The sequence below is a fragment of the Streptomyces sp. NPDC092296 genome, assembly GCF_044755465.1.
Taxonomy (GTDB): domain Bacteria; phylum Actinomycetota; class Actinomycetes; order Streptomycetales; family Streptomycetaceae; genus Peterkaempfera.
Genome location: NZ_JBIVRB010000013.1, coordinates 1 through 57,671, shown reverse-complemented (window position 1 = coordinate 57,671; position 57,671 = coordinate 1). Strand labels below are relative to the sequence as shown.

The 57,671-nt window shown below is 74.4% G+C and carries 41 protein-coding genes and 1 rRNA gene; 9 read left to right on the top strand and 33 right to left on the bottom strand.

Annotated features, from left to right (window positions below):
- The first annotated feature begins 360 nt into the window (after window positions 1-360).
- Both ACIQGZ_RS23470 and ACIQGZ_RS23465 read left to right on the top strand, forming a co-directional pair.
- Window positions 361-969 carry a cysteine dioxygenase gene (locus ACIQGZ_RS23470; protein WP_402604892.1) on the top strand — a complete coding sequence of 203 codons (609 nt, stop codon included), beginning with the start codon at window positions 361-363 and terminating at the stop codon, window positions 967-969.
- A complete protein-coding gene (locus ACIQGZ_RS23465) occupies window positions 966-1,373 on the top strand; it encodes a rhodanese-like domain-containing protein (protein ID WP_402604890.1) in 408 nt (135 codons plus the stop codon). Before ACIQGZ_RS23470 ends, ACIQGZ_RS23465 begins: the two co-directional genes overlap by 4 nt.
- A gap of 33 nt (window positions 1,374-1,406) precedes the next feature.
- Here ACIQGZ_RS23465 and rny read toward each other — a convergent pair whose 3' ends face one another.
- The 6 genes from rny to ACIQGZ_RS23435 all read right to left on the bottom strand — a co-directional run bounded on the left by rny (window position 1,407) and on the right by ACIQGZ_RS23435 (window position 8,831).
- Window positions 1,407-2,831, bottom strand: a complete 1,425-nt coding sequence (gene rny, locus ACIQGZ_RS23460) for a ribonuclease Y (RefSeq protein ID WP_402604887.1) — start codon at window positions 2,829-2,831, stop codon at window positions 1,407-1,409.
- 190 nt (window positions 2,832-3,021) lie between these two features.
- Window positions 3,022-3,873, bottom strand: a complete 852-nt coding sequence (gene recX / locus ACIQGZ_RS23455; protein ID WP_402605109.1) for a recombination regulator RecX — start codon at window positions 3,871-3,873, stop codon at window positions 3,022-3,024.
- A gap of 94 nt (window positions 3,874-3,967) precedes the next feature.
- Entirely contained in the window at window positions 3,968-5,107 is a 1,140-nt protein-coding gene (gene recA, locus ACIQGZ_RS23450) for a recombinase RecA (RefSeq protein WP_402604884.1), read from the bottom strand.
- A gap of 173 nt (window positions 5,108-5,280) precedes the next feature.
- On the bottom strand, window positions 5,281-6,717 hold the full coding sequence (locus ACIQGZ_RS23445) for an AI-2E family transporter (RefSeq protein ID WP_402604881.1): 1,437 nt from the start codon (window positions 6,715-6,717) through the stop codon (window positions 5,281-5,283).
- 68 nt (window positions 6,718-6,785) lie between these two features.
- Entirely contained in the window at window positions 6,786-6,980 is a 195-nt protein-coding gene (locus ACIQGZ_RS23440) for a DUF3046 domain-containing protein (protein WP_402604879.1), read from the bottom strand.
- A 261-nt stretch (window positions 6,981-7,241) separates the two neighbouring features.
- Window positions 7,242-8,831: a S8 family peptidase gene (locus tag ACIQGZ_RS23435; RefSeq protein ID WP_402604876.1), complete on the bottom strand. Its 1,590-nt coding sequence runs from the start codon at window positions 8,829-8,831 to the stop codon at window positions 7,242-7,244.
- 152 nt (window positions 8,832-8,983) lie between these two features.
- Between ACIQGZ_RS23435 and ACIQGZ_RS23430 the strand changes: the two genes are divergently transcribed.
- Both ACIQGZ_RS23430 and ACIQGZ_RS23425 read left to right on the top strand, forming a co-directional pair.
- Entirely contained in the window at window positions 8,984-13,747 is a 4,764-nt protein-coding gene (locus tag ACIQGZ_RS23430) for a DEAD/DEAH box helicase (protein WP_402604874.1), read from the top strand.
- Between the two features lie 212 nt (window positions 13,748-13,959).
- Window positions 13,960-14,784, top strand: coding sequence for a DNA-formamidopyrimidine glycosylase family protein (locus ACIQGZ_RS23425; protein WP_402604871.1), 825 nt, complete (start codon window positions 13,960-13,962; stop codon window positions 14,782-14,784).
- On the opposite strand, the gene ACIQGZ_RS23420 is transcribed toward ACIQGZ_RS23425, so the two are convergent.
- The 10 genes from ACIQGZ_RS23420 to ACIQGZ_RS23375 form a co-directional block, all read right to left on the bottom strand.
- Window positions 14,711-15,013, bottom strand: a complete 303-nt coding sequence (locus ACIQGZ_RS23420; RefSeq protein ID WP_402604869.1) for a hypothetical protein — start codon at window positions 15,011-15,013, stop codon at window positions 14,711-14,713. The two genes, ACIQGZ_RS23425 and ACIQGZ_RS23420, sit on opposite strands and share 74 nt — an antisense overlap.
- A 224-nt stretch (window positions 15,014-15,237) precedes the next feature.
- Window positions 15,238-15,711 (bottom strand): Dps family protein, encoded by a 474-nt coding sequence (locus ACIQGZ_RS23415; protein ID WP_402604866.1) that lies wholly within the window; start codon window positions 15,709-15,711, stop codon window positions 15,238-15,240.
- A gap of 217 nt (window positions 15,712-15,928) precedes the next feature.
- Entirely contained in the window at window positions 15,929-16,291 is a 363-nt protein-coding gene (locus ACIQGZ_RS23410; protein ID WP_402604863.1) for a helix-turn-helix domain-containing protein, read from the bottom strand.
- A 166-nt stretch (window positions 16,292-16,457) separates the two neighbouring features.
- Complete coding sequence (locus ACIQGZ_RS23405; RefSeq protein ID WP_402604861.1) at window positions 16,458-17,024, bottom strand: CinA family protein; 567 nt, start codon at window positions 17,022-17,024, stop codon at window positions 16,458-16,460.
- A 2-nt stretch (window positions 17,025-17,026) separates the two neighbouring features.
- Window positions 17,027-17,779 (bottom strand): CDP-diacylglycerol--glycerol-3-phosphate 3-phosphatidyltransferase, encoded by a 753-nt coding sequence (pgsA, locus tag ACIQGZ_RS23400; protein ID WP_402604859.1) that lies wholly within the window; start codon window positions 17,777-17,779, stop codon window positions 17,027-17,029.
- Window positions 17,776-19,260, bottom strand: coding sequence for a 30S ribosomal protein S12 methylthiotransferase RimO (rimO, locus tag ACIQGZ_RS23395; protein ID WP_402604857.1), 1,485 nt, complete (start codon window positions 19,258-19,260; stop codon window positions 17,776-17,778). Before rimO ends, pgsA begins: the two co-directional genes overlap by 4 nt.
- A 94-nt stretch (window positions 19,261-19,354) precedes the next feature.
- On the bottom strand, window positions 19,355-20,281 hold the full coding sequence (locus ACIQGZ_RS23390) for a helix-turn-helix domain-containing protein (RefSeq protein WP_402604855.1): 927 nt from the start codon (window positions 20,279-20,281) through the stop codon (window positions 19,355-19,357).
- A gap of 201 nt (window positions 20,282-20,482) precedes the next feature.
- Window positions 20,483-23,188: a DNA translocase FtsK gene (locus ACIQGZ_RS23385; protein WP_402604852.1), complete on the bottom strand. Its 2,706-nt coding sequence runs from the start codon at window positions 23,186-23,188 to the stop codon at window positions 20,483-20,485.
- 186 nt (window positions 23,189-23,374) lie between these two features.
- Complete coding sequence (locus ACIQGZ_RS23380) at window positions 23,375-24,070, bottom strand: two-component system response regulator (protein WP_402604849.1); 696 nt, start codon at window positions 24,068-24,070, stop codon at window positions 23,375-23,377.
- Between the two features lie 354 nt (window positions 24,071-24,424).
- Entirely contained in the window at window positions 24,425-29,839 is a 5,415-nt protein-coding gene (locus ACIQGZ_RS23375; RefSeq protein WP_402605106.1) for a HAMP domain-containing protein, read from the bottom strand.
- Window positions 29,840-30,440: 601 nt separating this feature from the next.
- On the opposite strand from ACIQGZ_RS23375, the gene ACIQGZ_RS23370 reads away from it, so the two are divergent.
- Window positions 30,441-33,098 carry a SpoIIE family protein phosphatase gene (locus ACIQGZ_RS23370; protein ID WP_402604846.1) on the top strand — a complete coding sequence of 886 codons (2,658 nt, stop codon included), beginning with the start codon at window positions 30,441-30,443 and terminating at the stop codon, window positions 33,096-33,098.
- Between the two features lie 308 nt (window positions 33,099-33,406).
- A complete protein-coding gene (locus tag ACIQGZ_RS23365; RefSeq protein WP_402604843.1) occupies window positions 33,407-33,976 on the top strand; it encodes an acetate uptake transporter in 570 nt (189 codons plus the stop codon).
- Between the two features lie 90 nt (window positions 33,977-34,066).
- Here the strand turns inward: ACIQGZ_RS23365 and ACIQGZ_RS23360 are convergent, their stop codons facing one another.
- Together ACIQGZ_RS23360 and ACIQGZ_RS23355 are read right to left on the bottom strand one after the other, a co-directional pair.
- Entirely contained in the window at window positions 34,067-35,725 is a 1,659-nt protein-coding gene (locus tag ACIQGZ_RS23360) for an amidohydrolase (protein WP_402604840.1), read from the bottom strand.
- Between the two features lie 49 nt (window positions 35,726-35,774).
- Window positions 35,775-37,187, bottom strand: a complete 1,413-nt coding sequence (locus ACIQGZ_RS23355; protein WP_402604839.1) for a purine-cytosine permease family protein — start codon at window positions 37,185-37,187, stop codon at window positions 35,775-35,777.
- Between the two features lie 133 nt (window positions 37,188-37,320).
- Here ACIQGZ_RS23355 and ACIQGZ_RS23350 point away from each other — a divergent pair, with 133 nt between their 5' ends.
- Window positions 37,321-37,950 (top strand): TetR/AcrR family transcriptional regulator, encoded by a 630-nt coding sequence (locus tag ACIQGZ_RS23350; RefSeq protein WP_402604837.1) that lies wholly within the window; start codon window positions 37,321-37,323, stop codon window positions 37,948-37,950.
- A gap of 50 nt (window positions 37,951-38,000) precedes the next feature.
- Here ACIQGZ_RS23350 and ACIQGZ_RS23345 read toward each other — a convergent pair whose 3' ends face one another.
- Window positions 38,001-38,858 carry a phosphatase PAP2 family protein gene (locus ACIQGZ_RS23345; protein WP_402604836.1) on the bottom strand — a complete coding sequence of 286 codons (858 nt, stop codon included), beginning with the start codon at window positions 38,856-38,858 and terminating at the stop codon, window positions 38,001-38,003.
- 126 nt (window positions 38,859-38,984) lie between these two features.
- Window positions 38,985-40,268: a nucleotide sugar dehydrogenase gene (locus ACIQGZ_RS23340; RefSeq protein WP_402604833.1), complete on the bottom strand. Its 1,284-nt coding sequence runs from the start codon at window positions 40,266-40,268 to the stop codon at window positions 38,985-38,987.
- 196 nt (window positions 40,269-40,464) lie between these two features.
- On the opposite strand from ACIQGZ_RS23340, the gene wecB reads away from it, so the two are divergent.
- Window positions 40,465-41,547 carry a non-hydrolyzing UDP-N-acetylglucosamine 2-epimerase gene (gene wecB, locus ACIQGZ_RS23335; RefSeq protein WP_402604831.1) on the top strand — a complete coding sequence of 361 codons (1,083 nt, stop codon included), beginning with the start codon at window positions 40,465-40,467 and terminating at the stop codon, window positions 41,545-41,547.
- A gap of 28 nt (window positions 41,548-41,575) precedes the next feature.
- On the opposite strand, the gene ACIQGZ_RS23330 is transcribed toward wecB, so the two are convergent.
- The 12 genes from ACIQGZ_RS23330 to ACIQGZ_RS23275 form a co-directional block, all read right to left on the bottom strand.
- Window positions 41,576-42,700, bottom strand: a complete 1,125-nt coding sequence (locus ACIQGZ_RS23330; RefSeq protein WP_402604829.1) for a chemotaxis protein — start codon at window positions 42,698-42,700, stop codon at window positions 41,576-41,578.
- A 72-nt stretch (window positions 42,701-42,772) separates the two neighbouring features.
- Window positions 42,773-43,849 carry a Gfo/Idh/MocA family oxidoreductase gene (locus ACIQGZ_RS23325; protein ID WP_402604826.1) on the bottom strand — a complete coding sequence of 359 codons (1,077 nt, stop codon included), beginning with the start codon at window positions 43,847-43,849 and terminating at the stop codon, window positions 42,773-42,775.
- Window positions 43,850-44,004: 155 nt separating this feature from the next.
- Window positions 44,005-45,210 carry a glycosyltransferase gene (locus ACIQGZ_RS23320; protein WP_402604824.1) on the bottom strand — a complete coding sequence of 402 codons (1,206 nt, stop codon included), beginning with the start codon at window positions 45,208-45,210 and terminating at the stop codon, window positions 44,005-44,007.
- Window positions 45,207-46,052 (bottom strand): ABC transporter ATP-binding protein, encoded by an 846-nt coding sequence (locus ACIQGZ_RS23315; RefSeq protein ID WP_402604821.1) that lies wholly within the window; start codon window positions 46,050-46,052, stop codon window positions 45,207-45,209. The genes ACIQGZ_RS23320 and ACIQGZ_RS23315 overlap by 4 nt, the downstream gene beginning before the upstream one ends.
- Window positions 46,030-46,923 carry an ABC transporter permease gene (locus ACIQGZ_RS23310; RefSeq protein WP_402604818.1) on the bottom strand — a complete coding sequence of 298 codons (894 nt, stop codon included), beginning with the start codon at window positions 46,921-46,923 and terminating at the stop codon, window positions 46,030-46,032. The genes ACIQGZ_RS23315 and ACIQGZ_RS23310 overlap by 23 nt, the downstream gene beginning before the upstream one ends.
- Entirely contained in the window at window positions 46,920-47,591 is a 672-nt protein-coding gene (locus ACIQGZ_RS23305) for a hypothetical protein (RefSeq protein WP_402604816.1), read from the bottom strand. The genes ACIQGZ_RS23310 and ACIQGZ_RS23305 overlap by 4 nt, the downstream gene beginning before the upstream one ends.
- Window positions 47,588-49,339 carry a glycosyltransferase gene (locus ACIQGZ_RS23300; protein WP_402604813.1) on the bottom strand — a complete coding sequence of 584 codons (1,752 nt, stop codon included), beginning with the start codon at window positions 49,337-49,339 and terminating at the stop codon, window positions 47,588-47,590. The genes ACIQGZ_RS23305 and ACIQGZ_RS23300 overlap by 4 nt, the downstream gene beginning before the upstream one ends.
- Entirely contained in the window at window positions 49,329-50,717 is a 1,389-nt protein-coding gene (locus ACIQGZ_RS23295) for a glycosyltransferase (RefSeq protein WP_402604811.1), read from the bottom strand. The genes ACIQGZ_RS23300 and ACIQGZ_RS23295 overlap by 11 nt, the downstream gene beginning before the upstream one ends.
- 170 nt (window positions 50,718-50,887) lie before the next feature.
- The gene (locus ACIQGZ_RS23290) at window positions 50,888-52,012 is read right to left on the bottom strand and encodes a DegT/DnrJ/EryC1/StrS family aminotransferase (protein ID WP_402604808.1); all 1,125 of its coding nucleotides are present in this window, start codon (window positions 52,010-52,012) and stop codon (window positions 50,888-50,890) included.
- A gap of 160 nt (window positions 52,013-52,172) precedes the next feature.
- Window positions 52,173-53,825: a glycosyltransferase gene (locus ACIQGZ_RS23285; protein ID WP_402604806.1), complete on the bottom strand. Its 1,653-nt coding sequence runs from the start codon at window positions 53,823-53,825 to the stop codon at window positions 52,173-52,175.
- Between the two features lie 193 nt (window positions 53,826-54,018).
- Entirely contained in the window at window positions 54,019-55,227 is a 1,209-nt protein-coding gene (locus ACIQGZ_RS23280; RefSeq protein ID WP_402605104.1) for a glycosyltransferase, read from the bottom strand.
- 78 nt (window positions 55,228-55,305) lie between these two features.
- Complete coding sequence (locus ACIQGZ_RS23275; RefSeq protein WP_402604804.1) at window positions 55,306-56,430, bottom strand: ATP-dependent DNA ligase; 1,125 nt, start codon at window positions 56,428-56,430, stop codon at window positions 55,306-55,308.
- A gap of 77 nt (window positions 56,431-56,507) precedes the next feature.
- On the opposite strand from ACIQGZ_RS23275, the gene ligD reads away from it, so the two are divergent.
- Entirely contained in the window at window positions 56,508-57,521 is a 1,014-nt protein-coding gene (ligD, locus tag ACIQGZ_RS23270) for a non-homologous end-joining DNA ligase (protein WP_402604801.1), read from the top strand.
- Window positions 57,522-57,583: 62 nt separating this feature from the next.
- On the opposite strand, the gene rrf is transcribed toward ligD, so the two are convergent.
- Window positions 57,584-57,671, bottom strand: a 5S ribosomal RNA gene (gene rrf / locus ACIQGZ_RS23265); the annotation flags it as partial.

Here is a 57,671-nt window from a genome sequence, read left to right as displayed (position 1 = left end):
CGCACGGCCGAGGGCGCGCCTTGACCGCGGATCGGCGGCATGATTCACTCCGACCGTGGGACACCTCGGCCTCAGGCTCTTCCGCCGCACGCACCTGGACACGGTCCGGTACGTCGGCTGCCTGTGTTGTCGCCGCGCCGCCTGACCACGCCTCCGGACCCCGCGCCGGGCACTGACGCCCCCGCGCCGCTCCGGTAAATCCGCCGCCCAGGCCGATCCGGCCCGGTCCGCGCCCGCGCCCGCGCAGCAGCCCCTGCCGACGTACCCGGTCCCGCTCGACCGGACCCGCCGCCCATGGGCTCCCCATCCGCAGCCCGCCCGGCCCCCGGGCGGCCGCCGCCGTACCCAGGACGGTCCACCTTGCCCCGCACCGCCGACACCACCGCGTCCACCGCCACACCCACCCCGGTCACACCCACTCCCACCACACCCACTCCCACCGCACCCTCCCCTGTCACCCCCGCCGACAGCGGCGGCCCCACCCTTGCCGAGCTGCTGGACTTCGCCCACCGCACCGCCGCCGACCCCGCCGCCATCGCCCTGCTGCCGATCGACCCGCAGCAGCGCACCTGGGTCGCCCTGGAGGGTCCCGGCGGCAGCGAGGCATGGCTCATCGGCTGGCCGCCCGGCGCCGAGACCGGCTGGCACGACCACGGCGGCTCCCGGGGCGCCTTCGTCACCGCGTCCGGCCGGCTCACCGAGCAGTCGATCGCCGTGGAGCTGCCCACCGAGGGGTGGCGCACCCTGGAGCTGGTCGAGGGGGTCGACCGTGAGCGCGGCCTGCCGGTCGGGCGGGGCCGGGCCTTCGGGCCCCGCCATGTCCACCAGGTGGTCAACTCCTCCGAGGAGCAGCATGCGATCTCCGTACACGTCTACTACCCCCCGCTGCCGCTGATGCGCCGCTACAGCCGCCGGGACCGGGTGCTGACCCTGGAGACCGTCGAGGTGCCGGAGGAGTGGGAGCAGTGACGGATCGACCGCTCAGCATCGACCAGGCGCTGGACCGGGCCCGAGCCCGACTGGATCGCCTGACGCCGCATCAGGCCGCTGCCGCCGTAAGGGAGGGCGCGCTGCTGGTGGACACCCGCTATGCCGCGCTGCGCGACCGGGACGGCACCGTGCCCGGTGCCCTGGTGGTGGAGCGCAATGAGCTGGAGTGGCGGCTGGACCCGCAGTGCGACCACCGGCTGCCGGAGGCCGTCCACCACGGTCTGCGGGTGATCGTGTTCTGCAACGAGGGGTACGCCTCGTCGCTGGCGGCGGTCTCGCTGCGGGATCTCGGCCTGCACCGGGCCACCGATCTGATCGGCGGCTTCCAGGCCTGGGCCGCCGCCGGGCTGCCCGTCACCCCACCTGCCGACGCCCCGGTCTAGCGCCCCGGTCAGCGCCCCGGTTCAGTGCGCCGGTCAGCGGGCGAACTCCGTCGCCCGGCTCTCCCGGACCACGGTGATGCGGATCTGGCCGGGGTAGGTCAGCTCCTGCTCCACCTGCTTGGCCACCTCGCGCGCTATGACCTGCGCCTGGATGTCGTCCACGGCGTGCGGCCGGACCATCACCCGCACCTCCCGCCCGGCCTGCATGGCGAAGACCTTCTCCACGCCCTCATGGGCACCGGCGATGGCCTCCAGCCGCTCCAGCCGCCGGACGTGCAGCTCCAGTGACTCGCGGCGGGCGCCGGGGCGGCCGCCGGAGCAGGCGTCGGCGGCCTGGGTGAGCACTGCCTCCACGGTGCTGGGCTGCACCTCGCCGTGGTGGGCCGCGATGGCGTGCACCACCTCGTCCGGCTCGCCGTAGCGGCGGGCCAGCTCGGCGCCGATCGCGGCGTGGCTGCCCTCGACCCGGTGGGTGACCGCCTTGCCGATGTCGTGCAGCAGGGCGCAGCGCTTGACCAGCGCGGGGGCCATCCCCAGTTCGGCCGCCATGGTCCCGGCGATCTGGGCGGACTCCACCAGGTGCCGCAGGACGTTCTGCCCGTACGAGGTGCGGTGGCGCAGCCGGCCGAGCAGCCGGACCAGTTCGGGGTGCATGTCGGAGACGCCGACCTCCAGCAGGGCGTCCTCGCCGGCCCGGAGGCAGAGCCGCTCGACCTCCGCCGCAGAGCGCAGGTGGACCTCCTCGATCCGCTGCGGGTGGATGCGGCCGTCGGTGACCAGCGTCTCCAGGGTCAGCCGGGCCACTTCGCGCCGGACCGGGTCGAAGCAGGAGAGCTGCACGGTGCCGGGTGTCTCGTCGACGATCAGATTGACTCCGGTCACCGACTCGAAGGCGCGGATGTTGCGGCCCTCGCGACCGATGATCCGGCCCTTGATGTCGTCGCTCGGCAGCCGCACCGCAGAGACCGCCGACTCGGCGGTCTGCTCACCGGCCAGCCGCTGGACGGCCAGCGCGATGATCTCGCGGGCCCGCTGCTCGCCCTGCTCCCGGGCGCTGTTCTCCAGATCCCGGATCAGGACGGCGGCCTCCCGCTTGGCCTGCACCTCCACCGCGCGGACCAGCTCGGCGTGTGCGGCCTCGGCGGTGAGCCCGGCGGCGCGCTCCAGCAGCAATCGCCGCTCGTCCTCCAGCAGGGCCGCCCGGTCGTCGAGTTCATGATGCAGGGTCAGCAGTCGGCGTTGTTCGCCGTCCAACCGGTCTTCACGTTCGGTGAGCCGCTGTTCGCGGCGCTCCAGCTCGTTGCGCGCCCGGCGCAGCTCGCTGCGGGCCGCCTCGGTCTCCCGCTTCGCCTCGGTGTGCAGCCGGTGCTGGAGCAGCGCTCCGACGGCGAGCACGGCGGCCACCAGCACCGCAGCTGCCACCGGGACCAGAGATCCGGCGGTCGGCGCGATCCCCATGTGGCCCACTCCCGTCCCGGCGCCTGCTCCGCTGCTGGCGCAGCGGCACGGTGAGGGGCCTTCCGGCAGGGGGCGGACAGTCGATACGGCCGACCGGTGGCATGTTCGAGTCATGCCGCTTCCCTCACTAGTTGTGAGGCTAGATCCAGGTCACGAAACGGTCAAGATGTGATCGCTGATTGACTTCTGCTCAACCGTCTGGCAACCACCGGTCCAGTTCTTCGGCGGCCTCGCCCTCGGCGGTCAGCGCCTCGCGGACCACCCGGAGCGCCAGGCCCTCGGGATAGCCGCGCCGGGCGAGCATTCCGGCGAGGCGGCGGATGCGCACCTGGCGGTCCAGACCTCTGGTGGCGCGCAGCTTGCGGTCGACCAGGGCCCGCGCGGTGTCGGCCTCCTGCTCCGGGTCGAGCCGACCGACGGCTTCCTCGACCACCGCCCCGGAGACCCCCCGGGTGCGCAGCTCGCGGGCGAGGGCGCGGCGGGAGAGCCCGCGCCCGGTGTGACGGGACTCCACCCAGGCGTCGGCGAAGGCCGCGTCGTCGATCAGCCCCACGTCCTCGAAGCGGGAGAGCACTTCCGCTGCTGCCTCCTCGGGGATGCCCCGCTTGCGCAGGGCGTCCGCCAGCTGCTTGCGGGTGCGGGGCGAGCCGGTGAGCAGCCGCAGGCAGATGGCGCGGGCCTGCGCCGCCGGGTCGCGCACCTCCTCGGCCGCACCCGGCCCGGCCGGGTCGGCGCCGGCCGATCCGGAACCGTCCGGCGCCCCGGAAAAGTCCGGCCCAGAAAAGTCCGGTCCGGAAGAGTCCGGCCCGGAACCGTCTGCCCCGAAACGGCCCGGCCCGGTACGGGACCGACCGCCGCGCCGCAGCCGCTGCGGCCGGTCCGCGCGAGCCGGCCGCTCCCGGTCGTCGGCCGGGAACGGCGGCGCCGGGTCGTACCGGCCGCCCCCGAACCGCCGCCCGGTCTCGGGCCGCCGCTCGGTGCCCGGCCGCTCGGCGCCCTGCTGCTCGGACCCCGGGGCGGGCTGCCGCCAGGCGGCACCCACCGCGCCGCTGGCGCACCAGTCCAGCGGGCCCCAGTCGCCCGTCTCCGGTGGCTCACCGGGGACGGGCGACTCAGTGTCGTTCCGCATCGGCTGCTCAGGCCTTGGCCGCGGTCTTCTTGGCGGCCGTGGTCTTGGCGGCGGTGGCCGTGATCGGCTTGGCCGACGCCCCCTCGGCAGCGGCCGCAGCGGCCGGAGCCGCACCGGCGGCCTGGTCCGCCGAATCGGCCGGAGCGTCGACGCGCGGGCCGACGCCCAGCTTCTCCTTGATCTTCTTCTCGATCTCGTCCGCGAGGTCGGGGTTGTCGCGCAGGAAGTTGCGCGCGTTCTCCTTGCCCTGGCCGAGCTGGTCGCCCTCGTAGGTGTACCAGGCCCCCGACTTGCGGACGAAGCCGTGCTCGACGCCCATGTCGATCAGACCGCCCTCGCGGCTGATGCCGACGCCGTAGAGGATGTCGAACTCGGCCTGCTTGAACGGCGAGGCCACCTTGTTCTTGACGACCTTGACCCGGGTGCGGTTGCCGACCGCCTCGGTGCCGTCCTTGAGGGTCTCGATCCGGCGGATGTCGAGGCGGACCGAGGCGTAGAACTTCAGCGCCCGGCCACCGGTGGTGGTCTCCGGGGAGCCGAACATCACGCCGACCTTCTCCCGGAGCTGGTTGATGAAGATCGCGGTGGTCTTGGACTGGTTGAGAGCACCGGTGATCTTCCGCAGCGCCTGGCTCATCAGCCGGGCCTGGAGACCGACGTGGGAGTCGCCCATCTCACCCTCGATCTCGGCGCGCGGCACCAGGGCCGCCACCGAGTCGATCACGATCAGGTCGATGGCGCCGGACCGGATGAGCATGTCCGTGATCTCCAGGGCCTGCTCGCCCGTGTCCGGCTGGGAGACCAGGAGGGCGTCGGTGTCGACGCCCAGCCGCTTGGCGTAGTCGGGGTCGAGCGCGTGCTCGGCGTCCACGAACGCCACGATGCCGCCCGCCCGCTGGGCGTTGGCCACCGCGTGGAGGGTGAGGGTCGTCTTGCCGGAGGACTCCGGCCCGTAGACCTCCACCACGCGGCCGCGCGGAAGGCCCCCGACGCCGAGGGCGACGTCCAGGGCGATGGAGCCGGTCGGAATGACCTCGATCGGGGCGCGGGCCTCGTCGCCGAGCCGCATCACCGATCCCTTGCCGAACTGTCGCTCGATCTGTGCGAGCGCGGTCTCTAGAGCCCGCTCGCGATCGGTACCTGCCATGGATTCCACCCTGCTGGTCTGTGCTGTGCGCTTCATCGTCATCGACGCTAGCGCGTACCACTGACAATCGGCCCCGAGAGGCCCCGCCTGTGGATAACTCGCCGCGATCCAGCATACAGAACACAAGTTCGATTCACGGGGAACGCGGCACCGCCGGGCGCCCCGCGACCCGCTCAGCCGCGGCCGTCCTCCCCGCCGCCACCTGGACCTTCGCCGCCGCCACCCGACGTGCCACCGCCCGGCGTCCCGCCCCCATCACTGCTCCCGGGCCCGCCACCGCTCCCGGGCCCGCCACCGCTCCCGCCGTCCCGGTCGGAGAGCCGCCCCGGTCCCCGGGAGACCAGCCGCCGCAGCCGGCGCGCCGCCGCCTGCCGCCGCTGCCTGCGCGCCTCACCGAGGTCGATCCGGGGGTCCTGCGCCACCTCGTAGCGCTTCACATAGGTGCTGACGAACCCCTGGAGGGTCGCCGCCGCCGGAATGGCGATCACCGCGCCCACCGCCCCCAGCAGCGCGGCCCCGGCGATCACCGCCCCGAACGCCATCGCCGGATGCACATCGACCGTCCGCGCCGTCACCCTGGGTTGCAGCAGATAGTTCTCCACCTGCTGGTAGACGACCACGAACGCCAGCACCCAGAGCGCGTCCACCGGCCGCACGGTCAGCGCCACCAGCATCGGCAGCGCCCCGGCCAGATAGGTGCCGATGGTCGGCACGAACTGGGAGACCGCCCCGACCCAGATCGCGAGCGCCAGCGCGTACGGGATGTGCAGCAGGTAGAGCACCACGCCGTGCGCGACCGCGGAGAAGAGCGCGAGCAGGGCGCGCGAGTAGATGTATCCGCCGGTCTTGGCAAGCGCGATCTCCCAGGCCCGCAGCACCTCCGCCTGCTTGGCCGGCGGCAGCAGCGAGCAGACGGTCCGGCGCACCCGGGGCCCGTCCGCGGTGAGGTAGAAGGTGAACAGGGCGATGGTGAACAGTTGGAAGAGGCCGCCGATCAGCGTGGTGGAGACGCCCAGGATGTTGTCGGCGGCCCGCTGGGCGTACTTCTCGACGTCGCCGGAGTCCTGGAGCACCCGCTGCTGCAGCTGGTCCAGGGTGACATCGGTGTGGAAGGTGCTGTTGACCCAGCCGATCAGGTCGTTGAGCAGTTGCGGCAGCTTCTTGGCCACCTGCCCGACCTGGTCGACCAGCAGGGTGCCCAGCGCGGCCAGGAAGCCGCCGCCGGCGACCAGCACCGCCAGGAAGACGATGAAGGTGCCCACACCGCGCCGCACCCCCCGGGCGGCCATCCGGTCCACCGCGGGCTCCATCGCCAGCGAGAGGAAGAAGGACACCAGCAGCAGGGTGAAGAGGCCGATCAGCTGGTGGAACGCCCAGTCCGCGAACTCGAACAGCCCCGCGAAGACGAACAGCAGCAGCAGCGCCCGGGGCAGCCAGCGCGGCATGCCCTCCCCCCGCAACAGCGAGGAGCGGCCCGCCCCGGGCACGGCGGCCGCCTCCCGGGCTGTCTCCTTCTGGGCTGTCTCCTCCCGGGCTGTCTCCTCCCGGGCCGCCGGCTCGGGGCGGCCGATGGCGGCCGGGGTCTCCTGGGGTTCGTCACTGCCTGTCACGGGCCCCAGTCTCGCCCATCGCGGTCGGCGGCCCCGCCCCGGCCCCGGCAGCCCCCGCCCCGATCCCGTCAGCGCTGCGCGGCGGGCACGTCCATCGCGGCGCACACCGCGCGCCAGACGTCCTTGGCCTCCCAGCCGGCGTCCAGCGCCTGGTGCACGGTGCGCCCGCCGAGCTCGGTCATCACATGGTCGCGGGCGAAGCTGTCCGCGTACGCCTCCCCGAAGTGGTCATTCATCCTCCGCCAGAAATCTGTCAGCCGCATGCGCCCAGTATCCCGCCCCGGCGCGGTCGTCCCGTCAGCCCGCCCAGATCCGCACCAGGGCCGTGACCAGCACCGCCGCGCCGACCACCCGCAGGAAGGGCGCCCGACTGTCCAGGGTGCGGCCATGGCCGTGCTGCGGGCCGAAGGGCCGGAGCAGGTGAGCGCCGCCCCACGGGGGTGCCGTCCGATGGCGTGCCGTACGCAGCGGGCGTCCTCCGCTGCCGTACCGCCGCCCCGCCCGACCGGTCGGCGGGCCGGGCCTCACCCGCTGCCGGGCCGTCCGCCGCCGCTGCCCGGCTCCGGCGGCACCGTCAGCACCCCGGCCCCGAAGTAGCGCGGATCGGCGCAGAGCCCGGCCCCCACCGGGCAGCGCCCGTGCAGCGCGGCCCCGGTCAGCACCGCCCGCAGCGCGTCGGAGCCGTCGCCCGGGTGGGCGGCGGCGGCCAGCGCCACCGCGCCGGTGACATGGGCGGCGGCCATCGAGGTGCCCGCCAGCGCCGCGTAGCGGCCGCCCGGCCAGTCGGAGACCACGGCGCCACCGGCCCCGCCGTCCGGGTCGCCGCCCGGCGCGGCCAGCACGATCCGGCCGCCGCCGTAGTTGGAGTAGCCCGCGATCGTCCCCGTCCGCTCCACCGCGCTCACCGCCACCACCCCCGGCAGCTCGGCGGGGAGCCGGACGCACTCGGGGCCCAGGGTGCGGACCGGCGGCGCGGCGGTGGTCAGCCGGTCGTTGGGGCTGCGCCCGTCGGTGCGGCGCGCGCCCAGGTCCTGCGCGTCATTGCCCGCCGAGGCCACCACCACCGCGCCGCGCCCCCGGGCGTAGCGCACCGCGCGGCCGACGGCGGCGATGATGGCGGCCTGGTCCGGGTCTTCGGGGCAGTTGTACTTCCACGGGTCCGCGAAGTAGCTGTCGTTGATCGCCCGAGCGCCGTGGTCGGCGGCCCAGAGCAGTCCGCAGACGATGTTCTCGGCGTAGTACTGCCCCTGCGCCCCCAGCAGCCGTACCGCCGCGATCCGTACGCCCGGCGCCACCCCCACCACCCCGTCGCCGTTCCGGGCCGCGCCGATGATCCCGGCCACATGGGTGCCGTGGCCGCTCTCCCCGATGCTCTGCTCGGGGCGCCAGGCGCCGAAGCGGTGGTCGGGGCGGCCGTCGGCGCAGGAGGCGGAGCTGTCCGGGTCGACCGCGTCCCGTAGGTCCGGGTGGGTGTCGTCCACGCCGGAGTCCAGCACCGCCACCAGGACCCGGCGCAGCTCCTCCCGGGTGCGGTCGGCGCCGGTGCCGATGCCGCCCAGCAGGGCGGCGGTGTCCACGCCGGGCGCGGTGGCGCCGATCATCCGCAGGTTCCAGGCGGGCCGCTCATGGGGGTCGGGCACGGTCGGGGTGTCGTCGGTGGGCAGCAGGGCGGCGTGGCCGGGGGCGTCGTCGTGCGGCTGCCAGGAGCGGCCGCCGGCCTGGAAGTCACCCTCGCCGGCCAGTCGGCCGGGCGGGGCGGAGGTGGCGACGGTACGGGTGGCGCCCGCTGCGGCGATGCCGGGGCGGTGGCGCAGCCGGTCGGTGAAGGAGCGGCCGGCTGCGGAGTACGCGAGCACCGCGCCGATCTGCGGGTACTCCTGCGCCACCGTGCCGCCGGCGGCGCGTGCCTCCCGCCCGGCAAGGGCCGCGCCGGCCGGGTCGGCAGCGGCGGCCAGGACCAGGTAGCTGAGGTAGGAGCGGCCGGGCCCCGCCATGTACGGCACGCCGCCGCCGAGCAGCAGGGCGGCCAGTGACAGCACCAGCAGGGAGCGGAACAGCAGGCGCCGGTGCCCGCCGGCGCGCGGCCCGTGGCCAGGGGTCGGGAACTGCCGCACCGCGCCTCCACCCATCGCCGGGCACCTGCGGGAGACCACAGGGGGTCTTCATACGATATGAGCGGATAGGTCGGTATGCCCTGATCTACTGCACCGGATGCGGGACCCCTGCCGCCACGCCCGCTGTCAGTGCGGCGCGGCACCATGGGGTCATGGCACCACGCACCCCCGACCGGCAGCCCGGCGATCCGCTCGCCGGCTTCTCCCCCGCGACCCGGTCCTGGTTCAGCGGTGCCTTCCACGCGCCCACCGCCGCCCAGGCGGGCGCCTGGCAGGCCATCGGCGAGGGCTCCGACGTCCTGGTGGTCGCGCCCACCGGCTCCGGCAAGACCCTGGCCGCCTTCCTCGCCTCGCTGGACCGGCTCGCCACCGTGCCGCCGCCCGCCGAGCCCCGGCGGCGCTGCCGGGTGCTCTACGTCTCACCGCTCAAGGCCCTGGCCGTCGACGTGGAGCGCAATCTGCGCGCCCCGCTGACCGGCCTGCGGCAGACCTCGGTACGGCTCGGGCTGCCCGAGCCGGAGGTCCAGGTGGGCATCCGCTCCGGCGACACCCCCGCCGCCGAGCGCCGCCGCTTCGCCACCCACCCGCCGGACATCCTGATCACCACCCCCGAGTCGCTCTTCCTGCTGGTCACCTCCGCCGCCCGCGAGGCGCTGCGCGGCGTGGAGACGGTGATCCTGGACGAGGTGCACGCGGTCGCCGGCACCAAGCGCGGCGCCCACCTCACCCTCACCCTGGAGCGGCTCGACCAGCTGCTGGACCGGCCCGCCCGGCGGATCGGGCTCTCCGCGACCGTACGGCCGGTGGACGAGGTCGCCCGCTTCCTCAGCCCGCAGCGCAAGGTCACCGTGGTCCAGCCGCCGTCCGCCAAGGAGTTCGACCTGTCGGTGGTCGTCCCGGTGGCCGACCTGGGCGAGCTGTCCGGCGGCCGGCCCGGCCGGCCGGGCACCCCGGACGGCGAGGCCGGCAGCCCGGCCGGGGAGGCGTCCATCTGGCCGCACGTCGAGGAGCGGATCACCGACCTGGTCCAGGCGCACCGCTCCACCATCGTCTTCGCCAACTCCCGGCGCCTCGCGGAGCGGCTGTGCAACCGGCTCAACGAGATCGCCCATGAGCGCGCCACCGGCGAGCCGCTGCCGGAATCGCACTCCCCGGCCGCCCTCATGGCGCAGGCGGGCAGCGACCGGGGGGCGCCGCCGGTGCTCGCCCGCGCCCACCACGGCTCGGTCTCCAAGGAGCAGCGGGCCGTGGTCGAGGAGCAGCTCAAGGCCGGTCTGCTGCCCGCCGTGGTCGCCACCTCCAGCCTGGAGCTGGGCATCGACATGGGCGCCGTCGACCTGGTCGTCCAGGTCGAGTCGCCCCCCTCGGTGGCCTCCGGCCTCCAGCGGGTCGGCCGCGCCGGGCACCAGGTGGGGGCGGTCTCCACCGGGGTGGTCTTCCCCAAGTACCGGGGCGACCTGGTGCAGGCCGCCGTGGTGACCGAGCGGATGCGCGACGGCCGGATCGAGTCGCTGCGCATCCCGAAGAACCCGCTGGACGTCCTCGCCCAGCAGATCGTCGCCATCACCGCCATGGACACCTGGGACGTCGACGAGCTGCTGACCCTGGTCCGCCGCGCCGCCCCGTTCGCCGCGCTGCCGCAGTCGGCGTACGAGGCGGTGCTGGACATGCTCGCCGGGCGCTATCCCTCCGACGCCTTCGCCGAGCTGCGGCCCCGGCTGGTCTGGGACCGGGTGGCCGGCACCGTCACCGGCCGCCCCGGCGCGCAGCGGCTCGCGGTCACCTCCGGCGGCACCATCCCCGACCGGGGGCTGTTCGGGGTCTTCCTGGTCGGCGCCGACCCCAAGAAGGGCGGCGGCCGGGTCGGGGAGCTGGACGAGGAGATGGTCTACGAGTCCCGGGTCGGTGACGTCTTCACCCTGGGCACCACCTCCTGGCGGATCGAGGACATCACCCATGACCGGGTGCTGGTCTCCCCCGCCCCCGGGGTGCCGGGCAAGCTGCCGTTCTGGCACGGCGACGCGCTCGGCCGCCCGCTGGAGCTGGGCCGCGCGGTCGGCGCCTTCGTCCGCGAGATCGGCGGCCTGGCGCCGGAGGCCGCCCGCGCCCGGCTGGCCGCCGCCGGGCTGGACGACTGGGCGGCGGCCAATGTGCTGGCGTACCTCACCGAGCAGCGCCAGGCGTGCGGCCATGTCCCCGACGACCGCACGGTGGTTGTGGAGCGGTTCCGCGACGAGCTGGGCGACTGGCGGGTCGCCGTGCACTCGCCGTTCGGCGCCCAGGTGCACGCCCCCTGGGCGCTGGCGCTCGGTGCCCGGCTGCGGGAGCGGTACGGGCTCGACGCGCAGGTGATGCACGCCGACGACGGCATCGTGCTGCGGCTGCCCGACGCGGACCTGCTGGACTTCCCGGCCGACGGCCCGGACGGCTTCCCCGACCCGTTCCCCGACCCGTTCGCCGCACAGCAGCCCGCCGCCCCGGCATCCGCCGCCGACGAGGCACCGCTCGGCGCGGACGCCGCCGTCTTCGACCCGGCCGAGGTGGAGCAGCTGGTCACCGACCAGGTCGGCGGCTCGGCGCTGTTCGCCTCCCGGTTCCGCGAGTGCGCCGCCCGCGCCCTGCTGCTGCCGCGCCGCAGCCCCGGCCGCCGCACCCCCCTGTGGCAGCAGCGGCAGCGTGCCTCCCAGCTGCTCCAGGTGGCCTCGGAGTTCGGCTCCTTCCCGATCGTGCTGGAGGCGGTCCGCGAGTGCCTCCAGGATGTCTTCGACGTGCCCGGTCTGGTCGAGCTGATGCGCGACATCGAGACCCGCAAGGTCCGGCTGGTCGAGGTCACCACCCCCGAGCCCTCCCCGTTCGCCCGCTCGCTGCTGTTCGGCTATGTCGCCCAGTTCCTGTACGAGGGGGACTCCCCGCTGGCCGAGCGGCGGGCCTCCGCCCTCTCGCTGGACTCCCGGCTGCTCGCGGAACTGCTCGGCCAGGCCGAGCTGCGCGAACTGCTGGACCCGGGCGTCCTCGCGGAGCTGGAGGCGGAGCTGCAACGGCTCACCCCGGACCGCCGGATCAGGGACGCCGAGGGCGTGGCGGACGCACTGCGGCTGCTGGGCCCGCTCAGCACCGCCGAGCTGGCCGCGCGCGGCGCCGAGGCCGACTGGGCACCCGGGCTGGAGACGGCCCGGCGCGCCATCCGGGTGCGGATCGCCGGCGAGGAGCGCTGGGCCGCGATCGAGGACGCCGGGCGGCTGCGCGACGCACTGGGCACCCCGCTGCCGGTGGGCATCCCCGAGGCGTTCACCGAACCGGTCAAGGACCCGCTCGGTGACCTGCTGGCCCGGCACGCCCGCACCCACGGCCCGTTCACGGCGGCCGACGCCGCCGCCCGCCACGGCCTGGGCACCGCCGTGGTCACCGGCACGCTGCACCGCCTCGCCGCCACCGGGCGGATCGCGCAGGGCGAGTTCCGGCCCGGCGGCAGCGGCAGCGAGTGGTGCGACAGCGAGGTGCTGCGGCGGCTGCGGCGGCGCTCGCTGGCCGCGCTGCGCCACGAGGTCGAACCGGTGCCGCCGCGCGCCCTCGCCGCCTTCCTGCCGCAGTGGCAGCACATCGGTGCCGGGCGGCTGCGCGGCCTCGACGGGCTGGTCCGCGCCGTGGAGCAGTTGCAGGGCGCCCCGGTGCCCGCCTCCGCCCTGGAGAAGCTGGTGCTCCCGGCCAGGATGATCGACTACTCCCCCGCCATGCTGGACGAGCTCACCGCCGCCGGCGAGGTCGTCTGGTCCGGCGCCGGCGCGCTGCCCGGCAAGGACGGCTGGCTCTCGCTGCACCTCGCGGACACCGCCCAGCTGCTGCTCCCCGCCCCGCAGCCGCTGGAGGGCACCCCCGTCCACCGCGCCCTGCTGGAGGCGCTGGCGGGCGGCTACGGCCTGTTCTTCCGCCAGCTCGCGGACCGGGCCACCGCCGCCGCGACCGCCGGGGGCGCTCCGCCGCCGTCCGATCCGGACCTGGCGGACGCACTGTGGGACCTCGCCTGGGCCGGGTACGTCACCAATGACACCCTGGGCCCGATGCGGGCCCTGCTCGGCTCCGGCCGTACGGCGGGCGCCACCGCGCACCGGGCGCCCCGGGCCACCCCGCGCGGCCGGATCGGCGGCGCGGGCCGGGGCCTCGGCGGCCACGCCGGGCGCACCTCGCGCACCGGGCCACCCACCACCGCCGGGCGCTGGGCGCTGCTCCCCGAGCGGGCGGCCGACGCCACGCTGCGGGCCACCGCCGTCGCCCAGGCGCTGCTCGACCGGCACGGCGTGGTCACCCGGGGCGCGGTGGCCGCCGAGCGGGTGCCGGGCGGCTTCGCGGCGGCCTACCGGGTGCTCTCCGCCTTCGAGGAGAACGGCCGCGCCCGCCGGGGGTACGTGGTGGACGGCCTGGGCGCCGCCCAGTTCGCCACCGACGGCGCGGTGGACCGGCTACGGGCCGTCAACAGCTCGCTGGAGCGGTCGGCGTCGGCCGGGTCGGACGGCTGGAGCGGTGCGGCTGACGGGCGGTCACGGGCGCTGGTACTGGCCGCCGCCGACCCGGCCAACGCCTATGGGGCGGCACTGCCGTGGCCCGATCCGCCGGGCCCGGAGGCCGGCCGGCCGGCCCACAAGCCCGGCCGGAAGGCGGGCGCGCTGGTCGTCCTGGTGGACGGTGCGCTGGCGCTGTACGTGGAGCGGGGCGGCAAGTCGCTGCTGGCCTGGGCGGACGAGCCGGAGCAGCTGCAACGGGCCACCGACGCCCTGGCGCTGGCGGTCCGTGAGGGCGCCCTGGGCAAGGTCACCGTCGAGCGGGCCAACGGCGAGGCCGCCCTCACCTCCCCCCTCGGCCGCGCCCTCGAAGCGGCCGGCTTCCACCCCACCCCCCGCGGCCTACGCCTCCGCGCCTGACCCCCGCCGGGGCTCCAGGGGCGCGAGGAACCGCGCGAACAACCCACCATCGACGTGCACACTCACCCGGACAGCTCCCCCCACCCCAGGCGGGGATGTTCCACACGTGCTGCGCTCCACGAAGCTGCATGGTGGGCGGCTCCCCACCCCCCTGACGGGCGGCCCGTGCACAGTCACCACCCCTGATGCCCCGGCCGAGGCATCATGGAGCCGTGCCCGAAGGTGACACCGTGTACCTGGCCGCCGCCCGGCTCCGCGAGGCGCTCGCGGGCCGGGTACTGACCGTGACGGATCTGCGAGTGCCCCGGTTGGCGACCGTGGACCTGGTCGGCCGCCGGGTGACCGAGGTCGTCCCCCGGGGCAAGCACCTGCTGATCCGGATCGAGGGCGGCTGGACCCTGCACACCCATCTGCGGATGGACGGCCGCTGGCAGATCCACCGGGCCGGGGCCCGCTGGACCACCGCCCCCGACTGGCAGGTACGGGCCGTCCTCGGCAACGCGGAGAGCACCGCCGTCGGCTACCGCCTCCCGGTGCTGGAGCTGCTGCCCACCGCCGAGGAGCAGCGCGCCGTCGGCCATCTCGGCCCCGACCTGCTCGGCCCGGACTGGGACCCGGAGGAAGCCCTGCGCCGCCTGCTGGCCCAGCCCGACCGCCCGGTGGGCGACGCCCTGCTGGACCAGCGCAACCTGGCCGGTCTGGGCAATGTCTACCGCTGTGAACTGTGCTTCCTGCGCGGCGTGACCCCCTGGACGCCGACGGCCGAGGTCCCGCACCCCGAGCGGCTGGTGGACCTCGCCCACCGCGCGCTGGACGCCAACAAGCTGCGCCACGGCCACGTCACCACCGGTGACACCCGCCCCGGCCGCCGGCACTGGGTCTACGGCCGGGCCGACCGGCCCTGCCTGCGCTGCGGCACCCCGATCGCCGTCGCCGAGCGGTCCGACCCGTCGCTGGAGCGGATCAGCTACTGGTGTCCGCACTGCCAGCGGGGTCCGGCTCCGACGGCGTCCAGGGCGGCGCGTCCGAGCCGTTGAGCGGTGCGCCGCCCGCCCGCCGGGCCGGTGCGGTGCGCTTCGGGTCGCAGTGGACGGGCAGCAGGCTCAGCGTCCAGCCGCCGACCGCGACCACCGCGGCCGTCAGGGCCACCCCGGCGGGGCGGACGACCCCCGCCAGCAGCGCGCACCAGCCGAGCGCGGACAGCAGGGCCGCGACCGCCCACGCCGCCGGGGAGCGCCGGGGTGGAGCCGCGAGCAGTCCCCGCACGGCCCTGCGGCCCCAGGTACGCAGCAACGGGACCGGACGGGATGACGAGACCAGGCGGGATATCGGGACCGGACACATCGAACCACCTCCTTCGGCCTCCACGGGGACACCGGAGCGAGGAAACACCGGAGCGGAGGGCACGGGAGCGGGACAGAGCACGGATCACCAGCAGCGCACACACGACGGCGGCCGCACCCGGCCCGGTGCGGCCGCCGTCGGCGGGGTCAGCGCGCGTTCTCCGCCTGGAACATCCAGGCTTCCTTCTCCAGCTCGGCGGTGATGCCGATGAAGAGGTCCTGGGTGACCGGGTCGGGCCGCTCGGTGGCCGCGACCCGCTCCCGCATCCGGTCGATCACCGCCGCGAACGAGGCGACCAGGGCCTCGATCACCTCGGTGTCCCGCACCCACCCGGAGGGGAAGTCCGGCAGGCCGCTGGTCTTGGCGACGGTGGCGGCCCGGCCGTCCGGGTTGATGCCGAGGGCCGAGGCGCGCTCGGCCACCGTGTCGGCATAGGCCCGCGCGTTGCTGACGACCTCGTCGAGCTGGAGGTGGACGGAGCGGAAGCGCGGACCGATCAGGTTCCAGTGCGCCTGCTTGGCGACCAGCGAGAGGTCGAGCAGGTCCACCAGGGCGCTCTGCAGCGCATTGCCGGTGACTCGCTGGTCGCTGTCGGAGAGCGGGCTCTTGACGACGGTCATCTCTGGAAAGCTCCTCCCGCCCGAGCGGCGCCCGCCGCCCCGGGCACAACCGGGGATTCGATCGCGCCGGTCGGAGCAGCTGGCTCCGGCGCGGCAGGAGGGCTTCTGCCCACGAACCCGGGGAGCATTCGGGCCCGAGGCCCGCGTTTCGGCGCCCCTCCGGGGGCGCCGCGCCATCGCCCACGGGGGATGCCCCCGGGGCGTCAGCGGACCGCTGTCAGGCGGCGACCACGTCGACGGCGGCGGTCTGGGCGGTCTTCTGCGTGATGGAGCTCATCCGGTCGGCGGCGGGGCCTGGGACCGGTACGGGCTCCAGCACCGGCCGCACCGGCTCGCCGGCGGCCAGCTCCGCGAGCGACAATTCGTCGCTCACCTCGCGCATGACCTCCGACATGCGGACGTCCAGCGCGTCGCAGATGGCGGAGAGCAGCTCGGAGGATGCCTCCTTCTGTCCCCGCTCGACCTCGGAGAGATACCCGAGCGACACCCGTGCCGCAGCGGAAACCTCACGGAGGGTACGGCCCTGACGCTGGCGCTGCCGACGCAGCACGTCACCCAGTAGGCGACGGAGCAGGATCATCGGTGGCTCCCTCCTCGGACCGCGGATCGAGACGTCACGCCCCCACCGTACCGCCTTGCCCGCTTCACGTGCGGGGACCATGGTCGTGTTCACTCTCGGCTGTACGCATGGCCCCTCCCGAGTAATTCCGGTACGGACGGGCCGCTGCCCGTACCGACCGGTGGTCTCAACTACCTGGCTTCTGCCCGGCGGCGGGGCCGCCGGAACCCGCTCGGGCTCCGCCCTGGGCGGACGGCCGCAGCTGGTCGCGGAGCAGCTCAAGCGCGGCCGTCACCGCCTTGCGTCGGATTGTGGCACGCTCCCCCGACAGCCGGGGCGAAGAGACCGCAGTTCCCTCCGGACCGGCGACGGCGACATGCACCGTGCCGACCGGCTTCCCGTCCTGCGGCTCGGGTCCGGCTACGCCGGTGGTGGCGACTCCGTAGACGGCGCCCATCAGACGCCGTACGCCCTCCGCCATCTGCCGCGCCACCTCCGGGTGTACGGCGCCCTCGGCGGCCAGCAGCTCGGCGTCCACTCCCAGCACCGACGCCTTGAGGTCGGTGGCGTAGGCGGTCACCGAGCCCCGGAAGGTGGCGGAGGCACCGGGGGCGTCCACCAGCTCGGCGGCCAGCAGGCCGCCGGTGAGGGACTCGGCGGCGGCGACCGTGCTGCCCGCCGCCCGCAGCGCGGCGTGCAGCTGCCGGGCGAGGCCGGGGGCCGCGCCGCTCTCGGGTGCTCCGGAGGTGGTCATGCTCACGCCTCCGCGCGGGGCCGGGCCAGCCCGGCCCGGCGCAGCTGCACCGCCTGGCGGATGTAGTCCAGGCCGGTACCCAGCGTGAGCAGCACCGCCGCGCCCATCAGGACCGCTCGGGCGGTCGCCAGCCATCCGGTGAGCGCCAGCACGTACATGCCGACCGCGATGCCCTGGGTGAGGGTCTTCAGCTTGCCGCCCCGGCTGGCCGGGATCACCCCGTGCCTGATCACCCAGAACCGCATCAGGGTGATGCCCAGCTCGCGGGCGAGGATCACCACCGTGACGAACCACGGCAGGTCGCCCAGCACCGAGAGGCCGATCAGCGCGGAACCCATGATCGCCTTGTCCGCGATCGGGTCCACCAGCTTGCCGAAATCGGTCACCAGGCCCTTGCGGCGGGCCAGCTCCCCGTCGAAGAGGTCGGTGATCATGGCGATGGCGAAGGACGCCCAGGCCACCGACCGCCACTTGGGGTCATGGCCGCCCGCCGCGAAGAGCAGGCTGACGAAGACCGGCACCAGCAGCAGCCGCAGCATGGTGAGCATGTTGGCGATGTTCCAGATGCCCGGTGGCGGCTCGGCGCGCTGCACCGCCGGGCCGCCCTCCGGGGCGGCTGCCGGCTCCGGGGCGGGCCCGGGGGTGCCGTGCTGCTCGGCCAGGGCCTCCCCGGCCGCCCGCGCGGCGGCCGGCTCGGCGGGCTCCTCCACCCGGGCGCCTCTGCCGCCGCCCCCGGCCTCCGCTGCTTCGGTCACGCGTCCGCCCCCTGACCCGCTTCGAGCACCTCGAGCACCTCGGCCATCAGGTCGACACCCTCGGTACCGACCACCCTGGCCCGGACGAACTGTCCGGGCTTCACATCCACCGCGTCGACCAGCACGGTCAGCCCGTCGGTCTCCGGCGCCTGGTGCGCCGCGCGGCCCTCGACCACGCCGTCGTCCCCGTCCTCGTCGGTGGGGATGGTCTCCACCAGCACCACGACCTCGCTGCCGATCCGCTCCTCGGCCCGCTGCGCGGTCAGCTCCTCGGCCAGCCGGGAGATCCGCGCCAGCCGCTCGGCCACCACGTCCTCGGGCAGCTTGCCGTCGTACGAGGCCGCCTCGGTGCCGTCCTCGTCCGAGTAGCCGAACACCCCGATGGCGTCCAGCCGGGCGTGGGTGAGGAAGCGCTCCAGCTCCGCGACGTCCGCCTCGGTCTCGCCGGGGAAGCCGACGATGAAGTTGGACCGGGCGCCGGCCTCGGGGGCCTTGGCCCGGATGCCCTCCAGCAGCTCCAGGAAGCGGTCGGTGTCCCCGAAGCGGCGCATCCGGCGCAGCACGGCGGGGGCGGAGTGCTGGAAGGAGAGGTCGAAGTAGGGCACCACGCCCGGGGTGCCGGTCATCGCGTCGATCAGTCCGGGCCGCATCTCGGCGGGCTGGAGGTAGCTGATCCGCACCCGCTCGATCCCGTCCACGGCGGCCAGCTCGGGCAGCAGCGTCTCCAGCAGCCGGATGTCACCGAGGTCCTTGCCGTACGAGGTGTTGTTCTCGCTGACCAGCATGACCTCGCGGACGCCCTGCTGGGCCAGCCAGCGGGTCTCGGAGAGCACATCGGCCGGGCGGCGGGAGAGGAAGGAGCCGCGGAAGGCGGGGATGGCGCAGAAGGAGCAGCGGCGGTCGCAGCCGGAGGCGAGCTTCACCGAGGCCACCGGGCTGTCGTCCAGCCGCCGCCGCAGGGTGCGCGGCCCGGAGGCGGGTGCCAGGCCCTCCGGCAGGTCCTCGGGGGCGCCGTGGCCCGGGGTGGCGACCTCGGCGGCGGCGCTCTGCCGCTCCACCGGGGTCAGCGGCAGCAGCTTGCGGCGGTCGCGGGGGGCGTGCGAGGTGTGGTGGCCGCCGGAGAGGATGGTCTGGAGGCGGTCGGCGATGTCGGCGTAGTCGTCGAAGCCGAGGACGGCGTCGGCCTCCGGCAGCGCCTCGGCCAGCTCCTTGCCGTAGCGCTCGGCCATGCAGCCGACCGCCACCACGGCCTGGGTGCGGCCGTGACCCTTGAGGTCGTTGGCCTCCAGCAGGGCGTCCACGGAGTCCTTCTTGGCGGCTTCGACGAAGCCGCAGGTGTTGACGACGGCGACGTCGGCATCGGCGGCGTCGTGGACGAGCTGCCAGCCGTCGGCCTCCAGTCGCCCGGCGAGTTCCTCGGAGTCGACCTCGTTGCGGGCGCAACCGAGCGTGACAAGGGCGACAGTACGGCGTTCTGGCATGCCGCAAGGTTAACGCGCGGCCCCCGGCCGTGTGTCCGGAGGCCGCGCTGCTGGTACTGCGGCGGGGCCACGGGTACGCCCCGGGCCGGGTGGGCTAGGCGGCCTCGGGGTCGCCCGGGGTGTACGTGAGCCGCACGACCTGGCCGTCCTCGCCGGCCGGGCCGAGGTCCTTGCCGTTGACGTACAGGTGGACGGCGCCCGCGTTGCCCAGCACCAGCTTGATCTGCTTGGGGTCGGTGAAGGTCTGGTCCTCACCCGACCGGAGGTTCTTCTGGAAGAGCGTGTTGCCCTGGCTGTCGATCGCGGAGACCCAGCTGTCGCCGTCCTGGGCCACCAGCTTCACGGTCACCTTGTCGGCCGGCGCGGCCGCGATCGGGGACTCGGTCCGCTGGGTCGGGGAGGGGCGCACGGTGACCGGCGGGGACGCCTTGCGGCTCGGCAGCGGGCTGGAGGCGACCTTGGTCTCGGCGGCCTGGCCGCCGCCACCGCTCAGCAGGTTGAAGCCGATCAGCGCGACCACCGCGACGATCGCGGCGACCATGGCGGCCGTCCAGTTGGGGCGGCGGCGCTCGGTGCGGATGCGCCCGGCCTCGAAGATCTGGGTCGGCCGGGCCGGGTCCGGCGCGTCGCCGTGCTCGGCGTCGTACCGGGCCACCAGGGCGTCGCCGTCGACGCCGACCGCCTTGGCGATGGCCCGGATGTGGCCGCGGGCGTAGAACTCCCCGCCGCAGCGGCTGAAGTCGTCTCCCTCGATGGCGTGCACTATCGGCACCCGCACCCGGGTGGCGGTGCTGACCTGGTCCACGGTCAGGGCGGCGTCGATACGGGCCGTCGCCAGGATGCGGCCGATGGTCGGCAGCGGGGCGGCGGTCGGCACGATGTCGGCAGGCGGCTGGAAGGCGGCGGGCACCGGCGGTCTGCGCCGCCCGAGCGCGGAGGCCCCGGACATGGTCGGGGCGGTACCGGGCGAGGCGGGGTCGGACCGGCGGTTGTCGCCGTGCGGGGACTTGCCGATGGTCACTGGGCGCGCCTTTCGAGCGTTGGCCACCTGCTGGAAGAACAGTCTAGGGGCGGTGCGAAAGCCTTTATCAAGCCGGGCGGGACCGAATGCGCACGCGCGGTCCGCGGCTGTCCACCGCACCCCGAGGGTCACCTCAACCGGTGGACGCAAGCGTCCGCCGGTCGGTTCCCCCCGCTCACCCGAACGAGTCCGGGTTCCGGGTCATCCCCGGATTTCGAGCAGGACCGCGTCCAGTTCATCCGGTTTGACGAGGACGTCACGGGCCTTCGATCCCTCGCTGGGGCCGACGATCCCGCGTGTCTCCATCAGGTCCATCAACCTGCCCGCCTTGGCGAATCCCACACGCAGTTTGCGTTGCAGCATCGAGGTCGACCCGAACTGGCTGGCGACCACCAGCTCCGCCGCCTGGCAGAGCAGGTCCAGGTCGTCGCCGATCTCCTCGTCGATCTCCTTCTTCTGACCCGCCGCCACCGTGACGTCGTCGCGGTAGGCGGGCGTCAGCTGCTCCTTGCAGTGCTGGACGACCAGGGCGACCTCCGCCTCGGTGACGAAGGCGCCCTGCATCCGGATCGGCTTGCTCGAACCCATCGGCAGGAACAGCGCATCGCCCTTGCCGACCAGCTTCTCCGCGCCGGGCTGGTCCAGGATGACCCGGGAATCGGCCAGCGAGGAGGTGGCGAAGGCCAGCCGGGAGGGCACATTCGCCTTGATCAGACCGGTCACCACGTCCACCGAGGGCCGCTGGGTGGCCAGCACCAGGTGGATGCCGGCCGCGCGGGCCAGCTGGGTGATCCGCACCACGGAGTCCTCGACGTCACGCGGAGCGACCATCATCAGGTCCGCCAGCTCGTCCACGATCACCAGCAGATACGGGTACGGGCGCAGCTCCCGCTCGCTGCCGGGCGGCGCCTGCACCTTCCCGGCCCGCACGGCGGCGTTGAAGTCGTCCACATGGCGGAAGCCGTAGGCGGCCAGGTCGTCATAGCGCAGGTCCATCTCGCGGACCACCCACTGGAGTGCCTCGGCGGCCTTCTTGGGGTTGGTGATGATCGGCGTGATCAGGTGCGGGATGCCCTCGTACGCGGTCAGCTCCACCCGCTTGGGGTCGACCAGCACCATCCTCACCTGGTCCGGGGTGGCGCGGGCCAGTACCGAGGTGATCAGGCAGTTGACGCAGGACGACTTGCCCGCGCCGGTGGCGCCGGCCACCAGGATGTGCGGCATCTTGGCGAGGTTGGCCATCACGGTGTGGCCCTCGACGTCCTTGCCCATGCCGACCAGCATCGGGTGGCCGTCCTCGGCGGCGGCGCGGGAGCGCAGCAGGTCACCGAGGTTGACCATCTCGCGGTCCCGGTTGGGGATCTCGATGCCGACCGCCGACTTGCCGGGGATCGGGCTGATGATCCGTACGTCCGGGCTGGCCACCGCGTAGGCGATGTTCTTGCCCAGCGCGGTGATCCGCTCCACCTTCACCGCCGGGCCGAGCGCCACCTCGTACCGGGTGACCGTCGGGCCCCGGGTGAAGCCGGTGACGGCCGCGTCCACCTTGAACTCGCCGAATACGCCGGTGAGTTGGGCGACCACGTCGTCATTGGCCTGGCTGCGGGCCTTGGCCGGGCCGCCGCGCTCCAGCAGGTCCAGCGGGGGCAGCGCATAGCCGTCCTGGTCGGAGAACCGGAGCTGTTCGGTCCGCTCCGGGGCGGGGGTGTGCCCGGCGGGGGCGGTGGCGGCGGCGCTGCGGGCGGCCGGTACGGCCGGCTCCTCGGGCTCGGCGGTGCGGTCCACCACGGCGGGCACGATGCCGGCCAGGGTGGAGGAGCCGGGGACGCCGAACTCCACGGCGCCCTGGAGGTCGGCGGCGACGCCCTTGGCCTGGTCGATGGTGGCGAACGGGCCGTCGTCGGCGGGCTCGGGCAGCACCTCCGGCTGCGGCCTGCGGCGGCGGCGCCGGGACGGCGGTGCGTCGGCCCGCTCCACGGTGTACGGCACGGCCTCCGGGTCGGCGTCCTCCGGCGGCTCGGTGGAGTGCTCCCGGGCCAGGGCCTGTTCCGCGGCCCCTTCGGCCTCCTCGGCCGGCGGCGGCTCCAGCACGCCCAGCCGCCGGCCCAGCAGCCGCAGCCGGTCCGGGATCTTGTTGACCGGGGTGGCGGTGACCACCAGCAGGCCGAAGAAGGCGACCAGCAGCAGCAGCGGCACCGCCAGCGCCGGACCGGCGGCCGCCATCATCGGCTTGGAGGCGGCCCAGCCGATCACACCGCCGGCCTGCCTGATCCGGGTGGCGCCGCTCTGCATGCTCGGCGCCCCGCAGCCGATGTGCACCAGGCCGAGCACCCCGACGGTGAGTGCGCCCAGGCCGATCACGATCCGGCCGTTGGCCTCCGGGCGCTCCGGGTGGCGCAGCAGCCGCCAGGCGATCCCCGCCAGCGGCACCGCGACCAGGACGTCCAGCCGGCCGAAGGCGCCGCTGACCACGGCGGTGGCGGCGACGCCCAGCCAGCCCTGTGGGCTGAACCAGGTGCCGGCGGCGGTCACCAGGGCGAGGCCGAGCAGCAGCAGGCCGACGCCGTCCCTGCGGTGGGCCGGGTGGAGGCCCTTGGCGCCGTCGCCGAAGCCCCGGAAGACCGCGCCGACCGCATGGGCCAGGCCGAGCCAGCAGGCCCGCACCGCGCGGAAGAGTATCGGCCGCGGCGGTGACGGGGGCGGTGGCGGCGGAGCAGCGGCCTTCTTCGCCGGGGCCTTCCCGGCCGCCCTCCCGGCCGCCGACTTGCCGGCTGCCGACTTGGAGGCCGCCGGTTTCTGAGCTGCCGGTTTCTGGCCCGCCCCCTTGCCGGCCGGTCCGGAGGCCGCCTTCTTCGACGACCCCGACGGTGGGGTACGCGGAGCGCTTCCGGACGTGCGTGTGGCCATGCGCAGAGCGTACCGGCGGCGCCGACCGGGGAACATCCGCTCGGCTCCGGTCGGCGGCGCGTGTCGGACCACCGGGGCGGACGCGACGTCACCGGGTCGGCGGCCGACCGGCGGTGGCGGTCATCCGGCGGTGGCGGTCATCCGGCGGTGGCGGTCGCTCCCGGACGGCAGCGCGCTGAGTGGCGGTCAGCCCTCGCCGGGAAAGGCACCGCCGGGTCGGCCCACGCCCGGGTCCAGCGCGTCCAGCGCGCGCCGCAGCCCGGCGAGCTTGCGCTCCAGATGGGTGGCGGTCGCGGTCGCCGCGGTGTCCGCCGACTCGTCAAGCTGCTTGGTGAGCGCCTCGGCCTGCTCCTCCACCGCCGCCAGCCGGGCCGACAGCTCGGCCAGCAGGCCGCCGTTGGCCTGTTCCTTGCCGGCGGCGGCGCTCTCGCCTGGGAGCGGCTGCCCCGACTCCAGTTGCAGGCGCAGCAGGGCGGCCTGCTCCTTGAGCTTGCAGTTCTTCACGTACAGCTCGACGAAGACCGAGACCTTCGCCCGCAGCACCCAGGGGTCGAACGGCTTGGAGATGTAGTCCACCGCGCCGGCCGCATAGCCCCGGAAGGTGTGGTGCGGGCCGTGGTTGATCGCGGTGAGGAAGATGATCGGGATGTCCCGGGTGCGCTCGCGGCGCTTGATGTGGGCGGCCGTCTCGAAGCCGTCCATCCCGGGCATCTGAACGTCCAGCAGGATGACCGCGAAGTCATCGGTCAGCAGCGCCTTGAGCGCTTCCTCCCCGGACGATGCCCGGACCAGTGTCTGGTCGAGCGCCGAGAGGATCGCCTCCAGCGCCAGCAGATTCTCCGGCCGGTCATCGACCAGGAGGATCTTGGCCTTCTGCACCACGGCCCGCCCTCCTCGCCCCGGAAGTGCTCCGGGCGCCGCCCCCACGGGCGACACCTGTGCGCCGCCTGCCCTCGTGCCGGTCATGGTAGTCGCACCTTTTCGTCCGCCACAGCACGTAGCCCTGATGCCACGCGTTCCGGTGCCACACCCCCGGAGGCCATCGCGTCGCAATTGTCGCAGCGCTGTGTTGCTGCCGTGTCACCTGCCGTCGCACCGTGACGGCATCGTGCGACGCCCCCACCGGACAGTACCTTGCACCTCCTGGCAACGCCGAGCGACCATATCCGGTTCCCCACCCGGGCAGCCACCACACCTTCGGGTGACAGCGGCGCCCGGGGCGGGACCGCGCGCCGGTCAGCGGCTGCGGGCCCGCAGCCAGTGGTCCATCACCTCCAGCAGATGCCCGGTGTCGACCGGCTTGGTGACATGGTCGGAGGCACCGGCCTCGATGCTCTTCTCCCGGTCGCCCTTCATCGCCTTGGCGGTCAGCGCGATGATCGGCAGCCCGGCGAACTGCGGCATGCTGCGGATCGCCTCGGTGGTGGCGTAGCCGTCCATCTCCGGCATCATGATGTCCATCAGCACCACCGCGACATCGTCGTGCTGCTCCAGGACCTCGATGCCCTCCCGGCCGTTCTCCGCGTAGAGCACCGTCAGGCCGTACTGCTCCAGCACGCTGGTGAGGGCGAAGACATTGCGGACGTCGTCGTCGACGATCAGCACCTTCTCACCGTCGAAGTGCCCCTCGAAGCCGCCCTCGCCACCGGCCTCCCCGGCCGTCTCCTCGGCGCCCCGGTCCGGGAAGGCCACCGGGCGGGACGGCACCGGCTCGGCGGCCGGCACCGGCGGCACGGCCGGGCGGGCCGGCGCGGACGTGCCGCGCTGCTCGACCGTACGGCGCTCGGCGGCGTGCCGCTCCGCCGCCCGGCGGCCAGCCGCCTCACGGCGCCGCTCCTGGGCCAGCTCGCGGACCTCCTGCGCCCAGTGCTCGGCCGGGTTGCCGTCCGCCGCACCGTGGTCGCCGCGCACCGCCTCGGCGGGCTGCTGCCCGCCGCGCCGCTCGGCGGCGCCCGGCTCCTCGGTGTGCAGCGGCAGGTAGAGGGTGAAGGTCGAGCCCCGGCTCAGCTCGCTCTCGGCGTTGATCTCGCCGCCGAGCAGCCGGGCGATCTCCCGGCTGATGGAGAGGCCGAGCCCGGTGCCGCCGTACTTGCGGCTGGTGGTGCCGTCGGCCTGCTTGAACGCCTCGAAGATCTCCCGCAGCTTGTTGCTGGGGATGCCGATGCCGGTGTCGGTCACCGAGAAGGCGATCAGCTGCTGCTCGGGCTCGGTGATGGCGCCGACCTCCAGCAGCTGCTCCCGCACGTGGTGCGGCACCTCGCTGCCGACCGGGCGGATCAGCAGCTCCACGGCGCCGCTGTCGGTGAACTTCACCGCGTTGGAGAGCAGGTTGCGCAGCACCTGCTGCAACCGCTGCTCATCGGTGTGCAGGGTGACCGGCAGGTCGGGCGAGACCCGTACCGCGAAGTCGAGGCCCTTGTCGGCGGTGAGCGGCCGGAAGGCCGCCTCCACATAGTCGACCAGCTGGACCAGCGCGATCCGGGACGGGCGGACCTCCATCTTGCCCGCCTCGACCTTGGACAGGTCCAGGATGTCGTTGATCAGCTGGAGCAGGTCGGTGCCGGCGCCGTGGATGGTCTCGGAGAACTCCACCTGCTTGGGCGAGAGATTGCCCTCGTTGTTGTCCGAGAGCAGCTTGGCCAGGATCAGCAGCGAGTTGAGCGGGGTGCGCAGCTCGTGCGACATATTGGCCAGGAACTCGCTCTTGTAGCGGGAGGCCAGCGCCAGTTGCTCGGCGCGCTCCTCCAGCACCTGGCGGGCCTCCTCGATCTCGCTGTTCTTGATCTCGATGTCGCGGTTCTGCTGGGCCAGCTGCTCGGCCTTCTCCTGGAGCTCCTCGTTGGTGCGCTCCAGCTCCTCCTGGCGCGCCTCCAGCTCGGCGGAGCGCATGGAGAGCTCGGCGGTGAGCCGCTGGGACTCCAGCAGCAGCCCCTCCGTCTTGGTGTTGACGCTGATGTTGTTGACGGTGACGCCGATCATCTCGGCGATCTGGTTGAGGAAGTCCAGCGCGACATTGGTGAAGGCGCTGAACGAGGCCAGCTCGATCACGCCCAGCATCCGGCCCTCGAACATCACCGGGAGCACGACCACATTGGCCGGCGACGCCTCCCCGAGACCGGAGGCGATCTTGAGGTAGCCGGGGGGTGCCTCCTTGAGCATGATCGGGCGCTTCTCCACCGCCGCCTGCCCGATCAGCGACTCGCCGGGCCGGAAGGTGGTCGGCATGGCCCGGCGCTGGTAGCCGTACGAGCCGATCAGCCGCAGCACCACATCGCTCTCGTCGTCGTCCTCGGTGACCAGGGCGGCCGAGCGGCTGGCCGGCTGGGCGAGGAAGAAGGCGCCGTGCTGGGCGGAGACCACCGGGGTCAGCTCGCTCATGATCAGTGCGGCGACCGCCTCCAGGTCGCGGCGGCCCTGGAGCAGGCCGGAGATCCGCGCCAGATTGGTCTTGAGCCAGTCCTGCTCCTGGTTGGTGCGGGTGGTCTCGCGCAGGTTGGCGATCATCTGGTTGATGTTGTCCTTGAGCTCGTCGAGCTCGCCGGACGCGTCCACGTCGATGCGCAGCGACAGGTCGCCCCGGGTGACCGCCGTGGCGACCTGGGCGATGGCGCGGACCTGTCGGGTGAGGTTGCCGGCCAGTTCGTTCACCGACTCGGTGAGGTCCTGCCAGGTGCCGGCCACGCCGGGGACGCGGGCCTGGCCGCCGAGCCGCCCGTCGGTGCCCACCTCGCGGGCGACCCGGGTGACCTCCACACCGAAGGCGGAGAGCTGGTCGACCATGGTGTTGAGGGTGGTCTTCAGCTCCAGGATCTCGCCGCGCGCATCGACGTCGATCTTCTTGGACAGGTCGCCCTTGGCGACGGCGGTGGTGACGAGGGCGATGTTCCGCACCTGGTTGGTGAGGTTGTTCGCCATCAGGTTGACGTTCTCGGTGAGGTCCTTCCAGATGCCGGCCACGCCCGGCACGCTCGCCTGGCCGCCGAGGATGCCCTCGGTGCCCACCTCGCGGGCCACCCGGGTCACCTCGACGGCGAAGGCGGAGAGCTGGTCGACCATGGTGTTGAGGGTGCCGGCCAGTGCGGCGACCTCGCCCTGCGCCTCGATGGTGATCTTCTTCGACAGGTCGCCGTTGGCGACCGCCGTGGCCACCTGGGCGATGTTGCGCACCTGGCTGGTCAGGTTGGACGCCATGAAGTTGACGTTGTCGGTCAGGTCCTTCCAGATGCCCGACACGCCGCGCACTCTGGCCTGACCGCCGAGGATGCCCTCGGTGCCCACCTCGCGGGCCACCCGGGTCACCTCGTCCGCGAAGGCGGAGAGCTGGTCCACCATGGTGTTGACGGTGGTGACCAGCTCCAGGATCTCGCCCCTGGCGCTGACGGTGATCTTCTTGGAGACGTCGCCCCGGGCCACCGCGGTGGTCACCTGGGCGATGTTCCGTACCTGGCCGGTGAGGTTGTTGGCCATCAGGTTGACGTTGTCGGTCAGGTCCTTCCAGGTACCGGAGACACCCGGCACCAGCGCCTGACCGCCCAGCATGCCCTCGGTGCCGACCTCCCTGGCCACCCGGGTGACCTCGTCGGCGAAGGCGCCCAACTGGTCGACCATGGTGTTGAGGGTGGTCTTCAGCTCCAGGATCTCGCCGCGCGCGTCGACCTCGATCTTCTGCGACAGATCGCCGCGCGCCACCGCCGTGGCGACCTGGGCGATGTTCCGCACCTGGCCGGTCAGGTTGTTGGCCATGAAGTTGACGTTGTCGGTCAGGTCCTTCCAGGTGCCGGCCACGCCGGGCACGCTGGCCTGACCGCCGAGCATGCCCTCGGTGCCCACCTCGCGGGCCACCCGGGTCACCTGCTCGGCGAAGGCCGAGAGCTGGTCGACCATCGTGTTGATGGTGTTCTTCAGCGCCAGGATCTCGCCCCGCGCGTCGACCTCGATCTTCTGCGACAGATCGCCCCGCGCCACGGCGGTGGTCACCTGGGCGATGTTGCGGACCTGATCGGTGAGGTTGTTGGCCATGAAGTTCACCGAGTCGGTCAGATCGCGCCAGACCCCGGCCACACCCGGTACCTGCGCCTGACCGCCGAGCCGGCCCTCCACGCCCACGTCGCGGGCGACCCGGGTCACCTCGGCGCCGAAGGACGACAGCTGGTCGACCATGGTGTTGACGGTGTTCTTCAGCTCCAGCATCTCGCCGGAGACGTCCACCGTGACCTTCTGCGACAGATCACCGTTGGCCACGGCCGTGGTGACCTGGGCGATGTTGCGGACCTGGCCGGTGAGGTTGCGGAACGCGGTGTTGACGGAGTCGGTCAGGTCCTTCCAGGTGCCGGCCGCGCCGGCCACCTGCGCCTGACCGCCGAGCCGCCCCTCCACGCCGATCTCCCGGGCGACCCGGGTCACCTCGGCGCCGAAGGACGACAGCTGGTCGACCATGGTGTTGACGGTGTTCTTCAGCTCCAGCATCTCGCCGGAGACATCCGCCGTGACCTTCTGCGACAGATCGCCGGAGGCGACCGCCGTGGTGACCTGCGCGATGTCCCGGACCTGCGCGGTCAGGTCGCGGAAGGCCGTGTTGACCGAGTCGGTCAGGTCCTTCCAGACGCCCGCCGCACCCGGCACCTGCGCCTTGCCGCCCAGCCTGCCCTCCGAGGCGACCTCGCTGGCCACCCGGGTGACCTCGTCGGCGAAGGTGCGCAGCGTCTCGGTCATCGCGTTGATGGTGGTCGCCAGCCGGGCGACCTCGCCGCGCGCGGTGACGGTGATCTTCTGGGACAGGTCGCCGTTGGCGACCGCCGTGGTGACCTGGGCGATGTCCCGGACCTGGGCGGTGAGGTTGTTCGCCATCAGGTTGACGTTGTCGGTGAGGTCCTTCCAGACGCCGGCCACGCCGGGCACCTGGGCCTGGCCGCCCAACTGGCCCTCGGTACCGACCTCGCGGGCGACCCGGGTCACTTCGGCCCCGAACGAGGAGAGCTGGTCGACCATCGTGTTGACGGTGTTCTTCAGCTCCAGCATCTCGCCGTCCACATGGACGGTGACCTTGCGGGAGAGGTCGCCCTTGGCGACGGCGGTGGTGACCGCCGCGATGTCCCGGACCTGCGCGGTCAGCCGGCCGGCCATGGTGTTGACCGAGTCGGTGACGTCCTTCCAGCTGCCGGACATGCCGCGCACTCTGGCCTGCTCACCGAGTTTGCCCTCGGTACCCACCTCATGGGCGATCCGGGTCACCTCTTCGGTGAACTCGGAGAGCTGGCCGACCAGCCCGTTGACGGTGCGGCCGACCTTCAGGAACTCGCCGCGCAGCGGGTGGGTGGCGCCGTCCGCCCCGCCGGAGCGCAGTTCCATCCGCTGGTCGAGGTCGCCCTCCGCGATGGAGCCGAGCACCCGGCCGACCTCGGCCATCGGCCGGGCCAGGTCGTCGATCAGCGCATTGCAGTTGTCGATCGCCGTACCCCAGGCGCCCTCGCCCGCGCCGATCTCCAGCCGCTCGGACAGCCGGCCGTCGCGGCCCACCACCCGGCGCACCCGGGCCAGCTCACCGGTGAGGTGCTGGTTGCGCTCCGCGACCTCGTTGAAGACCGTGGCGATCTCGGCCATCACACCGTCGCCGGGCAGGGTCAGCCTGCGGCGGAAGTTGCCGTCCCGCATCGCGGTCAGCGCGGCCAGCAGCTTGCGGAGGTTGGCGGCATCCGTGTTCCTGGTGCCGTTGGACGGCGCGTTCCTGGTGCCGTTGGACGGCGCGTTCCTGGTGCCGTTGGACGGCGCCGACCTGCGGGTGGACGCACCCCGGTCCGGGGCGGTCCTGGTGCCGCCCCGCTGGGATGCGCCTCCCGCCGTGCCGGCTGGTACCGATTCGCCCGAACTCAACGGGTCCCTCCCACCTATCTGGATCTGGCCGCAGCTTCTGGTGTGTGGCACGACTTCTGGGTATGGCACAGCTTCTGGGTCCGCGCGGCTCGGGGTCCGGTGCAGCCTGCCGAAGAACAGCGTGAACCGTGCGCGATCCCCCAGTGTTGCATCACGGGCAACCCGAGCACACGGGCACGAGGGCGGTTGTGCAAGGCTGATCCCCGGGTATCGCATTCTCGACCAGCCTCGCACCGGTTCGGATACGTACCGGACAAAGAATCCCCGTCGCCGGTGACATCGGCGGCAGAAGCACACGGCGGCCGGAGCGGAAAGTAACCTGTCGGCCGGAGCACCGCGCTGCGGAAACGGGCAGCCGACGAGCAGAAGGAGCCGGGGAACAGTGGTCACCGCGCGGGCAGCCGCCACCTTCGAACCACAGGGCCGGTCGGTCGCGGCCGCCCGCGGATTCGTCCGCGACACCCTCCAGGGGTGGGGGTTCGCCGAGGTGGTGGACGACGCGGTGGTGCTCGCCAGCGAGCTGGTGACCAATGCCGTGGTGCACGCCGGCACCGCCGCCGAGGTGACCTGCCTGCGGGAGGACGACGCGGTACGGATCGAGGTCGCCGACCGCTACCCGGAGCGGGAGTTGCCGCTGAACGGACTCGGTCCGGCCGGTGACCCGGCGCGCAGCCGGCTCGGTGATCCGGAGCGCGAGGGCGGGCGCGGGCTGCTGCTCTGCTCGGCGCTCGCGCCGCGCTGGGGCGTGGAGTACACCGCCACCCACAAGCTGGTCTGGTTCCGGCTGGCGATGGTCTCGCGGGGCGTGGGCACCCGGTTCGCGGTGCCCGCCGGGCCGGACGGCACGCTGCCCGCCTCGCCGGACGCGGTGCTGGTCGCGGTGGTCGTGGTGGACGCGGAGGGCCGGGTCCAGTCGTGGAACACCGACGCCGAGGGGCTGTTCGGCATCCCCGCCGACCGGGCGACCGGACGGCCACTGGCGGAGTACGCCGCCTGGCCGCAGACCCCCGGCACCGGGCTGGGCCTCCAGGAGGCGCTGGGGCTCTCCCGCTGGGAGGGCAGCTACGGCATCCGCTGCGGCGACGGCCGGGTCACCGGTGTGTACGGCTCCCACCTGCGGATGCGGGATGCCGAGGGCGCGCCGTCCACGGTCTGCCTGCTGGTGCGCGACCGGGACCGGGCCGTGCTCCAGTCGCCGTTCCGGGCACCGGCCGGCGACAGCGCCGCCGTGGCGCGGGTGGACGGCCGCGACCGGCGGCCCGCCGACGCCTTCGACGCACTGCTGGGCCGCCCCAGCACCGACGACCTGGACGGGCTGCTCCAGCGGATCGTGGAGCGGGCCCGCGACATGCTCGACGGCGACGCCGCCTACCTGGTGCTGGCCACCGACGACGAGACCGAGCTGGAGGTGCGGGCCAGCGCCGGGCTGCCGTCGGGCCGGCAGCGCTTCGCCCGGGTGCCGGTGGAGTCGGGCGCCGGCCGCTACGGCTCGGCCCGGATGCCCGCCGTGCACGACGACCTCACCGCGCAGCCCAGCGCGGTGCCGCTGCTGTCCGGCACCGGGATGCGCTCGGTGGTCACCGTGCCGCTGAAGGTGGAGGGCCGGCTGACCGGCTCGCTGGGCGTGGCCGCGCAGGCGCCCGCCCGGTACGGCAACGACGACGCGCTGCGGCTCCAGTTCGCCGCCGACCGGATCGCGCTCGCCGTGGAGAGCGCCCGGCTGACCGAGCTGGAGCGGCTGCGGCGCGGCTCGCTGTCCTTCCTGGTCGAGGCGTCCGATCTGCTGGCCGGCACCCTGGAGCGGGACCAGACGCTGGCGTTGATGGCGCAGATGACGGTGCCCACGCTGGCCGCCTGGTGCGCCGTGTACACCACCGGTGACCAGGCGGGGCCGCCGCAGCTGGCCTTCGTCCTGCACGAGGACGAGGACCGGATCGACGGGCTGCGCGCCCTGCTGGAGAAGGTCGAGCCGCCGGACCCGGACCCCAGCCCCGGCGCGCGTGCCTGGAAGGCGCCCGCCGAGACGGCGCACGCCGCCGCGCTGCGCGCCTCGCTGCGCTCGCTGGGCCTGGGCGACGCCGCCCGCCCGGCCACCGGACCGGGCACCGCGCTGGCCACCGCCGCCGCGGTGGGCGGCGAGACGGTGGTGCTGCCGCTGGTGGCCCGCAACCGGGTGATCGGGCTGCTGGCGCTCGGCCGGTCCGCCGACGAGCGGTTCCGCCGGGAGATCCTGGAGCTGGCCGAGGACCTGTCGCGGCGGGCCGCGCTGGCGCTGGACAACGCCCGGCTGTACTCGGAGCGTACGGCCATCAGCCGCGCCCTCCAGCGCAGCCTGCTGCCGCCGGACCGGCCCCGGGTGCCGGGGGTCGAGGTCGAGGTGATCTACCGGGCGGCGGGCGAGGGCAATGAGGTCGGCGGCGACTTCTACGACGTCTTCCCGATCCGCGAGGGCACCTACGGCTTCGCGATCGGTGATGTGTGCGGCACCGGGCCGGAGGCCGCCGCGGTGACCGGGCTGGCCCGGCACTCGCTGCGGCTGCTGGCCCGGGAGGGGCTGACCGCCCCCGAGGTGCTGCTGCGACTGAACGCGGCGATCCTCGACGAGGGCGCCCGCAGCCGGTTCCTCACCCTGCTGTACGGCGAGATGACGCCCCGCGAGGACGGCACGGTGGAGCTGCGGGTGGTCTGCGCCGGGCACCCGCAGCCACTGCGGCTGCGCCCGGACGGCGGGGTCTCGACGGCCGCCGAGCCGCAGCCGCTGCTGGGGGTGCTGGAGGAACTGGAGCTGGTGGAGGAGACCGTCCTGCTGGAACCGGGCGATGTGCTGCTCTGTGTCACCGACGGGGTCACCGAGCGCCGCGAGGGCACCCGGATGCTGGGGGACGACGGCCTGGCCGAGGTGCTGTCGGGCTGCACCGGGCTCACGGCGGGGGCGGTCGCAGCGCGGGTGCAGCGCGCGGTGGAGCGGTTCGCGCCGGAGCCGCCCTCCGATGACATGGCCATCCTGGCCCTGCGCATCCCGGCGCAGCGGCAGGGCTGATCCCGTCCCGCCGTCTGACGCCGCGTCATAGGCGATGAAGCGCAATGCTTTCGATGCCGTAATGATGCAATTCACAAGGGTGCAAGCAGCCTTCGGGCGGGTACATCCCCCTGCGCCGGGGCGCTGATCGCCCGACCCGGACCAACCCGGATCAGCCCTGATCACCCAGCCCCGGTCAAGCGATCCCGATCGCGCACTCCCGATCGTCCCGACCAGGAGGCCGAGCCGCGCGCGCCGTACCCCGGCGCGGCCACGACCCGGCGCCGTACCACTCAACGCAACCACGCAACGAGTGAAAGGAGCCTCCGGTGAGCAATGAAGCTACCGGGGCAGCCAACGCCCGACCCGCCGCAGCCGACGCGGGTCCTCTCGGACATCTCGCACTCGGCCTGACCCTGCTCGCCTTCGGCCTCCTCCAGACCGGCGTCGTGTCCGGCGCCGGCGCCGGGAGCGCCGGTTCGCTGGCGCTGCTGGTCGGCGGGGTCACGCTCTTCCTCGCCGGGCTGTGGCAGCTGCGCCGCGGCGACACCTTCTCCGGCACCGCCTTCGCCGCCCTCGGCGCCTTCTGGGCCACCTGGTCGGCCGGGCTGGACAGCACGACCAACAAGAACGCCGCCGGGCTGTTCCTGCTGCTGTGGGCGCTGCTGGCGCTCACCGTCACCGCCGCCGGCTGGCAGTCCGGCCGCCTCGCGCAGGCCGTGTTCGGACTGTTCACCGTGGCGCTGGTGGTCCTGGCCATCGCCGTCTGGGCCGACTCCGGCGGCCTGGTCAAGGTGGGCGGCTGGGTGGCGGCGGTCGCCGGGCTGATCTCCTGGTACGGCGCCACCGCCACGCTCACCAACGCCACCTGGGGCCGTACGGCGCTCCCGCTGCGGTAGCGGCACCGGCGCCGGGCCCGGGAGTGCTCCCGGGCCCGGTGCCGTGCGGCGGGCCCGTGTCCGGTGGCCGGCTCAGGCCAGCTGAACGGCTCAGGCCCGGTGGACGACCTCGCCGCCGACCACGACCAGCTCCGCGACCGTACCGGGGATGTCCTCGGGCGCGGCCGACAGGATGTCGCGGGACAGCACCACGAAGTCCGCGAGCTTGCCGGGGGTCAGCGAACCCCGCTCCTGCTCCAGGAAGTTGGCGTACGCCGACCCCATGGTGTAGCCGTGCACGGCCGCCGCGACATCGACCGTCTCGCCCGGCATCCACGGCTCGCCGCCGCCCAGCGGGCGCCGGGTGACGGCCGTGTAGATGCCCACCATCGGGTCCATCTCGGCGACGTTCCAGTCACTGGAGAAGGCCAGCACGGCGCCCGCCTCGCTCAGGCTGCGCATCGGCCACGCCTTGTGCCAGCGCTCCGGGCCGACGTTCTCCGCCCAGTCCTGGCCGGGGCCGGCGATCTCGGGGGCGCAGTGCCGGGGCTGCATGCAGGCGACGACGCCCAGCTCCGCGAAGCGCGCGGTGTCGGCCGGGTCGAGGCACTCCACGTGCACCACCTGGTGGCGGGCGTCGCGCGCGCCGTTGACCGCGCGGGCGTGCGCGACGGCGTCCAGTACGGTGCGCACGCCCCGGTCGCCGGTCGCGTGCACAAAGCACTGGAAGCCCCGGGCGTCCAGCTTGGCCAGCAGCTCCGCGAACTCCTCGGCGGGGTAGAAGGTCTCGCCCCGGTGGTGGCCGCAGCCCGCGTACGGCTGGAGCAGCGCGGCGGTGCGCGGCTCCACCACGTCGTCGATGTACAGCTTGAGCGGGCCGACCCGCAGCCGGTCGTCCGCGAAGCGCTCGGCGGCGGCCGCGAAGTCGTCCAGTTCGGCGTCGCCGGTGCCGCGCGGGTGGAACAGCGCGGCGACGATCCGGGAACGCAGCCGGCCCTCGGCGCGGGCCCGGGTGAACAGGGCCAGGTCGTCCAGGGAGTTCTGCGGCTCGACCACGGTGGTGATGCCGAACCGGATGGCGTCGTCCAGGCTGCGGGCCAGTCGGCCGTACTGCCGGTCGGCACAGGCCCAGGGCACGCCGAACTCCTGGAGGGCGCGGTGGCCGTCCCGGGAGAGCCCGCGCACCGCGAAGTCGCGGATGAAGCCGGTGGGCTCGCCGGTGCGCGGGTCCTTCTCCGGCTCGCCGAAGGGGAGGGTGCCGCTGTCCCGGGTGATGCCGAGGCGGCGCAGCGCCGCGGTGTTGAGCCAGGCGGTGTGCACGTCGTAGCTGAGGATGAAGGCCGGGGTGTCGCCGGTGACCGGGTCGAGGTCGGCGGCGCACGGCATCCGGCCGTCCGGGATGGCCGAGTAGTCGAACGCCTCGCCCTCGATCCAGGCGGCGTCGGGGTGTCCGGCGCGCCAGGCGGCGATACGGGCGTGCACCTCGGTGAGGGTACGGGCGCCGGCGAGCTGTACGCAGGCGTCGTCGGAGCCCAGCCGGACGTGGTTGTGGGCGTCGATGAAGCCGGGCAGCACCAGTCGGCCGCCCGCGTCGAGCACCTCGGTGTCCGGTCCGGTCCAGGCGGCGGCCTCGGCGTCGGTGCCGACGGCGGCGATCCGGCCGCCGGTGACGGCGAACGCCTGCGCCTCGGGGTGCTGCGGGTCGACGGTGTACACCCGGGCGTTGCGGACGACCAGGTCGGCGTGGGCCGGGGCGGCGGTGGCTGTCATCGGGTCTCTCCAGGGTGGTGCGGTGGTACGGGGGTGAGGGTCGGCGGGGTCAGGCGAGCCGGGCGCGGCGGGTGAGGGCCCAGTAGGCGAGGCCGGCGACGACGCTGCCGAGCAGTGACAGGTCACCGCCGCCCAGCGGGGCGACCAGCGGGCCGGTCCACAGCTCGCAGTCGGCGGTGAGCGCGGAGAAGACCATGCCGATGCCGAGCGCGGCCATGCCGGGGAGGTGGAAGCCGCGCCGGTACCAGTAGGCGCCGTCGCGTCCGCTGTGCAGTGCGGCGGCGTCGTACGTGCAGCGGCGGATCAGCATGTCCGCGATGAAGACGCCGCCCCAGGGGGCGAAGACGATGACCATCAGCGACAGGAAGCTGAGCAGCGAGGTGGTGAAGTCGACCAGGAAGAGCGCGCCGAGGGCGCCGAGCGTGGTGACGGCGACGCTGAGGTAGATGCTCTTGGCGCGGGACCAGGGGATGCCGAGCACCTGGAGGTTGAGGCTGGAGGAGTACAGGGTGAGGATCGAGTTGGTGACCGAGCCGCCGAGGACCAGCAGCAGGAAGACCAGCTGGAACCAGCCCGGCAGCAGCCCCTTGACCCCCTCGACCGGGTCGTCCATGTCGACCTGGGTGGCGGCGACCACGCCTCCGATGCCGAGCGCGACCGAGGAGAGCAGGCCGCCGAGGGCGCCGCTCCAGGTGATCGAGCGCAGGGTGGTGGTGCGCGGCAGGTAGCGGGTGTAGTCGGCGGGCATCGGCAGGTAGGAGACCGGCCCGGAGATGGTCACCACCAGGGCGAGGGTCCAGGCGCTGAAGCTGTTGACGCCGGAGGTGGCGGGGGCGGCGTGCAGGTCGAGGCCGGGCAGCAGCAGCGCGATGAGCAGGCCGAAGCCGATGGCGAGCACATAGGCCATCCACTTCTCGGCGGCCTGCACGGTGGCGTGGCCCCACATGGCGACCACGAAGGTCATCGCGAGGGTGACGACCAGGGCGACCAGTCGGCTGAGGTCGCCGCCGGACCAGCCGAGCTGGCCGATCAGCGACTGGAGGGCGAGCACGCCGACGACCGTGTTGACCACGGTGTATCCGATGCTGACGATCCAGTTGACCAGCCCGGCCGGGAAGTTGCCGAGCACGCCGAAGGCGGCGCGGGAGATGACCAGGGTGGCGGTGCCGGTGCGGATGCCGCTGAGCCCGGCGGCGCTGACCGCGAAGAACGCCAGGCCGCCGAGGACGACGGTGGCGGTGGCGGCCCAGAAGGAGAGGCCGAAGGCGACGGCGAGCGCGCCGTTGATCACAAAGGTGAAGGTGAGGTTGGAGCCGAACCAGAGCCAGAACAGGTCCTTGGCGCTGCCGTGCCGGTCCTCGTCCGGAATGGGGTCGATGCCATGGGTCTCGACCTGGAAGACCTCGTCGTTGGCCACGCCGGTGCCGAATCTGGCGGCCTCTTCCGGGCTGGTCGTGGTCATCGGATCAGCCTCCCTTCACACTGGAACAAGTTGAACGGCATTCAAGGAAAGCTTGAATGCCATTCAATGTGCGGGACGTCGGCCCGGGTGTCAATAGCCGATGGCTCCCGATAGGGTTTCGGGCGCGGAGCCCATGGCGGGAGCCCACGGAGGGAGTACGGGAGTGCCAGCACGGCGGCGGGACGGGCAGCTCGCCCAGGGGCGCATGCTGGAGGAGGCCATGGCGGCCATCGCCGAGAACGGCCTGGCCGGGCTCACCATGTCCGGCCTCGCGGAGCGCCTCGGCACCAGCGGCGGGCACATCCTGTACTACTTCGGCAGCAAGGATCAGCTGCTGCTCGCCGCGCTGCGCTGGAGCGAGGACCGGCTCACCGAGGAGCGCCGCGCCCTGCTCGCCCGCCGGGTCCGGCCACCGCGCAAGCTCGACCTCTTCCTCGCCCTCTACCTGCCCAAGGAGACCCGCGACCCCCGCTGGATGCTCTGGGTCGAGCTGTGGGCGCGCACCGCGGCCAACGCCGAGCTGCGCTCCGCGCAGGAGGACCTCGACCGGGGCTGGCAGGACGACCTGGCGGCGCTGCTCGCCGACTGCGGCCTGCCGGGTGGCGAGGCGGAGACCCGGGCAGCCGCCGACGAGCTGCTCGCCCTGCTCGACGGTCTCAGCACCCGGGTGGTCCTCGGCCTGGCCGGCGCCACCCAGATGGACGCCCTCACCATCGCCCGCCGCGCCGCGACCCGGCTGCTGCCCCCAGCCCCCAGCCCCTGACCCCCGGATCTCCTGAGCCCCGAACCCCCCTGATCGCCCGGCGGCCCGGCTCAGCCCTGGCTGCCCACCGGCTGCTGCGCCGGCGGCTTCTCAAGGGTGGCCTCGGGCCCGGCCGTCCGCCTGCGGGCCCGCAGCAGCGCCGACCCGCCCCACTGGGCCGCGTACGCCAGCAGCAGCAGCGCCACCGCCACGATCCCGTCGGCCCAGAAGTGGTTGGCGGTCACCACGACCACCGACACCGTCACCACCGCGTGCACCGCCCCGAGCCAGCGCCAGCGGCTGGCCGACACCCGGGCCGCCGCCACCGCGACCAGCACGCACCAGGCCACATGCACCGACGGCATCGCGGAGAGCTCATCCGCGACCAGGCCGCCGACGCCCCCGCCGTACACCGACTGCCCGTACTGGGCCGCGACGTCCACGAAGCCGCTGTCCGGCAGCATCCGAGGCGGCGCCACCGGGATGAACTGCACCAGCAGGCAGGCGGCGGTGACCAGCACCACCGTGGTCCGCACCCAGGCGTACTGCCGCCGATGCCGCAGGAAGACCCAGGTCAGCAGGCCGATCATCACCCCGAAGTGCATCGCCGCGTAGTAGTAGTTGGCCGTCTTCACCAGCCAGGGGTGCGGCGTCACGGCGCGCTGCCAGGACGCCTCGTCCGGCAGGCCGAACCGCTGCTCGGTGCGGTGGATCCACTGCGCCCGGTCCAACGCGTGCTCGGTGCCCATCACCGAGAGGTGCCCGGCCAGCTGCCAGAGCGCGAACAGCGCCAGCATCGTCCCGGCCTCGCGCAGCACCGCCGCCACCGGCGTGCGCCCGGCCGCCGTCCGCCGCACCGCGTACGACGCGGCGAACAGCACGGCGGACGCGCCGCCCGCCGTCTGCCACGACAGGGTCAGGTTCTGCACCGGCCAAGCCCTCCCCGCGAGCACCGCGCCGGCCCCGCCCCGGCCGGGCGGGGAGCGCACCGGCCGGGCTCCCGCGATGAACAGACCGTAGACCCCGGCCGCCGACCCCCGCCGGTCAGCCCCCGCTCAGCCCCCGATGACCAGCCGCCGCACCCCCGCCCAGCGCGCCGGGTCGGTCACCCGCCGCCCGTCCACCAGCACCCGCACCCCCGGCAGCTCGGCGGCCGACAGCACCCGGTACTCGGCGTGGTCGGCCTGCACCACGGCGGCCCGCACCGGCTCCCCCGCGTACGGCGGCAGCCCCAGCGCGGCCAGTTCAGCGGCACCGTACAGCGGGTCACTGACATACGGCTGCGCCCCGTGCTCGCGCAACGCCGCCACCAGCGGGAACACCCCGGAGAACGCCGTCTCCTTCACCCCGCCCCGGTAGGCGGCGCCCAGCACCAGCACCCCGGTGCCCGCCAGCGGCCCGTACGCGGCCGCCAGCAGCTCCACCGCATAGGCCGGCATCCGCTCATTGGCCTCCCGCGCGGCCCGCACCACCGTCGCCGCCGGGTCGTTCCACAGGTACATCCGGGGGTAGACCGGGATGCAGTGCCCGCCGACCGCGATCCCCGGCTGGTGCAGATGGCTGTACGGCTGGGTGTTGCACGCCTCGATCACCCGGTTCACATCCACCCCGACCGCGTCGGCGTAGCGGGCGAACTGGTTGGCCAGGCCGATGTTGACATCCCGGTAGGTGGTCTCGGCCAGCTTGGCCAGCTCGGCCGCCTCGGCGGAGCCCAGGTCCCACACGCCGTTGGGCCGGGGCAGGTCGTCGCGGGCGTCGAAGTCCAGCACCGCCCGGTAGAACTCCGCCCCGCGCCGCGCCGAGGCGTCGTCGATCCCGCCGACCAGCTTGGGGTAGCGCCGCAGGTCGGCGAAGACCCGGCCGGTCAGCACCCGCTCCGGGCTGAAGACCAGCGCGAAGTCCCGCCCGGCCGCCAGCCCCGACCCCTGCTCCAGCATCGGCGCCCAGCGGCCCCGGGTGGTGCCCACCGGCAGCGTGGTCTCGTAGCTCACCAGCGTCCCCGGCCGCAGCCCGGCCGCCACCGCCCGGGTCGCCTGGTCCATCCAGCCGAAATCCGGCTCGCCCGCCGCGTCCACGAACAGCGGGACGACCAGCACCACCGCCTCGGCGTCCGCCACCGCCGCCGCCGTGTCGGCCGTGGCCCGCAGCCGCCCGGCGGTGACCGCCTCCTTGAGCCGCACATCGAGTTCCGCCTCGCCGGGGAACGGCACCGACCCCTCGTTGACCAGCCGCACCACCCGCTCGTCCACATCGGCGCCCACCACCTGGTGCCCCTTGCCGGCGAACTGCACCGCCAGCGGCAGACCGATCTTCCCCAACGCCACCACACAGATCCGCACGACCGCTCCCTCCGGGTCCGCCGCCGGGCCGGGGGCCCGCTCACCTGCGATTGTCGGCCGGGGTCCGGGCGGGGGCCCGCCGGGCGCGGCGTACGGGGGACGGCACCCGGCCGCCCGGCGTGGCCGGGCCGGGGCCGCGCGGCGCCCGCCTAGCGTGGGACGCGTCTCCCGTCCCCGTCCGGAGGAGCGGTCCGCCGTGAAGGTGCTCAGTGTCGTCGGGGCCCGGCCCCAGCTGGTGAAGCTCGCGCCCGTCGCCGCGGCGCTGACCGGGGCGGGCCACCGCCATGTGATCGTCCACACCGGGCAGCACTATGACGCCGACCTCTCGGACGTCTTCTTCTCCGGCCTGGGCATCCCGGCGCCCGACGTCCACCTGGGCATCGGCTCCGGCAGCCACGGCGTGCAGACCGGCGGGGTGCTGGCCGCGCTGGACCCGGTGCTGGCGGCGGAGGGCCCCGACTGGGTGCTGGTCTACGGCGACACCAACTCCACGCTGGCCGCGGCGGTCTCGGCGGTCAAGCAGCATCTGCCGGTCGCCCATCTGGAAGCCGGCCTGCGGTCCTTCAACCGGCGGATGCCGGAGGAGCACAACCGGGTGCTCACCGACCACGCCGCCGACCTGCTGCTCGCCCCCACCGAGGAGGCGCTGCGCCATCTGGCCGCCGAGGGGCTGGCCGCACGCTCGGTGCTGGTCGGGGACGTCATGGTCGACGTCTGCCTGCGGGTGAGCGACACCGTACGGGCCGAGCGGCGCACCCCCGAGCTGCCCGAGGGCATCGACCCGGACCGGCCGTACCTGGTGGCCACCGTGCACCGGGCGGAGAACACCGACGACCCCAAGCGGCTCGCCGCCCTCGCCGACGCGCTGGCCGCGCTGCCGCTGCCGGTGGCGCTGCTGGCCCACCCCCGGCTGCTGGCCCGCGCCGAGGAGCACGGCGTACGGCTGGACCGGAACGCCGTCCGGGTCGGCCGCCCGCTGCCGTACGCCGGGCTGGTCGCGGCGGTGCTGGGCGCGGCCGGGGTGGTCACCGACTCCGGCGGGCTCCAGAAGGAGGCGTACCTGCTGGGCCGCCCCTGCACCACGCTGCGGCCGGAGACCGAGTGGCCGGAGACGCTGGCCGGCGGCTGGAACGCGCTGGTCCCCGATCCGCAGCTGCTCACCCCCGCCGCCTGGGCCGCCGTCGCCGCCCGGCCCGCCCCCGAGGCGCCGCGCGGCACCCCGTACGGGGACGGCCGGGCGGCCGGGCGGGTGGCCCGGGTGCTGGCCGAACGCTGCTGAGCAGCGCTCGGCCGGGCCGGGCCGTGGCTCAGTGCCGCAGGGCGGCGGCGATCCGGCCGTGGCCGGCCAGCGAGTCGTCCGGTACGAAGGCGATGTCGCTGCCGGTGGCGAGCGCCCGCTCCACGATCTCGTCCACGATGTCGTCCCGGACCTCCGGCTCGGCCACGGCCGCCGCCTCCTCCTCGGCCGGGACCGGGGCCAGGTGCCCGTCACTGACCCGGACCGTCTCCCGGTAGTGCTCCTCCACCACGACCAGCCCGGCCCGAGCCTCGCTGACGCTGCCCCACACCTCGTCGAGCCCGGCGGCGAACCGGCGCCGCCCGGCCGCCTCGTCCAGCCGCTCGGCCGCCTGCCGCTGCCGCTCGCCCAGGTGGGCGTCGAGGACCGGCCGCAGCGCGTCCAGCAGGGCGTGGCCGGGGCCGTCGATCAGACCGCCCTCCACCAGCCGCCCGGCGGCGGCGGTCGCGGCGCTGCCGGTCTCCGTCAGCAGTGCCAGCGCGGGGGCCAGCCCGACCAGGAAGAACGGCCGGGGCCGCTCCGCCAGCACCTGGCCGAGCGCGGTGTCCACCGTGCGCAGGAAGGCCCGGGTCTCCTCCTCGTTGAAGGTGCTGGGGGTGTCCCCGGTCCGCTCCTGGCGTTCGGCGTCGAAGTTGCGGTCCTGGGGCCGGACCACCGGGAAGCCCCGGCCCTCCTGCTGCTCCAGGGTCTCGCCCGCGCCGCTCCACAGCGTCGCCCGGTCGGCGGAGACCGCGAGCACCCAGTACGGCTGGGCGTGGGCGTGGGCCGACACCAGGTTGCGGGTGAGGTACGAGTCGCTGAGCACCACCCGCTCGGGGACCTCGTACGGCACGTACCAGACCTGGTGCTCTGCGGCGCTGACGAAGATCACCAGGCCGTCCTGGGCCTGCCGCAGGTCCACCTCGGTGACGGCCCGGTCCAGCTGGGCGCGCAGGTCCATCCGGTCCTGCCGGGACACCCGGGGGTCCTCGTCCAGGCGGCGGACGGCCTCGGCGGCCAGGTTGCGCAGCCGCACCGGGTCCTGGACGTGTCCCGGCTCGCGGCGGTGGGTCGGCATGGTGAGCGAGACGGCGGGATAGCGGCGCGGGGCGCGCAGCTCGGCCAGGACCTGCGGGGTGAGATCGCGGGCGTCCATCGCTGTCCTCCAGGTACGGGGGGTCTGACGGGGTGCTTCAGGGCGGCTCCGGGCCGGTCGGCGCTCAGGCGCTCAGGCGGGCTGGGGCTCCTCCGGGATGCGGGCCCGGTCGGGCGTGCCCTCCGACGGGCGGACGGCGACCGTGCTGCGCTGCTCCGCCGACTCCAGCACCGCCGCCGACACCTCCACGGTCCGCAGCCCCTGGCGCAGCGTCACGATCTCGCCGGGCTTGCCCTCGACCGCGTCCCGGAACCGCTCGTGCTCCACCAGCAGCGGCTCCCGCTTGGGGATGGCGTAGCGGACCATGTCGCCCTCCGCGACCCCCCGGAAGGCCCGCAGCGCCTCCCACTCGGTGGTGAGCGCGCCGTTGGCGTAGAAGGTGAGGTCGGCGGTGAGGGTGTCCGCGATGAAGCAGCCGTGCGAGCCGGTGACCGCCGCGAAGCGCTCCTTGAGCGGGCTCAGCCAGTTGACCAGGTGGCTGACGACCGTGCCGTCCGCCAGCTCACCGACCACCGCGACCATGTCCTCGTGCGGGCGGCCGCTCTTGCTCACCGTGCGGGCGGCGACTGAGGTGTACTCCTGGCCGGTGACCCAGGCGGTGAGGTCGATGTCATGGGTGGCCAGGTCCTTGACCACGCCGACGTCCGCGATCCGGTGCGGGAAGGGGCCCTGGCGGCGGGTCACCACCTGGAAGACCTCCCCCAGCTCGCCGGTCTCCAGCCGGGCCCGCAGGCTCAGCAGCGCCGGGTTGAACCGCTCGATGTGGCCGACCCCGGCCACCAGGCCGCGTGCCTCGAAGGCGTCCACCAGCCGCTGGGCGGCGGCCACCGAGTGGGCGAGCGGCTTCTCGATCAGCGCGCAGACGCCGTTGGCGGCCAGCTCCAGGCCGACCTCCTCGTGGTGGGCGGTCGGGCAGGCGACCACGGCGTAGTCGACGCCCATCGCGATCAGCTCGGCCACGGTGTGCAGCACCGGCACACCGCGTGCCGCGCCGCTGCGGTCGCCGCCCGGGTCGACGGCGGCGACCAGCTGCACGCCGTCCAGCTCGCGCAGCACCCGTGCGTGGTTGCGGCCCATGGCGCCCAGGCCGATCAGTCCGGCCCGCAGCGTACGGCGCCCGGTGGCCCCGGCGGGGGCGGTGGCGTTCATCGGCGGTCTCCTCGTGCTCCGGCGCCGGTCGGCCGGGCCGCCGGGATCAGCTGTTCGTCTCGCCCGCGCATCGCGGCCACCTCCGTCGTGTCGTCGCTCAGGGTCAGGGGCTCAGGGTCGGGGACTCAGGGTCGGGTCATGGCCGGTCGGGGCCGTCAGGCGGCCTCGGCCGGGTCGGGCAGCGGGTGCAGCCGGGCGGCGGCCAGCAGTGCGGCCACCGCGCCGGCCAGCGCGTCGTACGGGTTGGCGGCGTGCTGGTGCTCCTCGGACCAGCGCACCGCCCCCGCCCGGCAGCGGTCGTACGCGGCGCGCTGCGGGCCCGCCCAGCCGGTGAGCACCCGCCCGGCCTGCGCCGCGTCCGCCGCGACCGTGCCCGCGCCGCGCTCGCGGACCAGCCCGGCGGCGCGCGGCAGCGGGGTGCTGAGCACCGGCAGGCCGCACGCCAGGTACTCGTAGACCTTGGACGGTATGCAGTCCACGAAGGCCCGGGTGGGCTCCAGCAGGGCCAGCCCCGCCCAGGCGCCCTCGGCCAGCCGCCAGGCGGCCCGGGGCGGCATCCGGCCGTGCAGGCGGACCCGGTCGGCGGCCGGGCTGGTCCGCTGCCACTCCCGCAGCCGGTCGCGGTCGGCGACGGCGACCGGGCCCACCAGGTCCAGCTGCCAGCCGGGGGCGGCCTCGGCGGCGGCGAGCATCGTCCACAGGCCGCGGCTGCCGCGTACGTCCCCCACGTAGAGCGCGCGCGGCACCGGGCCGGGCGGCTGGGGGGCGGGCAGCAGCCGGAAGTCGGGCAGGTTGCGGACCACCATGCGGTGCGCCGCGTCATGCGGCGGTACGTGCTCGTCCGCGACCACCGTCAGATCGGCGCGCCGGCTGAGCCGGGTGGCGGTGTGCGCCCAGCAGCGGGCGGCGGCCCCGACGGCGCCGCGCGCCCAGGCGCGATCGCGCAGCAGCGCCTGGTAGTCCTCGTGGACGTCGACGACCAGCAGTCGGCCGCCGCCGGGCAGTGCGGGCAGGCCGGGCAGCCCGTGCAGGGCGCGGCGCAGCCGGGCGGCGGGCACCAGGTCGGGGTCGAGGGTGAGCAGCACCGGGCCGCGTGCTCGGGCGGGCAGCAGCAGGGCGTGCAGGGCGCGGCGGCCGAGCCCGCCGGACCCGATCGGCCGGAAGTCCACGCCGGGGGGCGCGTCGGCCGGGCGGCCCCGGGCCAGCACCTCCACGGTCAGCCCGGCGCGGCGCAGCGCGGCGCAGTGCCGGTGCAGCCGGGCGTCGGCGACGTGGTGGCCGCTGGTGACCACGGAGACGTCGACCGGCGCGTGCAGGGCGGCGGGCCGGTCGGCGCCGTGGTGGGCTGCGGGGCGGCTCATACGTCCTCCATGACCACGGCGTCCTCGCCGACCTCCTGGAACTCGATGTAGGCGGCGGTGACCTGCGTCGGGTCGCCGCGCATCATGATCCGGCCCCGGTGCAGCCAGACGCAGTCGTCGCACAGTTCGCGGATGGTGCCGACGGCGTGGCTGACCAGGAAGATGGTGCGGGCCTGGTCCACCAGTTCGCGGATCTTGTCGTACGACTTGCGCTTGAACTTGGCGTCCCCGGCGGACAGCGCCTCGTCGATCAGCAGCACGTCGGGCTCCATGTGGGTGGAGACGGCGAACGCCAGCCGCCCGTACATGCCGGAGGAGTAGGTCTTCATCGGCATGTCGATGAAGTCCCCGAGGTCGGCCCAGGCGGCGATCTGCTCATATCGTTCTGCGATCTGGCGGCGGCTCAGCCCGGCGGCCAGGCCGCCGAGCACCACGTTCTCCCGGCCGCTGAGGTTGCCGTTGAAGCCGACGCCCAGCGCCAGCAGGGTGCTGATCCGGCCGTGCACCTCGATCTCGCCGTTGCTGGGCGGCAGGATGCCGGCGACCGCCCGCATCAGGGTGGACTTGCCGGCGCCGTTGGCGCCCACCACGCCGAGCACCGAGCCGTGCGCGACCTCCAGGCTGACGCCGCGCAGCGCCTCGACCTCGCGCACCAGGTCCTGGCGGCGGCCCGGCCGGGTGAGCCGGTAGCGCAGGGTGTTGGCGCGCGGGTCGCGCGGCACCCGGTAGGTGATGTGGACATCGCGGACCCGTACCGACCACGCGGGTGCGGGGCCGGGCGGCTCGGGCGCGGCCGGCCCGGGGCCGGCGGCGACCGTCTCAGAGGCGGACAGCGAACTCACGCTCCCTCCACATGAAGACCAGCGAGCCGAGCAGGAACGCGCCCAGCCCCCAGCAGCCGCCCTGGAGCAGCCACTCGGGGTGCTCGAAGCGGCCGCGTACCAGCGCGTCGCCCCAGGTCCCGATCATCGGCGACAGCGGATTGGCCGAGATCAGCAGGGCCTTGCGGCCGCCCTTGGCCAGCTGGTCCTCCAGCGCCCAGAGCACCGGTGACAAGAACAGCCAGATCCTGATCATGTACGGCAGGAAGTTGGCGAAGTCCCGGCAGTACACCTGTACGGTCGCGGTCAGAAAGCCCAGCCCGGCCCCGAACAGCGCCACGCAGACGAAGGCCGGCAGCCCCCAGAGCATGGTCCAGGTCCACGGCAGGCCCTCCACCTCGTGCACCACCAGGAAGACCACCATCGAGGGCAGGAACCGCATGAAGGCGATGACGATCTGGGTGACCGGCAGCAGCAGCCGGGGGAACGAGCTGTTCATGATCAACCGGCTGCTGCCGATCACCGAACCGGCGCACTGGCCCAGGCAACCGGAGAAGAAGTTGAAAACGAAGAGCCCGGCCAGCAGCTTGGCGAAGTAGTCGCTGGCGTGGGTGCCATTGCCGAGGATGTCCACCAGCACGTAGTAGACGCAGCCCAGCAGCAGCGGATTGAACACCAGCCAGAGCTGGCCGAAGAAGCTGGTGTAGTTCTGGGCGCGCAGCGTGCTGCGGGCCATCTCATGGACGAACTGCCGGCGCTGCCAGAGCTGCGCCAGGTACGTCGGCAGATGCGGCAGCCCGGCCCGCTGGGCGCGGAACAGGTGGTGCTCCAGCCGCCGGACGGGTACCGGGCCCGCCGCCGCCACGGCCTCGCCGGTCGCGGTCTCGCTCATCCCGCCTCCTCCCGTACTGCGGCGGGCACGGGCGGCTCAGCGGCAGGCGGCTCAGCAGCAGGCGGCTCAGCGGCGGACGGCTCCAGGACCGGCGGCAGGTCCTCGTACCCGGCCCGGTCCAGCCCGAGGCAGATCTCCAGCCGGGGGTGGGCGCGGCCCAGGTGCCAGGCCGTCGGCACCGCGTACGTGTCATAGACCACCACCCGCTCGGTGGCCGCCGTCACCAGCTCCGGGCCGGGGTCGCGGCGGGCGACCCGCCACAGCAGGTAGGGGCGCACCACGCGGTAGCCGCGGATGAAGACGCGGTGGTGGAAGCCGTCCGCGAGCCGGGCGTGGCAGCGGGCCGCCAGGCCGACCGCCAGCTCCAGACCACGGCCGACGTCGGGTCGGGCGTAGTGCGGCTCGGCCGCGCCGCGCAGCAGGGCGACGGCCTTGCGCGGCAGCCGGTAGACCAGCAGCCGTTCGATGCGCGGCAGCGGGTGGCGGCCCTCGCCCTCGCGCAGCGACCAGCTGCGCACGGCGGCGGGCAGCCCGGCGGCCTCCCACGGCAGCGGGTTGACGGTGAGCAGGTCGACGCCGATGCCCCGGGCGAGCAGGAACTCCGCGTCCTCGCAGACCGCCGCCACCCGCCGGGTGTTGAGCGCCAGCAGCAGTACCCGGCGGCTCATCGGACGGCCTCCGGTGCGGCGGCGGGCGCGTCGGCCGGTACGGCGGCCCGGGACCGGCCCGCCGGGTGGGCGGCCCGCTCCACGCACCAGCGCAGCGGCAGGTCGGGTTCGGCCCGTGCCAGGTGCCAGGCGAAGGCGACGGCGGGGGCGTCGCAGACCACCACCTCGGCGACCTGCGGCCGGGGGCCCCGGCCCAGCAGGCCGCGCAGCCCGCCCCGGGCCGCCCGCCACAGCCGCCAGGGGCCCAGCGGGCCTCTGCCGGAGGGCAGCCGCAGCACCCAGACCCGGGGGTCCTCGGCGGCGGCCTCCGCCACCTCCCGCCGCCCGGCGGCCACCACCACGGGCACCCCCCGCTCGGCCAGGAACGCGGCGTCCTCCACCACGGCCCGCAGCCGGGTGGCCCCCAGGGCCAGCAGCACCACCGCACCGGGCCGGGTCGGCTCCCCGGCACCCTCATCCGGCAGACCGCCGCCCGCCACAGCCGCAGCCCCCGCACCCGCACCCGCGTAAACCTCAGCCAGCCGCTCCCCCACCGCCGCCAACCCGAACCGCCGCTCGACAGCCGCCCGCGCCTTCGCCGGGTCCAGCCGGTCGACGGCGGCGGCCAGCTCCTGGTAGCCGGTGAGCAGCACCCCCGGGTCGTCCGAGACGTCCACCAGCCGCCCGGCCACGCCCTCCAGACCGGCCATGGTCTGCTCCGGCCCGCCGCAGCGGGTGACCAGCACCGGCATCCCGGTGGCCACCGCCTCGACCACCGTCATCCCGAAGGTCTCGAACTTGCTCGGGTGCACCAGCAGATCGTGGTCGTGCATGAGGCCGAAGACCTCGGCCGGGTCCACCGGCCCGTGCACCACCACCTGATGGCCGATCCCCAGCTCACCGGCCCGCCGCCGGACGGCCTCGGCATTGCCGGGCCCGACCAGGGTCAGTTCCAGCCGGGGGTTGTCCGCCACCGCCGCCGCGAACGCGGTCAGCAGCAGCGGCACGCCCTTGGCCGGTGCCAGGTTGCCGACGAACAGCCAGCGGCGCAGCTCCCGGACGGGTTCCGGCCGCTGCGGGACGGCGGCCAGGTCCACCGCGTTCGGTACGACCTGGAACTTCTCCTCGTACTCCGGGAAGGACTGCGCCAGCCGGTCCCGCAGCCAGGGGCTGACGCAGAGGAAAGCGTCGGCCCGCTCCACAACCTCCCCGTACAGCTCCCGGGAGACCGGCTGCCGCAGCACGCTCGGCAGGAAGGAGGCATGCTCGGTGACGATCACCCGCGCGCCCGGCCGGGCCAGTCGGCAGGCCGCCCAGCCGCCGTAGACGCCGGTGTGGCCGTGGACGACATCGGCGTCGATCCGGCCGCCGGGAAGCACCGCCCGCAGCGCGCTCTCATGGGCGCGCGCCCACTCGGCGTACGGGGCGGGGGGCCGCACCGGCACCGGGACGCGGGTCAGCCGCCAGCCCTCGGCGGTGGTCTCGGGCAGCACCGGTACCCGGGCCGCGCCGGGCGGTCCGGCCAGGCGCTCGTAGGCGGTGCGGACCAGGTCGTGCCGCAGCTCGCCGCCGACGGACGGCCAGTCCTCGCCGTTGAGCACCTCCACCGAGGCGAATCGTTCCGCCACGGCGGCGGTCGCGGTCCGGACGAACGACCCGGCATGCGGGCGCTGCGGGCACGGGTACCAGGGCGTCACCACCGCCAGCCGTCCGGCCCGCGCTGCGGGCCGCTCCCGGCGCGGTCGCTTCTTCCTGCGGTCAGCGGCCACCTGCGATCCTCCTCAAGCGCTCCTCGAACGGCGCGAGCGTCGCCTCGCGGGTGAACCGCCCGGCGTGCTCCATCGCCTGCTCGACCTGGTCCGGTTGCAGTTCCAGCGCGGCCCGGCCCGCCGCCGTGAAGGCACCGGCCACCGCCTCCGCGTCCAGCCGCCGCCCGGAGAACCAGAGCGGGTGGCCGCGCAGCACATCGGCGGCGGCGTGGTCCGGCCGGTGCACCGAGACGATCGGCTTGCCGGTGGCCATGTACTCGAAGACCTTGCCGGAGGTGACGTACCGCGAGCCGCCCGCCAGGAAGACCACCGCGTCCATCTCGGCGTACGCCGCCGCCACCTCGGCCTTGGCCACCGGCCCCCGGTAGTGCACCCCCAGCCCCTCCGCCGGCTGCGGCATCCGGTCCAGCAGCGGCTGCGCGCTGTGCGCGAAGAACCCCAGATGGCCGTGGAGGTGCAACTCCGCGTCGGCCAGCGCCGGGTCCCGCCGGGCGAGCCGCCAGCCGTCGAACAGCACCTCCAGCGGCAGCTGGTCGGTGATGGTCCCGATGTAGCCGAAGCGCAGCGGGCGGCCCGGCGGGCGCGGCGTCCAGCCGGGCCGGCCCAGGATGTCCGGCTCCCAGCCGTTGTAGACCACCCGGGAGCGCCCCGCCGCGAACGGGTAGCGGTCCGCGTACCACTGCCGGATCGGCTCGTTGACGTGCACCACCTCGGCGGCACCGCGCAGCACCCGGTGCTCCCAGCTCCAGGCGTTGCTGTCCTTGGGGAAACCGGGCTCGCCGGTGAGCGGGTTGAAGGTCCACGGGTCGCGGTAGTCCAGCACGTACGGGACGCGCAGCAGGCGGCCCAGCGCCCACGCACCGGCGAAGGAGGCGAACGGGTTGCCGGTCGCCACCACCAGGTCGAACCGCCGCCCGGCATGCAGCCGCACCGCCCGCGCCAGCAGATGCGGCAGCCAGGTCGCGTAGTGCTCGGGGAACACCCGGCGCTGCATCCAGTTGTACCCGGCCGCCGCCAGGCTGGGCGCGTTGGCCCGCAGCCTGCCGTAGCGGCGCACGTCCCGCTCCCAGCGGAAGTAGCCCATCCGGGGCCGCTCCACCGCGATCGCCGGGTGGACGCGCGCCTCCAGTGACGGGTCGTAGGAGCGCAGGTAGTCCGCGAAGAACTCACGCGGCGCGGTGGCCACGGTGACGTCCCAGCCGCGCTCGGCCAGCAGGTTGGCGGTGGCCAGCGCCCGGTAGACGCCGCTGGCCCGGGTGGGCGGGTAGAAGAAGGCCAGGTAGAGCACGCTCGGGCCGCTGCGGCGCGACCGGGCGCCCCGGGCGGGGGCCGCGCCGGGCCGCAGTCGCGGCTGCTGCTGCCGAGTGGTGCCAGACATTCCCGAAATCACCTCTGCACCGTAGGCAGAAGGTGCGCCGACCCGCGCGCCGAGCGCCGCCATCCGGGCCGGGACGGCGCCCTGCGGGTACGTCGGCGGCGGCCGACCCCCGGGGGAGGGGCCGGCCGCCGCAGCTCGGCGGACGCCGGGGCTCGGCGGATCGCCGCAGCTCAGAGCAGGCCGCCCAGCGCGTTGGCCGCGTTGACGATCCGCTCCAGCTCCTCACTGGTCAGCGTCGGGTACACCGGGAGCGACAGCACCTCCGCCGCCGCCCGCTCGGTCTCCGGCAGTTCCCAGCGGCGCAGCTGCTCGCCCCCCGCGCCGCAGTACGCCTTCAGCCGGTGGATCGGCGTCGGGTAGTACACCGAACTGCCGACCCCGCGCCCGGCCAGCGCCTTCTGCACGCAGTCCCGGTCCGGCCGGCCGTTGCCCGGCACCCGCACCGTGTACTGGTGGTAGACGTGGTGCGCGCCGTCGGCCACCGGCGGGGTACGCAGCCCGGTGAGCCGGGAGTCCAGCAGCTTGGCGTTGGCCCGCCGCTGCTCCGTCCAGAGCGGCAGCCGACCCAGCTGCACCCGGCCGACCGCCGCCGCCACATCGGTGAGCCGCATGTTGGCGCCCACCACCTCGTTGGCGTAGCGCTGCTCCATGCCCTGGTTGCGCAGCAGCCGCAGGGTGCGGGCCAGGCCCTCGTCGGCGGTGGTGACCATGCCCCCCTCCAGGGAGTGCATGTTCTTGGTCGGATAGAAGCTGAAGCAGCCCGCCGCGCCGAAGGTGCCCACCGGGCGGCCGTGCAGCGCCGCCGCGTGCGCCTGGCAGGCGTCCTCGACGATGGCCAGCCCGTGCCGCTCGGCCAGCGGCACCAGCCGGTCCATGGCCGCCGGGTGCCCGTACAGGTGGACCGGCATGATCGCGGCGGTGCGCGGGCCGATGGCGGCGGCGACCGCGTCCGGGTCCAGGCAGAAGCTGCCCGGCTCGATGTCGGCGAAGACCGGCTCCGCGCCGACCAGCCGCACCGCGTTGGCGGTGGCCGCGAAGGAGAAGGACGGCACCACGACCTCGTCGCCGGGGCCGAGGCCCAGCGCCATCAGGGTCAGTTGCAGCGCCGAGGTGCCGGAGTTGACGGCCACGCAGTGGCGGCCGTCCACCAGCGCGGCGAACTCCGCCTCGAACGCCGCCACCTCCGGCCCCTGCACCACCGCGCCGCCGCGCAGCACCCGCACCGCGGCGTCGATCTCGGCCTCGCCCAGCACCGGGCGGGCTGCGGGGATCAGCTCTTCGTTCCGCCCGCGCATGCGGTCACCTCCATGTCGATGCGTCCTCGCGCCGTCGGTCGCACCCGACGACGGACGGCACGGCCATACCGTCGGCGGCGCACTGGACCAGGCTCGCGGACCCCTTTGAACGGGGCACTGTCTCCAGGTGAACGCCGGGCAGCCGGCCGGGCGGCGCGGCTCACCCCTGCACGGTAGGCACGTTCCCGGGCGGTCCGCTCGCTGCGCGGGGCCGTCCGGGATCGCCGGGCTCCGCCGCCGCGACCGGGCGCAGCCGCAGCGGTCCCGGCCGCGGCTCGACCGGGCCAGACCGCGAGTCGACCGGGCCAGACCGCGGCTCGACCGGGCCAGACTGGGGCTCGACCGGGCCAGACTGGGGCTCGACCGGTCCCGGCTGCGGCCGGTGGCCGGTCAGCTCCGCGTACAGGGCGTCCAGCGCCGCCGCCTGGCCGCTCCAGGAGAGTCCGGGCAGCGCCTCGGCCGCCGCGCCGCCGGGCTGGTACGTCCGGCGGTACCGCTCGGGGTGGGCCAGCAGCAGCCGGGCGGACCGGGCGAAGTCCGGCACGTCACCGGCCCGGAAGACCTCCCCGACGGCCAGCGCCCGGGTGGCGCGGGCCATCTCCGCCACATCGCTGCACAGGATCGGCAGCCCGGCGTGCAGATACTCCAGGTACTTGGTGATCAGCGACAGCTCATGGTTGGGGCGGTGCAGGATCGGCACCAGCCCGGCGGTGGCCGAGGCGATGTAGCGGACCACCTGATCGGGTGAGACATACCCGGCCAGGTGCAGCCGGTCGGCGACGCCCAGCCGCTCCGCCAGCGCGGCCAGACCGGCCGCGTCGGCGTCGCCCTCCCGGGCCACCAGCACCAGGTGCACCCCGGGCAGCGCGGGCAGCGCCCGCACCACCGTGGCCACCCCGCGCCGCGCCGCCAGGCCGCCGCTGTAGAGCAGCAGCGGCACCTGCGGCGGCAGGCCCACCACCCGGCGCACATCGGGTCCGTCCGGCGCACCGGCGGGCACCAGCGGCGCGTTCAGCACCACGCGCGGGCGTACGGGGAGCGCGTGGTCGGCGTGCAACCGCCCGGCGATGGCCTCGGAGACCGTCACCACCGCGTCGGCCCGGCCGATGTACTCCCGCTCCACGCCCAGCAGCATCCGGCGGCGCAGCCGGGCGCGGACGTCCCGGCGGCGCGGCACCTCGATCCCGGCCAGGTACTCATGGGCGTCGTACAGCCAGCGCACCGGCCGGCCGGGGGTGCTCCGGCGGGCGGCGGCCCGAGCGCCGATGCCCACCGTGTGGAAGTCGTGGGCGTGGATCAGGTCCGGGTCCAGCTCCGCGATGACCGGCGCGAACGCCAGCTCCAGGTCCCGGAACCACGGGTTGAGGGACCGCCAGCCGCCGTACCGGTCGACCGCGCCGCGCAGCCCGTCCCAGGCCAGCCGCAGCGGCCCGCCCACCCGGCCGGCGCCGAGCGGCACCAGCAGCAGGTCCAGTGCGGGGTGTGCCGCCAGCAGACCGCGCAGCCGCGCCGCCAGGCGCCGGCGGCGGGCGCCGGGAGCGCCGTCCAGCGCGTCCCAGCGCGCGACGACGGCCCGCGCGCGGGCGTACGCGGCCCGCCGCACCCGGGCCTGCCGCAGCGGCGCGCCCCGGCCGCGCTCATACCCGGACACCGCCGCACCCACCGGCAGCAGCAGCACCCGGGCCGGCCCCAACCGGTACTCCAGCCGCTCCGCCCCGGGCGCCCGTCCCAGCAGCGTCACCTCCCACCCCGCCGCCGCCATCGACCAGGCGGCCTTCTGCACCCGTGAATCCCCCTCGACCCCGTTCGCCACCAGCATCACCACCCGGCCGCCCCTCACAGCCGCCCCCCGACCACACCACCGCACCCCACGCCCGCCAGCGCCCCGTACAGCGACACCAGCCGCCGCGCGCCCCACGCCCACACCGCCCCGACCCCCCGCACCCAACGGGCCCCCACCGCCCCCACCGCCCTTGCCAACCACCCGCCGACCGTCTCCCCGCCCCTCACGCCCGCCCCCCGACCACCCGAAGACCACCGCACCCGGCCCCCGCCAGCGCCCCGTACAGCGACACCAGCCGCCGCGCGTCCCGCTCCCACGCCAACTCCGCCCGCGCCACCGCCACCGACCGCAGCAACTGCGGATAGCGCTCCCCCGCCCGGCGCAGCGCCGCCCGGTACGACCCGGGGTCGCCCGGCCGATACAGCTCGCCCAGGTCGTACCGCCGCACCGTGCGCGCCAGCTCCGGCAGATCGGCGGCGATCACCGGGACACCGGCCCGCACCGCGTGGAACAGCTTGTTCGGCAGCGCCAACCGATGGTTGTCGCAACTGTCCGTCAGCGTCACCACCGCCAGCCCGTAGCGCCGCAGCAGCCCGTCCACCTCGTCCACCGCCCGCGGCGCCAGCAGCTCGGCCCCGTGCCCGACCGGCGCCAGCCGCGCCGCGTACGCCTGGTCGACCGGCCCGACCAGCACCGTCGCCCAGCCCCTGTCCGGCCCGGCCGCCCCCGCGAGCACCGTCTCCAGGTCCCGCCCGGCCCCGATCCGCCCGGCGTACACCACTCCCCTGGGCGCCACCGGCAACGGCTCCGCCCCGGCAGCGGCACCACCCGCCACCGGGAAGGTGTTGCGGACCACCACCACCGGCCCGGCCGCCCACCGCCCCAGCCGAGCCGCGATCCCCTCACTCACGGTGACCACCGCATCGGCCCGGCCCGTCAACCCGGCCTCCGCCCGCCGCTCCCGCCACCGCTGCCACGGCTCCGGCCGACCGTGCCGCTGCCGACCCGACCACCACTCATGGGCGTCGTACACCAGCAGCGCCCGCTGCTCCCCGGCCAGCCGGGCGGCCAGTGGCAGGGTGTTGAAGTCATGGGCGTGTACGACGTCGAACCGCCGCCCCCGCAGATCCGCCGAGGCCGCCCGCGCCCAGCCGTCCCACACCCGCCGCCGGTGCCGGGGCAGCAGCCACCAGCGCGCCGCCCGCAGCAGCGGACCCGACCGCCGGGAAGCGCCACCGCTCCGGGCCGACGACGGGCGCAGCCCGCGCCCGCCCGTCGAGGAGCCCACGGTGAAGAGGCCGCCCGGCGGCGCCCAGCCTGGCGGCACGTCCCGCCCCTGCACATGGACCGCGTGCCCGGCCTCGGCCAGCGCCGTGGCCTCTCGCACCACCCGGCTGTCATGGGCCACCTCGGTGGTGACCAGCATCAGCACATTCAAGGGGACCTCATCCCTCGCGCCCGGCCACCCGCCGCCGGATCGTCCGTCACCACGCCGCCCACCCCGACCGCCTCACCCATCCGAGCCATCCGAGCCATCCGAGCCGCCCGCCCCCGGCCCGGGACCGGCCAGCACATCCGCCAGGTCGTACCGGACCGGCTCCTCCAACTGCGCATAGGTGCAGCTGGTCGGCTCGCGGTCCGGGCGCCAGCGCCGGAACTGCGCCGTGTGCCGGAACCGCCCGCCCTGCATGTGGTCGTACGCCACCTCGCACACCCGCTCCGGCCGGAGCGGCACCCAGGAGAGGTCCTTCTTCCCGGTCCAGCGGCTGGGGGCGCCGGGCATCCGGTCCACCGCCGCCGCCTCCTCGTCCGCCCAGGCGGCCCACGGATGCCCCTCGACGGACGGCATCCGCAGCGGCGCCAGCTCCTGGACCAGCGCCTCCCGCCTGCGCATCGGGAAGGAGGCGCAGACCCCGACGTGCTGCAACCGCGCGCCGGCCCCGCCGGTGCCCTGGTACAGGCCGAGCAGCAGCGAGCCGACCACCGGGCCGCTCTTGTGGAAGCGGAACCCGGCCAGTACGCAGTCCGCCGTCCGCTCGTGCTTCACCTTGACCATCACCCGCTCGCCCGGCCGGTAGCCGAGATCCAGCGGCTTGGCGACGACCCCGTCCAGCCCGGCGCCCTCGTACTGCTCGAACCAGCGGTGCGCGACCTCGATGTCCGTGGTCGCCGGCGCGACGTGCACCGGTCCCGGCGGTGCCCCGCCCAGCGCCTCGACCAGCGTCCGGCGCCGCTCCGCCAGCGGGCTGCCCGTCAGGTCGGCGTCGCCCAACGCCAGCAGGTCGAAGACGACCAGGCTCGCCGGTGTCCGCTCCGCCAGCAGCCGGACCCGCGAGTCGGCCGGGTGGATGCGTTCCAGCAGCGCGTCGAAGTCCAGCCGGCCGCCCCGGGCGATCACGATCTCACCGTCGACCACGCACCTCGGCGGCAGCGCCGCCCGCACGGCCAACAGCAGCTCCGGGAAGTAGCGGGTCAGCGGCTTCCCGGACCGGCTGCCGATCTCGACCTCGTCGCCGTCCCGGAAGACGATCGCCCGGAAGCCGTCCCACTTGCCCTCGTACTGCATACCGACCGGGATGCGCGCGGCCGACCTGGCGAGCATCGGCTGCACGGGCGGCATCACCGGAAGGTCCATGAACCCGATTGTGCGGGCGCTCTCCCACGCCCGCCCGTCGGCGCGCGCCCGGCGGCGGGCCGTCCTACCGTGGCTGGATGGCAGAAGCAGTGGAACTGACGGTGGGCGAACGGACGGTCCGGCTGTCCAATCCCGGCAAGGTGTACTTCCCCGAGCCCGGCTACACCAAGCTGGACGTGGCCGAGTACTACATCGCCGTCGGGGACGGCATCCTGCGGGCGCTGCGGGACCGGCCGACCACCCTGGAGCGCTACCCCGACGGGGTGACCGGCGAGTCCTTCTTCCAGAAGCGCGCTCCTGCCAACCACCCCGACTGGATTCCCACCGGCCGCATCCGCTTCCCCAGCGGCCGCCACGCCGACGAGCTCTGCCCCACCGAACCGGCCGCCGTCGTCTGGGCCGCCAACCTGGGCTGCCTCACCTTCCACCCCTGGCCGGTCCGCCGCAGCGACCTGGAGCACCCCGACGAGCTGCGCATCGACCTGGACCCGCAACCCGGTACCGGGTACGCCGACGCGGTGCGCGCCGCCGAGGAGTTGCGCGGCCTGCTGGACGAGTTGGGCCTGCGCGGCTGGCCCAAGACCTCCGGCGGCCGTGGTGTGCACATCTTCGTCCCCATCGCCCCGGAGTGGGACTTCCCCCAGGTCCGCCGGGCCGCCATCGCCATCGCCCGCGAGCTGGAGCGGCGGATGCCGGAGCAGGTCACCTCGTCCTGGTGGAAGGAGGAGCGCGGCAGCAAGATCTTCGTGGACTACAACCAGACGGCCCGGGACCGCACCATCGCCTGCGCCTACTCCGTCCGCCCCACCCCGCACGCCTCGGTCTCCGCCCCACTGCGCTGGGAGGAGCTGCCAGCCGCCCGCCCGCAGGACTTCGACCTGCGCACCATGCCGCGCCGGTACGCCGAAGTCGGTGATGTGCACGCCGACATGGACCAGCACAGCTATCGGCTGGACACCGCCCTGGAACTCGCGGACCGCGACGAACGCGAACACGGCCTGGGCGACCTCCCCTACCCGCCCGACCACCCCAAGGCCGAGGGTGAACCGCTCCGCGTCCAGCCCAGCCGTGCCAAACGCCGGCCGTCCTGAACCGTTTCCGGGCATGCGAAAGGGCCCCCAACCTGACGGCTGGAGGCCCTTTCTGAATGATTGTTCGGCGGTGTCCTACTCTCCCACAGGGTCCCCCCTGCAGTACCATCGGCGCTGAAAGGCTTAGCTTCCGGGTTCGGAATGTAACCG

What these genes read in the sequence shown, in the direction of transcription:
- ACIQGZ_RS23415 (WP_402604866.1), bottom strand. Translation starts at nt 15,711, where the DNA reads ATGACCGTCGTCAAGAGCCCGCTCTCCGACAGCGACCAGCGAGTCACC.
- ACIQGZ_RS23385 (WP_402604852.1), bottom strand. Translation starts at nt 23,188, where the DNA reads ATGGCCACACGCACGTCCGGAAGCGCTCCGCGTACCCCACCGTCGGGG.
- ACIQGZ_RS23295 (WP_402604811.1), bottom strand. Translation starts at nt 50,717, where the DNA reads ATGTCTGGCACCACTCGGCAGCAGCAGCCGCGACTGCGGCCCGGCGCG.
- ACIQGZ_RS23290 (WP_402604808.1), bottom strand. Translation starts at nt 52,012, where the DNA reads ATGCGCGGGCGGAACGAAGAGCTGATCCCCGCAGCCCGCCCGGTGCTG.
- ACIQGZ_RS23320 (WP_402604824.1), bottom strand. Translation starts at nt 45,210, where the DNA reads ATGAGCCGCCCCGCAGCCCACCACGGCGCCGACCGGCCCGCCGCCCTG.
- ACIQGZ_RS23355 (WP_402604839.1), bottom strand. Translation starts at nt 37,187, where the DNA reads ATGACCACGACCAGCCCGGAAGAGGCCGCCAGATTCGGCACCGGCGTG.
- ACIQGZ_RS23375 (WP_402605106.1), bottom strand. Translation starts at nt 29,839, where the DNA reads ATGCGGGACGGCAACTTCCGCCGCAGGCTGACCCTGCCCGGCGACGGT.
- rny (WP_402604887.1), bottom strand. Translation starts at nt 2,831, where the DNA reads ATGGGGATCGCGCCGACCGCCGGATCTCTGGTCCCGGTGGCAGCTGCG.
- recA (WP_402604884.1), bottom strand. Translation starts at nt 5,107, where the DNA reads ATGGCAGGTACCGATCGCGAGCGGGCTCTAGAGACCGCGCTCGCACAG.
- ACIQGZ_RS23325 (WP_402604826.1), bottom strand. Translation starts at nt 43,849, where the DNA reads ATGAACGCCACCGCCCCCGCCGGGGCCACCGGGCGCCGTACGCTGCGG.
- ACIQGZ_RS23310 (WP_402604818.1), bottom strand. Translation starts at nt 46,923, where the DNA reads ATGAGCGAGACCGCGACCGGCGAGGCCGTGGCGGCGGCGGGCCCGGTA.
- ACIQGZ_RS23430 (WP_402604874.1), top strand. Translation starts at nt 8,984, where the DNA reads ATGGCACCACGCACCCCCGACCGGCAGCCCGGCGATCCGCTCGCCGGC.
- ACIQGZ_RS23330 (WP_402604829.1), bottom strand. Translation starts at nt 42,700, where the DNA reads ATGGACGCCCGCGATCTCACCCCGCAGGTCCTGGCCGAGCTGCGCGCC.
- ACIQGZ_RS23360 (WP_402604840.1), bottom strand. Translation starts at nt 35,725, where the DNA reads ATGACAGCCACCGCCGCCCCGGCCCACGCCGACCTGGTCGTCCGCAAC.
- ACIQGZ_RS23440 (WP_402604879.1), bottom strand. Translation starts at nt 6,980, where the DNA reads ATGCGGCTGACAGATTTCTGGCGGAGGATGAATGACCACTTCGGGGAG.
- ACIQGZ_RS23410 (WP_402604863.1), bottom strand. Translation starts at nt 16,291, where the DNA reads ATGATCCTGCTCCGTCGCCTACTGGGTGACGTGCTGCGTCGGCAGCGC.
- ligD (WP_402604801.1), top strand. Translation starts at nt 56,508, where the DNA reads ATGGCAGAAGCAGTGGAACTGACGGTGGGCGAACGGACGGTCCGGCTG.
- ACIQGZ_RS23350 (WP_402604837.1), top strand. Translation starts at nt 37,321, where the DNA reads ATGGCGGGAGCCCACGGAGGGAGTACGGGAGTGCCAGCACGGCGGCGG.
- rimO (WP_402604857.1), bottom strand. Translation starts at nt 19,260, where the DNA reads ATGCCAGAACGCCGTACTGTCGCCCTTGTCACGCTCGGTTGCGCCCGC.
- ACIQGZ_RS23405 (WP_402604861.1), bottom strand. Translation starts at nt 17,024, where the DNA reads ATGACCACCTCCGGAGCACCCGAGAGCGGCGCGGCCCCCGGCCTCGCC.
- ACIQGZ_RS23305 (WP_402604816.1), bottom strand. Translation starts at nt 47,591, where the DNA reads ATGAGCCGCCGGGTACTGCTGCTGGCGCTCAACACCCGGCGGGTGGCG.
- ACIQGZ_RS23275 (WP_402604804.1), bottom strand. Translation starts at nt 56,430, where the DNA reads ATGGACCTTCCGGTGATGCCGCCCGTGCAGCCGATGCTCGCCAGGTCG.